Origin of the sequence: Vibrio kasasachensis (genome assembly GCF_050337565.1) — a bacterium.
Classification (GTDB): Bacteria; Pseudomonadota; Gammaproteobacteria; order Enterobacterales; family Vibrionaceae; genus Vibrio; species Vibrio kasasachensis.
Genome location: NZ_JAKJTB010000019.1, coordinates 1 through 57,671, shown reverse-complemented (window position 1 = coordinate 57,671; position 57,671 = coordinate 1). Strand labels below are relative to the sequence as shown.

52 protein-coding genes (1 of these 52 running past the window's edge) are annotated in these 57,671 nt (G+C 43.0%); 37 read left to right on the top strand and 15 right to left on the bottom strand.

Going from position 1 to position 57,671, the window contains the following annotated elements; translation table 11 throughout:
- The 9 genes from L4C38_RS15885 to L4C38_RS15845 form a co-directional block, all read left to right on the top strand.
- On the top strand, positions 1–1,998 hold the 3' portion of the coding sequence (locus L4C38_RS15885; RefSeq protein WP_428798536.1) for a type VI secretion system Vgr family protein. The gene continues 42 nt to the left of window position 1, outside the view; 1,998 of the gene's 2,040 nt are visible here — the last part of the coding sequence; its start codon lies off the left edge, out of view; it ends in the stop codon at positions 1,996–1,998.
- Between the two features lies 1 nt (position 1,999).
- The gene (locus L4C38_RS15880) at positions 2,000–2,839 is read left to right on the top strand and encodes a DUF4123 domain-containing protein (RefSeq protein WP_428798535.1); all 840 of its coding nucleotides are present in this window, start codon (positions 2,000–2,002) and stop codon (positions 2,837–2,839) included.
- The gene (locus tag L4C38_RS15875; protein WP_428798534.1) at positions 2,839–4,911 is read left to right on the top strand and encodes a lipase family protein; all 2,073 of its coding nucleotides are present in this window, start codon (positions 2,839–2,841) and stop codon (positions 4,909–4,911) included. Before L4C38_RS15880 ends, L4C38_RS15875 begins: the two co-directional genes overlap by 1 nt.
- Positions 4,908–5,630, top strand: a complete 723-nt coding sequence (locus L4C38_RS15870; protein ID WP_428798533.1) for a hypothetical protein — start codon at positions 4,908–4,910, stop codon at positions 5,628–5,630. The genes L4C38_RS15875 and L4C38_RS15870 overlap by 4 nt, the downstream gene beginning before the upstream one ends.
- A gap of 22 nt (positions 5,631–5,652) precedes the next feature.
- Positions 5,653–6,381, top strand: coding sequence for a hypothetical protein (locus L4C38_RS15865; protein ID WP_428798532.1), 729 nt, complete (start codon positions 5,653–5,655; stop codon positions 6,379–6,381).
- 207 nt (positions 6,382–6,588) lie between these two features.
- Positions 6,589–6,888 (top strand): type VI secretion system PAAR protein, encoded by a 300-nt coding sequence (locus L4C38_RS15860; protein WP_428798531.1) that lies wholly within the window; start codon positions 6,589–6,591, stop codon positions 6,886–6,888.
- A gap of 264 nt (positions 6,889–7,152) precedes the next feature.
- Positions 7,153–12,558: a response regulator gene (locus tag L4C38_RS15855; protein WP_428798530.1), complete on the top strand. Its 5,406-nt coding sequence runs from the start codon at positions 7,153–7,155 to the stop codon at positions 12,556–12,558.
- A gap of 15 nt (positions 12,559–12,573) precedes the next feature.
- Positions 12,574–13,677 carry a response regulator gene (locus tag L4C38_RS15850; RefSeq protein WP_428798529.1) on the top strand — a complete coding sequence of 368 codons (1,104 nt, stop codon included), beginning with the start codon at positions 12,574–12,576 and terminating at the stop codon, positions 13,675–13,677.
- Between the two features lie 26 nt (positions 13,678–13,703).
- Positions 13,704–15,227, top strand: coding sequence for a response regulator (locus L4C38_RS15845; protein WP_428798528.1), 1,524 nt, complete (start codon positions 13,704–13,706; stop codon positions 15,225–15,227).
- Between the two features lie 78 nt (positions 15,228–15,305).
- Here L4C38_RS15845 and L4C38_RS15840 read toward each other — a convergent pair whose 3' ends face one another.
- From L4C38_RS15840 to L4C38_RS15830, 3 genes are all read right to left on the bottom strand, one after another.
- Positions 15,306–16,631, bottom strand: a complete 1,326-nt coding sequence (locus tag L4C38_RS15840) for a GGDEF domain-containing protein (RefSeq protein WP_428798527.1) — start codon at positions 16,629–16,631, stop codon at positions 15,306–15,308.
- 184 nt (positions 16,632–16,815) lie between these two features.
- On the bottom strand, positions 16,816–17,355 hold the full coding sequence (locus L4C38_RS15835; protein ID WP_428798526.1) for an isochorismatase family protein: 540 nt from the start codon (positions 17,353–17,355) through the stop codon (positions 16,816–16,818).
- 233 nt (positions 17,356–17,588) lie between these two features.
- A complete protein-coding gene (locus tag L4C38_RS15830; RefSeq protein ID WP_428798525.1) occupies positions 17,589–19,208 on the bottom strand; it encodes an NAD(P)/FAD-dependent oxidoreductase in 1,620 nt (539 codons plus the stop codon).
- A 218-nt stretch (positions 19,209–19,426) separates the two neighbouring features.
- Between L4C38_RS15830 and fdxA the strand changes: the two genes are divergently transcribed.
- Positions 19,427–19,750, top strand: a complete 324-nt coding sequence (fdxA, locus tag L4C38_RS15825; RefSeq protein ID WP_428798524.1) for a ferredoxin FdxA — start codon at positions 19,427–19,429, stop codon at positions 19,748–19,750.
- A gap of 98 nt (positions 19,751–19,848) precedes the next feature.
- Here fdxA and L4C38_RS15820 read toward each other — a convergent pair whose 3' ends face one another.
- On the bottom strand, positions 19,849–20,583 hold the full coding sequence (locus tag L4C38_RS15820; protein ID WP_428798523.1) for an RNA methyltransferase: 735 nt from the start codon (positions 20,581–20,583) through the stop codon (positions 19,849–19,851).
- 524 nt (positions 20,584–21,107) lie between these two features.
- Here L4C38_RS15820 and L4C38_RS15815 point away from each other — a divergent pair.
- Complete coding sequence (locus tag L4C38_RS15815) at positions 21,108–22,265, top strand: flavohemoglobin expression-modulating QEGLA motif protein (protein WP_428798522.1); 1,158 nt, start codon at positions 21,108–21,110, stop codon at positions 22,263–22,265.
- Positions 22,266–22,334: 69 nt separating this feature from the next.
- Here the strand turns inward: L4C38_RS15815 and L4C38_RS15810 are convergent, their stop codons facing one another.
- Entirely contained in the window at positions 22,335–22,703 is a 369-nt protein-coding gene (locus L4C38_RS15810) for a winged helix-turn-helix transcriptional regulator (protein WP_428798521.1), read from the bottom strand.
- 199 nt (positions 22,704–22,902) lie between these two features.
- Between L4C38_RS15810 and L4C38_RS15805 the strand changes: the two genes are divergently transcribed.
- From L4C38_RS15805 to L4C38_RS15790, 4 genes are all read left to right on the top strand, one after another.
- Positions 22,903–23,370 carry a hypothetical protein gene (locus L4C38_RS15805; RefSeq protein ID WP_428798520.1) on the top strand — a complete coding sequence of 156 codons (468 nt, stop codon included), beginning with the start codon at positions 22,903–22,905 and terminating at the stop codon, positions 23,368–23,370.
- A 154-nt stretch (positions 23,371–23,524) separates the two neighbouring features.
- On the top strand, positions 23,525–24,106 hold the full coding sequence (locus L4C38_RS15800) for an NAD(P)H-dependent oxidoreductase (RefSeq protein ID WP_428798519.1): 582 nt from the start codon (positions 23,525–23,527) through the stop codon (positions 24,104–24,106).
- Between the two features lie 333 nt (positions 24,107–24,439).
- A complete protein-coding gene (locus L4C38_RS15795; RefSeq protein ID WP_428798518.1) occupies positions 24,440–24,811 on the top strand; it encodes a PTS sugar transporter subunit IIB in 372 nt (123 codons plus the stop codon).
- Positions 24,812–24,866: 55 nt separating this feature from the next.
- Positions 24,867–25,256: a hypothetical protein gene (locus tag L4C38_RS15790; protein WP_428798517.1), complete on the top strand. Its 390-nt coding sequence runs from the start codon at positions 24,867–24,869 to the stop codon at positions 25,254–25,256.
- A gap of 107 nt (positions 25,257–25,363) precedes the next feature.
- On the opposite strand, the gene L4C38_RS15785 is transcribed toward L4C38_RS15790, so the two are convergent.
- The 3 genes from L4C38_RS15785 to L4C38_RS15775 form a co-directional block, all read right to left on the bottom strand.
- The gene (locus tag L4C38_RS15785; RefSeq protein ID WP_428798516.1) at positions 25,364–25,768 is read right to left on the bottom strand and encodes a hypothetical protein; all 405 of its coding nucleotides are present in this window, start codon (positions 25,766–25,768) and stop codon (positions 25,364–25,366) included.
- A gap of 229 nt (positions 25,769–25,997) precedes the next feature.
- Positions 25,998–27,308, bottom strand: coding sequence for a sensor histidine kinase (locus L4C38_RS15780; protein WP_428798515.1), 1,311 nt, complete (start codon positions 27,306–27,308; stop codon positions 25,998–26,000).
- A gap of 11 nt (positions 27,309–27,319) precedes the next feature.
- Positions 27,320–28,006 carry a response regulator transcription factor gene (locus L4C38_RS15775; protein ID WP_428798514.1) on the bottom strand — a complete coding sequence of 229 codons (687 nt, stop codon included), beginning with the start codon at positions 28,004–28,006 and terminating at the stop codon, positions 27,320–27,322.
- A gap of 162 nt (positions 28,007–28,168) precedes the next feature.
- On the opposite strand from L4C38_RS15775, the gene L4C38_RS15770 reads away from it, so the two are divergent.
- The 9 genes from L4C38_RS15770 to L4C38_RS15730 all read left to right on the top strand — a co-directional run bounded on the left by L4C38_RS15770 (position 28,169) and on the right by L4C38_RS15730 (position 35,540).
- The gene (locus L4C38_RS15770; protein WP_428798513.1) at positions 28,169–28,492 is read left to right on the top strand and encodes a hypothetical protein; all 324 of its coding nucleotides are present in this window, start codon (positions 28,169–28,171) and stop codon (positions 28,490–28,492) included.
- Positions 28,482–30,140, top strand: a complete 1,659-nt coding sequence (locus L4C38_RS15765) for a PepSY-associated TM helix domain-containing protein (RefSeq protein WP_428798512.1) — start codon at positions 28,482–28,484, stop codon at positions 30,138–30,140. The genes L4C38_RS15770 and L4C38_RS15765 overlap by 11 nt, the downstream gene beginning before the upstream one ends.
- Positions 30,133–30,468 (top strand): DUF3325 family protein, encoded by a 336-nt coding sequence (locus L4C38_RS15760; RefSeq protein ID WP_428798511.1) that lies wholly within the window; start codon positions 30,133–30,135, stop codon positions 30,466–30,468. The genes L4C38_RS15765 and L4C38_RS15760 overlap by 8 nt, the downstream gene beginning before the upstream one ends.
- 144 nt (positions 30,469–30,612) lie before the next feature.
- The gene (locus L4C38_RS15755; RefSeq protein WP_428798510.1) at positions 30,613–32,604 is read left to right on the top strand and encodes a TonB-dependent receptor domain-containing protein; all 1,992 of its coding nucleotides are present in this window, start codon (positions 30,613–30,615) and stop codon (positions 32,602–32,604) included.
- Positions 32,605–33,132: 528 nt separating this feature from the next.
- Complete coding sequence (locus tag L4C38_RS15750; RefSeq protein WP_428798509.1) at positions 33,133–33,645, top strand: RDD family protein; 513 nt, start codon at positions 33,133–33,135, stop codon at positions 33,643–33,645.
- Positions 33,646–33,773: 128 nt separating this feature from the next.
- Positions 33,774–34,070, top strand: coding sequence for a hypothetical protein (locus L4C38_RS15745; RefSeq protein ID WP_428798508.1), 297 nt, complete (start codon positions 33,774–33,776; stop codon positions 34,068–34,070).
- A gap of 34 nt (positions 34,071–34,104) precedes the next feature.
- On the top strand, positions 34,105–34,641 hold the full coding sequence (locus L4C38_RS15740; RefSeq protein WP_428798507.1) for a 2'-5' RNA ligase family protein: 537 nt from the start codon (positions 34,105–34,107) through the stop codon (positions 34,639–34,641).
- A gap of 103 nt (positions 34,642–34,744) precedes the next feature.
- Positions 34,745–35,101, top strand: coding sequence for a MerR family transcriptional regulator (locus tag L4C38_RS15735; protein WP_428798506.1), 357 nt, complete (start codon positions 34,745–34,747; stop codon positions 35,099–35,101).
- Positions 35,102–35,159: 58 nt separating this feature from the next.
- Positions 35,160–35,540: a carboxymuconolactone decarboxylase family protein gene (locus tag L4C38_RS15730; RefSeq protein WP_428798505.1), complete on the top strand. Its 381-nt coding sequence runs from the start codon at positions 35,160–35,162 to the stop codon at positions 35,538–35,540.
- A 47-nt stretch (positions 35,541–35,587) separates the two neighbouring features.
- Here L4C38_RS15730 and L4C38_RS15725 read toward each other — a convergent pair whose 3' ends face one another.
- The 4 genes from L4C38_RS15725 to L4C38_RS15710 form a co-directional block, all read right to left on the bottom strand.
- Positions 35,588–36,994, bottom strand: a complete 1,407-nt coding sequence (locus L4C38_RS15725) for an aspartate aminotransferase family protein (protein ID WP_428798504.1) — start codon at positions 36,992–36,994, stop codon at positions 35,588–35,590.
- A gap of 14 nt (positions 36,995–37,008) precedes the next feature.
- Positions 37,009–38,526 (bottom strand): NAD-dependent succinate-semialdehyde dehydrogenase, encoded by a 1,518-nt coding sequence (locus L4C38_RS15720; protein WP_428798503.1) that lies wholly within the window; start codon positions 38,524–38,526, stop codon positions 37,009–37,011.
- Positions 38,527–38,733: 207 nt separating this feature from the next.
- Entirely contained in the window at positions 38,734–39,216 is a 483-nt protein-coding gene (locus L4C38_RS15715) for an Lrp/AsnC family transcriptional regulator (protein ID WP_428798502.1), read from the bottom strand.
- Between the two features lie 53 nt (positions 39,217–39,269).
- Positions 39,270–40,457, bottom strand: a complete 1,188-nt coding sequence (locus L4C38_RS15710; protein ID WP_428798501.1) for a M24 family metallopeptidase — start codon at positions 40,455–40,457, stop codon at positions 39,270–39,272.
- An 814-nt stretch (positions 40,458–41,271) separates the two neighbouring features.
- Here L4C38_RS15710 and L4C38_RS15705 point away from each other — a divergent pair.
- Positions 41,272–43,785 (top strand): glycosyl hydrolase family 18 protein, encoded by a 2,514-nt coding sequence (locus L4C38_RS15705; protein ID WP_428798500.1) that lies wholly within the window; start codon positions 41,272–41,274, stop codon positions 43,783–43,785.
- A gap of 194 nt (positions 43,786–43,979) precedes the next feature.
- Here the strand turns inward: L4C38_RS15705 and cydC are convergent, their stop codons facing one another.
- The 3 genes from cydC to trxB all read right to left on the bottom strand — a co-directional run bounded on the left by cydC (position 43,980) and on the right by trxB (position 48,586).
- Positions 43,980–45,716, bottom strand: coding sequence for a heme ABC transporter ATP-binding protein/permease CydC (gene cydC / locus L4C38_RS15700; RefSeq protein ID WP_428798499.1), 1,737 nt, complete (start codon positions 45,714–45,716; stop codon positions 43,980–43,982).
- Complete coding sequence (cydD, locus tag L4C38_RS15695) at positions 45,709–47,496, bottom strand: heme ABC transporter permease/ATP-binding protein CydD (protein WP_428798498.1); 1,788 nt, start codon at positions 47,494–47,496, stop codon at positions 45,709–45,711. Before cydD ends, cydC begins: the two co-directional genes overlap by 8 nt.
- A gap of 127 nt (positions 47,497–47,623) precedes the next feature.
- Positions 47,624–48,586 carry a thioredoxin-disulfide reductase gene (trxB, locus tag L4C38_RS15690; protein WP_428798497.1) on the bottom strand — a complete coding sequence of 321 codons (963 nt, stop codon included), beginning with the start codon at positions 48,584–48,586 and terminating at the stop codon, positions 47,624–47,626.
- A gap of 711 nt (positions 48,587–49,297) precedes the next feature.
- On the opposite strand from trxB, the gene L4C38_RS15685 reads away from it, so the two are divergent.
- The 12 genes from L4C38_RS15685 to L4C38_RS15630 all read left to right on the top strand — a co-directional run bounded on the left by L4C38_RS15685 (position 49,298) and on the right by L4C38_RS15630 (position 57,279).
- On the top strand, positions 49,298–49,954 hold the full coding sequence (locus tag L4C38_RS15685) for a 2OG-Fe dioxygenase family protein (protein WP_428798609.1): 657 nt from the start codon (positions 49,298–49,300) through the stop codon (positions 49,952–49,954).
- Positions 49,938–51,173, top strand: coding sequence for a cysteine desulfurase-like protein (locus tag L4C38_RS15680; RefSeq protein WP_428798496.1), 1,236 nt, complete (start codon positions 49,938–49,940; stop codon positions 51,171–51,173). The genes L4C38_RS15685 and L4C38_RS15680 overlap by 17 nt, the downstream gene beginning before the upstream one ends.
- A 361-nt stretch (positions 51,174–51,534) precedes the next feature.
- Positions 51,535–51,846 carry a hypothetical protein gene (locus tag L4C38_RS15675; RefSeq protein ID WP_276423016.1) on the top strand — a complete coding sequence of 104 codons (312 nt, stop codon included), beginning with the start codon at positions 51,535–51,537 and terminating at the stop codon, positions 51,844–51,846.
- A gap of 194 nt (positions 51,847–52,040) precedes the next feature.
- Entirely contained in the window at positions 52,041–52,886 is an 846-nt protein-coding gene (locus L4C38_RS15670; protein WP_428798495.1) for a TIR domain-containing protein, read from the top strand.
- A 113-nt stretch (positions 52,887–52,999) separates the two neighbouring features.
- The gene (locus L4C38_RS15665; RefSeq protein WP_428798494.1) at positions 53,000–53,635 is read left to right on the top strand and encodes a hypothetical protein; all 636 of its coding nucleotides are present in this window, start codon (positions 53,000–53,002) and stop codon (positions 53,633–53,635) included.
- Between the two features lie 135 nt (positions 53,636–53,770).
- Positions 53,771–54,178, top strand: coding sequence for a DUF1330 domain-containing protein (locus L4C38_RS15660; RefSeq protein WP_428798493.1), 408 nt, complete (start codon positions 53,771–53,773; stop codon positions 54,176–54,178).
- 155 nt (positions 54,179–54,333) lie between these two features.
- Positions 54,334–54,672 carry an Imm45 family immunity protein gene (gene imm45, locus L4C38_RS15655; RefSeq protein WP_069447731.1) on the top strand — a complete coding sequence of 113 codons (339 nt, stop codon included), beginning with the start codon at positions 54,334–54,336 and terminating at the stop codon, positions 54,670–54,672.
- Between the two features lie 161 nt (positions 54,673–54,833).
- Positions 54,834–55,268: a nuclear transport factor 2 family protein gene (locus tag L4C38_RS15650; protein ID WP_428798492.1), complete on the top strand. Its 435-nt coding sequence runs from the start codon at positions 54,834–54,836 to the stop codon at positions 55,266–55,268.
- Between the two features lie 145 nt (positions 55,269–55,413).
- Positions 55,414–55,725, top strand: coding sequence for an antibiotic biosynthesis monooxygenase family protein (locus tag L4C38_RS15645; RefSeq protein ID WP_428798491.1), 312 nt, complete (start codon positions 55,414–55,416; stop codon positions 55,723–55,725).
- 148 nt (positions 55,726–55,873) lie between these two features.
- Positions 55,874–56,314, top strand: a complete 441-nt coding sequence (locus L4C38_RS15640; protein ID WP_428798490.1) for a hypothetical protein — start codon at positions 55,874–55,876, stop codon at positions 56,312–56,314.
- 140 nt (positions 56,315–56,454) lie between these two features.
- Positions 56,455–56,727, top strand: a complete 273-nt coding sequence (locus L4C38_RS15635; RefSeq protein WP_428798489.1) for a hypothetical protein — start codon at positions 56,455–56,457, stop codon at positions 56,725–56,727.
- A gap of 135 nt (positions 56,728–56,862) precedes the next feature.
- Positions 56,863–57,279: a hypothetical protein gene (locus tag L4C38_RS15630; RefSeq protein ID WP_428798488.1), complete on the top strand. Its 417-nt coding sequence runs from the start codon at positions 56,863–56,865 to the stop codon at positions 57,277–57,279.
- Positions 57,280–57,671: the final 392 nt, after the last annotated feature.

The window sequence follows — 57,671 nt, the reverse complement described above, 5'->3', positions numbered from 1 at the left end:
CAAGAGACTTTCGTTGTTACCGGTTATCAAGGTAAAGAGTCGTTATCGGAATCGATGTTTGATGCAACCCAAGCGTGTTATGGCTTTCGCTATAATATTGAGTTAGCGAGCCGACAGCCGGGCATTGCAGCGCCGCAAGTGGTGGATCAACCCGCGACCTTGACCATGAGCATAGACGGTGTTCCGGTGCAGTTTGTGCACGGTATCGTTCGCCAGTTCGAACAAGGGGGCATCGGTCACCACCACACTACATACTCACTGGTGTTAGTACCCGCCTTAGAGCGTTTATCACTGCGCCAAAATAGCCGCATATTCCAGCACAAAACCGCGCAAGAGATCATCAGCCTACTGCTGCAGGAGATGGGCATTATCGACCACAGCTTTGCGCTAAAAGCGACGCTGCCTCAGCGCGAATTCTGCGTTCAATACCGAGAAACAGACTTAGCGTTTATTCAACGTCTTGCGGCCGAAGAAGGGATGATCTATTACATCGAACAGACGGACGTGAAACACACGGTGGTTTTTGTTGATGACAGCACATTAATTGCTAAACACGCGATGCCAATAGTGCATAACGGTATGGCAGGGGGTGTGGCAGAGCAGGCTTTCGTTTCCCAGTTTTCTATTCTCCACCAAGCTCAGCCCAGCCACCTCGAATTAAAAGATTACAGCTTTAAAAAGCCCAGCTACGGCTTTTTGCAACAACAAACCGGCAGCGACCTCAGCTTTCAACACAGCCAATACGAGCATTATGATTTCCCCGGTCGTTACAAAGAAGACGGCGTCGGGCAAGCACTGAGCCAATACCGATTAGAATATCTCAGGCGAGATGCACACATAGCCCGAGGCAAGAGTAACCACCCAGCACTGCAAGCGGGCATCAAATTCGATTTAACCGACAACCTCGAAGAAAACGCCAACCGAGATTGGATAGTGGTGGAAGTGAGCCACCAAGGCACGCAACCGCAAGCGCTAGAAGAAGACGGTGGGCACGGCGCTACTACCTACAGCAACCAGTTTAAAGTTATTCCCGCGCACAAAACATGGCGAGCCACGCCACAACCGAAGCCGCAAGTGGATGGCCCTATGATAGCCATTGTAGTAGGGCCGGAAGGCGAAGAAATTTACTGTGATGAACATGGGCGGGTAAAGCTTCACTTCCCGTGGGATAGGTACTCCAACGGTAATGAGCAAAGCTCCTGTTGGGTACGAGTTTCACAAGGTTGGGCAGGCTCACAATATGGCGCGATAGCCATCCCGCGTATTGGTCATGAAGTGATTGTTTCGTTTTTACACGGTGACCCAGACCAACCGATTATTACGGGCAGAACCTACCACGCCACCAACACACCACCTTACGACTTACCCGATCACAAAACCAAAACCGTACTGCGCAGTGAAACTCACCAAGGCGAAGGGTTTAATGAACTGAGTTTTGAAGATCAAGCCAACACTGAAAAAGTGTACCTACACGCACAAAAGGATTTTGAGGCAGATGTCCTCAATGACCACAGCACCCACATCAAACACGACAAACACCTGATTGTTGAAAATGACCGATTCTCTCAAGTGGATAACAACCAACACCTCGTCGTGAGTGGCGAAAGCCGCAGCCAAATCAAGAAAGACCAAACCCAAGTAGTGGATGGCAGCGCACACCAAAAAGTCGGCAGCTTGTATGCGCTGCAATCGGGTAACGAAGTGCATATCAAAAGTGGTGCAAAAGTAGTGATAGAAGCGGGCAGTGAATTGACGTGCAAAGTGGGCGGAAGTTTTATTCGAGTCGATGCTGCTGGCATTCACGTCGTCGGCTCTGTGATTAATCTTAACTCAGGCGGCAGCGCTGGCAGTGGTAGTGGTTATGGCGGAAATCGTCCCGATTTACCGCATGGTGTTGAGGCGGTTGCCGAGCCGGAGCCTGTTACACTTCCCGTTTACACCGCTACGCAAAGTACCAAGGTTAATGCTCTAGTGAAACCGTGTGAGAGAGATAAATAAGATGCAAGGCAACCATTATTTTTATGATTGGGTTGAACAACAAGCTCAACAGAACAAAATGTTGTTCGCCATTGTTGACCCCCACTCGGAATGGGTTCCTCATCAAGTGTTTTCCCAGTGTGCTGGGGAAAATGGCGGACCGCTATTATCCCTTGGGCAGTTAAGCAACGCTGAAGATGGTCCTTGGTTGTTACCAGTAAATAATGAATTTTTACAATGGTGGTCAGAAGGCAACCATGCTCAGAGTGGTATTTTGATTTCTACACAAATCCCAGATGAAGTTAGGGCGCATTTTGCCAGCGTTTTTCAGGCGGTATTACTTGGAGAACGCGTGTTTTTTCCTTTTTATCGTCCCGACTATTTAGGCGAGACATTATCAAGACTTGATTCGGAAGAGATGAATCTTTTATTGGCAGGGCATTCAATACTATTAAAAAATGAAAATGGCTGGAAAAGCTATCATTCTGATGTTTATAAAACTCAGCCAGTGCAGGACGCCCCATGGTGGGTAATCAAAGAACATCATGTCGATAACGCTCCAAACCTGCCGTTACTGGCGGGCAATGTAGAGAGTTGGTTATGGCAACATCAGTCGGCGTTGATGCTCGCACATATTGAGAGCAACCATGTTGGTTTCCAGACCCAATTTCAACAAAAATTTTTAGTGCTTGATGACTCACAACCTTTGATGACGCGAGCCGTCATTGCTGCAATCACCTCCGTTTCTGGGGAAGCGGCACTTAGCCAGCCTGATATCAAAGACGCCATTGATAAAACCCAAGATGATGAACTGCTTTTTGCCCTTCAGTACACCTTCACACAATTACAAGGAAACGCATAATGACGACAGAGATGTATAACCATTGCATATTGTGTAATGCCGAGGTGAACTGGTTAGAGGTAGAATTTCGCAGTGAACAGAATGAGCCAATTAAAGGGCTCAAAGTTACTATTACCAACCCATCGACGATGCAGACGCATCAAAAGAGCGCCTCACAAGGTCACGTGGTGTTTGATAACATTGCTGCAGGTGAATGGGTAGTGAGCGTACAAACCGATAATCTACTATCCACCGTGGAGCAATACGAGAGCCGTAAAGAAGGGGAAGAGTCACCGGTTAAGGGATGGAGCGATGAACAACTGGACCGAGACCAAAGCCCCAAAGCCTATTATGAAATCACAGCGGGGGATTTATGGGATACGCTACCAGAAGATGATTTTTTAAAGGAGAATCATGGGCCATTAAGAACGAACTATCGTGAGGATGCCCGAGGTTTCCGCACTTGCCATAATCGCGCTTGTGTGTTGGAAATTAAAGCGCTACGCAGCTATATACCCATGATAGTCGATACAGATGAGTTCAGTTTGGTGAACAGTTATACGTTTGCATTGTTGTCTCAGCTTGCTTATGCCAGTGATAAATTTGGTATTCCTGATGATAAGAATCCTTCCTTACCCGAGGGTGGTATTAAAGCCCTAGTTGAGCAGTTAAAACTCAAAGTGGTACCTTTGTATTGCGCCTCAACAAAAGAAGACTGGTTACTATCAGAAGTCCCTTACAGTCAACACTTGAAAGCTCAATATTACCACGATAGTAACATCGGTGCGGAGGGGTATTTGTTGAGTAACGACGATGTGGCGATTATTGGAGTTCGAGGCACGCAAACCTATTTCGGTAATCAGGAAATAGGTAAATTAAGTAAAAAAAGCTCACTTAAAATTGTCGACCGCTTGTCGGCAGCCCCAGTGCTCAAAATAACCGAAGGGGTGGATGGTATAGTTGCGGCTTTGAACTCACCCGGTTATCAAGATATCGCGACCGATATAAACGCCTCTCAAATTGCGCCGGAGGAATTTGGTGGTACGTATGTTCACCAAGGTTTTTATCAATATGTCACAGCCCTGTTGAAATTAATGGATAAAGATTTAGAGTTACATAAAAATAGAAAATTCTATGTTTGTGGGCACAGTCTAGGGGGAGCAGGCGCGTTATTGCTTAGTGCACGTATTCAAGATGTCTATTCGCCTTCTACTTTGCGTTTATACACCTATGGGATGCCGCGCACAGGCACACACAGTTTTGTGAGTCGCTATAGTGATATTCAGCACTATCGACATGCGAATAATCATGATTTAGTACCACAAATCCCGATGCGTTGGATGAACACTAACCCAAATGAAAGAAGTGATTCGTCGTCGTTGTGGAAGTATTTTTTTCCGGTTTTCGCTCTATGGGACTCTTTAAAAGAAAGAACGATGGACAGCGATGATGATAATTATCAGCATCATGGCAATCTTATTCAATTACTGACTTATAGTCAGGTTAAACATCAACCCGACGATGTTAAACAAGTATTGCTAACAGAAAAGCAGACGCATATTTCGAGTTTAACCTTGGCTTCAAACAAAGCAGAAGATTCTTACCGCTTAGCGAACACCTTGAGTAAGGATTATATTGATATTAATGGCTATATTGACTCCATTACCCACTCGGGAATGGACCATTTTCTTAGTGAATATATTCCGAATATCAAACAACAAGTTCTGCTGTTGTTAAATGAGGGTTCTGTGGGTAATTACCAATCTTCTCTACAAGCCATTAATAATACTGAACGATTGTTACTTGATGCGTATCATGAGTTAAAAATGGATGAGGTGAATACCTTAGCACAGCAACATTTCTCAAGAAAAGATCCAGCAGGAGGACAAGCTCAGCGACAGTATGAGCGCTCACAGGCTTTATTTAAAATACGACAAGAGATAAAACTGACAGAAAAAATCACCTTGAATGTACAGCGCGTGAGGAAAGAGCTTGAAGCCTTGGTTAAAACACCTACGCTGCTTCCTGCTGATAACTTACTCTTTGGTGATCAAGCTTCTGATAAGCAAAAAGTGAAGGCACAATTACTATGAAGACATTATTTAAACTTGCTCTTGCGTTAGTTGGCTGTGTGATTGTTTTTTTTCTGGTGGTCATTTTTATATTGAACCCACTTATGCAATGGGAGAGTGCAAATAGACCGCCTGTTGGTATTTCAGAGGACGATCACTTTATCCGTATTCAAGGTGTAAAACCTGTGGATGCGAAGGTAACGGCTACGGCTGTTTTCTATGGTGGCGGGGATGAATGCCAATCATTCTTTTGGAGCGCTTCTGACGGTAAAAAAAGGCAAGGGGGCAAAGGCGTTTTTAATATAGAACACGATTTCTCGACCGTGCCTGAGCGTTATGAGCTAAGAATACCGTATCAAAACTACCAGTCTTCGGGTTGTGATATGAAACTATGGCAAATTGATGTCGGAGCCAAAAATGCATTTGATGAAGTCGGGTTTGCAGATTTGCGGATTTATCCACCGACAACGGAGTCGGATAAGGCAATTGGTTTTAATTCAAAAGTTGCAGCAAAAAAATGTGAGGGAGACGCATATAGAAGCATAATGGGAGGTTGGGCCGGTGCTCTTGGCTGTTATTTTTATATAAATGATAAAAGAATATCTAAAGAGTCAGAATTTAATGCAGAAAGTGTCTATTTCGATTTCTCTCAGTTCAATGATGAGACCATCATTCACTACGATATTTTAGCGGGAGAGAACTACCGCAGTGCCCCGTTAGATCCGCAAACAGGAAAGTAATCATGGTGACGGCACAATTACTATGAAGACATTATTTAAACTTGCTCTTGCCTTAGTTGGCTGTGTGATTGTTTTTTTTCTTGTGGTCATTTTTATTTTGAAGCCATTAATGCAATGGGAAAGTGCAAATAGGCCGCCTGTTGGGACTTCAGAGGATGATCACTTTATCCGTATTCAAGGCGTAAAACCTGTGGATGCGAGGGTAGCAGCGAGGGCTGTTTTCTATGGTGGTGGCGATGAATGCCAGTCATTCTTTTGGAGCGCTTCTGATGGTAAAAAAAGACAAGGGGGCAAAGGCGTTTTTAATATAGAACACGATTTCTCGACCGTGCCTGAACGTTATGAGCTAAGAATACCGTATCAAAACTACAAGTCTTCGGGGTGTGATATGAAATTATGGCAAATATATATCGGAGCCAACAATGCGTTTGATGAAGTTGGTTTTGCGAATTTGCGTATTTATCCGCCAACATCGGTATCACGTAAAGCAATCAGCTTAAATTCAAAAATTAAAGCAGAGGATTGTAGAGCGAGGTATTACGATGATTTAAAGGAATGGTCATCTGGTTTAGCTTGTAGTTTTTATGTTGATGAAAAAATGAGGGACAAAAAGTCGGATCTTGTCGAATTTAATGCTTATAAAGTGTATCTCGATTTCTCTCAGTTTAGCGATGAGACCATCATTCATTACGATATTTTAGCGGGAGAGAATTATCGCAGTGCCCCGTTAGACCCGCAAACCGGAAAGTAATCATGGTGAAGGCACAATTATGAAAACATTATTATAAATTCGATTGAATACACCATTATTCGGATGAGAATCTTTCGGCAGGAATTATTAACGCGAACAAATTAAATGAGTCTAAGGAATGATTCTGACCACATATCGTATTAGTGCCGTATATGGTTTGTACACTTATGATATTAGATTGAATCCCACGAATTTTAAGGACAATAAATGCCAATAGCAGCACGTTTAGGTGATATAGCCTCACCACATGGATGTTTTCCACCAACGCCGATCATAGCGGGGAGTGGTGACGTATTTATCAACGGTATTCCCGCCGCTCGTTTGGGTGATGCCGCCGCCCCGCATGGTTGCCCATGCCCAAAAACACCGCATGGTTTCCATGGTCGCGCCATTGCTGCGGGTTCGGGCAGCGTCTTTATTAACGGTATGCCTGCCGCCAGAGTAGGTGATGCTATCGGATGCGGCGGGGTAGTTGCTACAGGCTCACCCAACGTAATTATTGGGTAAGTTAAAGAGTCAGAGAGGCTTAATACAGTAGTGGCACACGGCTTGGTTATTGGGCGAATAGCTGATTTTTTACGGGTTTCGAGTTGGTCTGTCATTAGTACAAAACACAAAGATTGACTATTTTAATATGTAGACGGGTTCTCGTAATCAAAGTAAAGATACGAACCAAGTCCCCATAGTGTGAACTAACACTATGAATGAACTTGCTGAAATTATATGCATAACCTACTTTTTCATGAAAGCGGTGATTTACAGGTGCGTATAATGATGTGGTTTGTGCGAGGTGCTGGAAAGAAGTCGCCGTTAGGATCGTCAACAAAACTTCTGACAGCTCTACTATCTTGGTTTCTAACGTTTTCTCCCTTTTGTGCTGCTTCTGAATTTGATGGTATTCCTGCTTCCTTAGGGGGAGATTTAACTCAAGGTCAAGTACAAAACATAGTGGTTGAGCTGAAATACTTAGATGAAGTATTAACCTCTTCCATGTTGAGCTACGTATTTTCAGGTGATGATAAGTGGCTTGATCGATACTTAGATTACGAACCAAGGCTAACCGAATTAATCAATGCACTGCTTGCTAGCCAGATAGAAAACGATCTTCAGATAGTTGGTGAATTAGAGGCAGCACGCTTCGAATTAGTTGCGCTCGAAATGCAAGCTATAGACTTGGTGAAAGCCGAGCAGCGCAACCAAGCAATGACACTGATTAATCACTATGAATACCACTCGTATAAAGATCTATATATGCGAGCATTGCTTACGCTTGCACAGCGAATTGAGCAGCGAATTAAAAACAGCAGTCAACGAAGTTTGCTCAGTCTATCTGATAGTGAACATCAGTGGATTGAGAATAATGTCGTCAAGGTTGGTATCGAAAACTGGCCACCAATGCTATACACCGACAGTGACGGGAAACTGGCAGGGTTATCTGGCGATATTGTCAGCCAAATTGCCCAGCAATCGGGTTTGCAGTTTGAGTTTGTGCAAGGTGAGTGGAGCGAGTTGCTATCTGCTTTCAAAAAGGGGGAGATTGATTTATTACCCCACGCTTACAAAAGTGATGCACGGAAGCGCTACGGTCAATTCTCAACACCATATTTTTTAGTCCGAGAGATCTACTTTGTCCAAGAGCGCGATCAGCAGTTTAAGCGGGTTTCTGATCTTGCTAACGCCACCATCGCCATCTCATCAGGCTATGCCACGATTGATAAAGTCAAAGATCTCTATCCTAATGTCAAATTGCTTGAAACCTCGGGGATTGATGAGGCAATTAATGCCGTCTTAGATGGCCGGGCGGACGCAGTACTTGATGCAGAAACGGTGGTGTTAAATTGGCTTGATAAAAACAAAATCACTGGGCTTCGAGCGATTGATGAAGATGTCGTTTCACGATCTGCCTTGCATTTATGGTCACACAATCAGGTGCCAGTACTGCATTCTATTTTGCAAAAAGGGTTAGATTCACTTGATTTACGCGAAGTCATTTTGACCAAAAATGATTGGTATCAAACACAAAGTTCGATTGTGACTGAGACCCCTAGTGTTAATTTAGTCGATTCATTAAAGTTTGTCATTGCTGCTGCAGTCGTCCTCACGTTAATTCTAATGTATCTGATTTCCCGAGTGTTTAAGGTCAGTGACAAAGAATTAGCCAAGAAATTTAGCAATAAAAGCTTTAAGCGTTCAATGATGGTGGTGCAAATTGTGTTGTGCGCAACATTAGTGACGACGGTATTGATTGTGACTCGCTATGCTGAAAGACAAAGCGTAGAGTCAATAAATCATAGTCTATCAACCGTACTGGCATCGGCTCATAAGCGAATTGTGGGCTGGGTAGATATTGAGTTGGAAAACCTTGGGCAGCTAGGTCAAAACCCACAATTGGTCGATTTGGTTGAAAAGCTACTCGATGTAGAAAGAACACCTGATGCTTTAATTAATTCCCCTCTTCAGAGCCAACTACGGCAGCTTGTCCAAAGCCGGACCGGTATTTCGGGCTCATTTGGTTATTTCATTATTTCCTCTGACAACATTAGTTTGTCTTCTCGCCGCGATACCAATATCGGAACGGTAAATCTAATTGAATTACAGCGCCCTGATTTAATGAAGGCAGCATTCGATGGTCGAGGAGTATTTATTCCACCGATAAAATCGGATGTGAAACTAGAGCACATAGATGGTGAGCTTAATCCCCCCACAATGTTCTTCGCTGTCCCGGTCATTAACGCGAATGGTGAGACAATTGCTGTGCTAGCCAAGCGGGTCAATTTCCAAGGAGTTTTCTCTTCGATCTTATCTGCAGGGTTTATTGCTAAAAGTGGTGAGACTTACGCGCTAGATCGTTCCGGCTTGCTCCTATCAAATGTTCGGTTTGAAGAGCAGTTAAAGCAGGTAGGATTGCTTAATGAGCAGCAGCGCTCTTCACTTAATATTCGTGTTGCAAACCCCGGTGCTGATTTATCTTCTGAGTCGCAAAAGGCTGATGCTAGTTGGCCTTTGACTCGTATGGCACAAAGCATTAGCGAGCAAACATCGGGTAGGGATTTGATTGGCTACAACGACTATCGAGGTATACCCGTTGTCGGCAATTGGGTATGGGATGATAACCTCAATATCGGTATTGCGGCGGAAATGGATGTTGAAGAAGCATTCGCGCTGCTTAGTACATTTAAGTTAACTGTTTGGTCAATACTGGCAATAGCGCTAGTGCTGATGTTAGGAACCAGCATATTCACCATGCGCGTAGGTACACGTGCAACTAGTGGGCTAGCGCGGACTCAAGCGGAACTGGAACGACAAGTCAAACAGCGCACTGTCGAGTTGCAAATTAACGCCGAGCGAACGCGTACTATAATCGATAATGCTTCAGATGGAATCATAGTGGTGAATACCGCGGGTGTGATTGTTGAGTTTAGCCCTGCAGCGGAAGCAATATTTGAATACAGTGCTGATGAGATTCTCAGACAGCCAACGCAAATCGATAGCTTGATTGAGCGGGCATTTCATACGATTTATAACGAGATAATAGACAAAGAAGAGTCGAGTATTAACTTATTAATGGAGTTTACTGGGTACAAGAAAACGGGTGAGACAATTGATCTAGAAATAGCCATTAGCGAAGCGATACTTGACGGAGAGCAACTTTTCACAGGCATTGTCAGGGATACAACTGAGCGAAAAAATGCTGAGCGCGAGTTAATGATGGCGAAGCAAAAAGCTGAGGAGGCGACGCAAGCTAAAAGTGACTTTCTAGCCAATATGAGTCATGAGATACGCACGCCAATGAACGCAATCATTGGCATGAGCTACTTAGCTATGCAAACAGATCTTAATAGAAAACAAGCGGACTATATCAACAAGATTCAAACTTCAGCCGAATCATTGCTAGGCATTATTAATGACATTCTCGACTTTTCCAAAATCGAGGCGGGTAAGTTGGATTTAGAAGAGACAGAATTTAACTTACAAGGCTCGATAGATAACCTCGTGCAAGTGATATCGCAGCGGTGTCAGGAAAAAGGTTTAGAGTTGCTCGTTGATCTAGATCCTCAGTTATCAATCCATCTTATTGGTGATCCATTAAGGCTTGGGCAGGTTTTGCTAAACCTGAGCAATAATGCGATTAAGTTTACTGAGCAAGGCGAGATTGTGGTCAAAGCTGAATTGAAGCAGGTGTCTGGTGATGAAGTGTCAGTACAATTCTCAGTTACCGACACCGGGATTGGTATGACCCAAGAGCAAATCTCACGCTTATTTCAGTCGTTTAGCCAAGCCGATGCTTCGACCACACGTAAATACGGTGGTACTGGTTTGGGTTTAACCATTAGTAAGACTTTAGCCGATATGATGAAAGGATCTATCTGGGTAGAGAGTGAAAGTGGTCAAGGCAGCACATTTTTCTTTACCGCCAAATTTGGTCTTTCTAGCAATACTCAACAGCAAAGCTTAGATGCAGCGACACGTTTAGAGGATGTGTCAGTACTTATTGTTGATGATAGCGTTGCTGCAAGAGAGATCTTGTTTAGTTTATGTCAGAGCATGGATTTCAAAGCTGATCTTGCATCATCCGGAGCGGAAGCATTGGAAAAAATCACTGCAGCCCAGCAATACGGTCAACCGTTTGATGTCATTCTATCGGATTGGAAAATGCCGAATATGGATGGTTTGGAGCTCGGAAGACGGGTCAAGCAGCTGCCGGACATTGATAATCAACCATATTTTGTCATGGTGACCGCGTATGACAGAGATGAAATGCATGCACATTTGAAAGGTTTAAAATTAGATGCCTCACTGACTAAGCCTGTGAGCTCATCGACCTTACTCGATACCATGTTGAGTGTGATGACAAAAGAAGGAAATACTACTGACCAGCCAGTCTTTTCTAACAAGATTGATCTCTCGATAGCTCAGGGAATTGCAGGTGCAAGGGTGCTATTGGTAGAAGACAATGCTATTAACCAAGAAATTGCGATTGAGCTCCTTAAGCTGGCTGGTTTAGAAGTGGATACCGCGAACAATGGACAGGAAGCGGTAGACAAAGTTGAAGTAGATGAGTTCGATTTGGTATTGATGGATATCCAAATGCCAGTGATGGATGGTTATCAAGCCAGTAAGAAAATTCGTGAATCAGGTAAGGATCAACTACCTATTATTGCTATGACGGCGAATGCGATGTCAGGTGATAGAGAACGGTGTCTTAACGCGGGCATGAATGATCATCTACCCAAGCCGATTAACCCAAACCAAGTATTTCAAACTCTAGTCAATTGGATAGAGCCAACCGGTCACTCGTTGGAAGTGATTACCCGCAGTGAAGTGCAAGAATCATTTGAAATAGAAGATTTTGATACTACAAGTGCGCTAGCTCGAATGGCAGGGAGCGTGAAAGCTTACAAAAAGACCTTAGCCAATGTCATGCAAAGTGAGGCAGACGTAGTTGAGCGAGTGAGTGCCGCAATGGCATCCCAGAAAATTGAATCAGCGGTCATTGCTGTGCACTCCTTAAAAGGCATTGCAGGCAACATCGGCGCTAATTATCTCATCGCACCAGCGGAAAAACTTGAACATATGCTTGCAGAGCAACAATTGCATCAACGCTGTGATCTGGGCGAAGCCGAGCAACACATGCTGAATGAAGTGGGGCAGTTGGTGAACAAAATGATCATGGCAATTGGTATTGCGTTAGAGCGCAGCAGTGATATCCCCCAAGTTACGCAAGCATTTGATCGGAAAAAATGTCAGCAGCTAACTCGTCAGATCTATCAGCAGCTAGACGATTTTGATAGCGCCGCGGTGGATACCTTTGATGAGCTGCTAGCAAATGCAGGTTCTATATTAGATCAGTCATTGGTTAAGCAAGTTTCTAGCGCAATGGAAAACTATGATTTTGAAGCTGCCTTACCACTGATGGATAAAATAACGCTTAGTGTCGAACAGCAGAGTGCTACCGCAGAAAATACAAACACATACAGCGATTTATTGACCGACATCGAACGTAAGATTGAACGGTTTGATTCTACAGTCATTGATGTATTAGACGATGCACTCGAATCTGATTTTTCTGATGAGCTTAAGCAACAGCTCAACCGCCTCAGAGAGCCATTGAGTAGTTATGATTTTGAAACAGGGGCGCAACTTATTGAACAGTTAAAGCGAGAAACTAACGCCTAAGAGAGAATAACAAGTATGGATACTAGTAACAAAGCAACCATCTTGGCGGTGGATGATACGCCAACAAATATTGAAGTAGTAAAAGGTGTCTTGGCTGATGACTATTTGGTTCAAGCTGCTTTGAATGCTTCTATGGCTTTTAAAATCATTGAGAAACGAAAGCCTGATCTGATATTGCTCGACATAATGATGCCAGATGTTGATGGCTACCAAGTATGTGAGCAGTTAAAAGCTTCCGCGGATACTTGTGATATTCCGGTTATTTTCCTTACGGCTAAATCTCAAGAAGTGGATGAAACTAGAGGCCTTGCTTTGGGGGCTGTTGACTATATTACCAAGCCGATTAGCCCGGCAATTTTAAAAGAAAGAGTCAAAAATCACCTGCTATTTAAAGCATCAAAAGACCAGCTTGCGATGCAAAATGAGGTGCTAGAACAAAAAGTAACGGAACGAACGCAACAATTAAATGATCTACAGAATGTCGTGTTGGTTGCAATGGGGGCGTTGGCAGAGTCACGAGATCCAGAAACGGGTAATCATATAAGACGTACGCAAAAATACGTAGAGACATTAGCGAATGAATTAGCCCTGTTAGAACCTTACAAAGCATATCTAGAGCCAAGAGTTATTACAGCAATGGCGAAATCAGCACCGCTACATGATATTGGCAAGGTTGGTGTCGCAGATTGTATTTTACTCAAACCCGGCAGTTTGACCCACGATGAATTCGAAGAAATGAAGAATCATGCGGTTTATGGATATGACGCGATTTGTGCAGCAGAGGGATCACTGGGCTATGCTGATAATTTCCTAGTTTTTGCTAAAGAAATTTCATATTCACACCATGAAAAGTGGGATGGCTCAGGGTACCCGCAGGGGTTGAGTGGTGAGGCGATACCGCTATCGGCGCGTATTATGGCGATAGCTGATGTGTACGATGCATTGATATCTGCACGGGTCTATAAACCTGCCTTTAGCCATGAAAAATCGGTAGAAATGATTTCGCAAGGTAAGGGTAGTCATTTCGATCCCATGTTGGTAGATGTGTTTATCGCTAATGCTGAAAAATTTAGAGATATTGCAGAAACATATCGAGATGTTTTGAGCACATCAAATTAAGCGCATAAAGGGCAGTAGGTAGTAGCATGGAAAACTTTAAGCGAGTGAATTATGACTCTCCTTACAAAGGTATGTCAGTACTGATCGTCGATGACTTTGAAGCGATTACCCGAACGTTATGTAGTGCGTTTGAACAGCTGGGATTCAAAACCATCTATCAAGCCAAAGATGGTCGTGAAGCGCTGCAATGCCTAGGGCGTAATGCTGTTGATATTATTATTTCAGATTGGAAGATGCCAAAAATGGACGGTTTGGCATTATTAAAACAAGTGCGTGAATCTAAGCTGCATAGAAACGTGCCATTTATTATGTTAACTGGCAATCTTCACCAAAGTGATGTTGTCGAAGCAATAGAGGCTGGGGTTTCTGAATATCTGGTTAAGCCATTCTCTAAAGTGACACTCAGCGAAAGAGTGAATAAAGCGTTTGTCTCCCCAATTCGTGCCAATGCTATTCAGCGCAACCAAGACAAATCCGAGCAAGCGGCTAAAGAAAGCCCGCGAACGATTTTGGTGGTTGATGATGAGCCATCTAACCTCCAAGTTTTGGGTGAGTTACTTAAACCCCTGTATAAGATCCGAGTTTGTCGTAGCGGCCAGCAAGCCCTCGATATTTGCGCTAAAGCGGATAAGCCGGATTTAATTCTTTTGGATATCATGATGCCAGAGATGGACGGTTTAGATGTTTGTCGCTCATTGAAATCAGATCCCGAGACTGAATTTATACCGATCATTTTTGTTTCAGCATTGTCACAAACAGGAGATGTCGTCAAAGGGCTAAAGCTTGGTGCTGTCGACTATATTCAAAAGCCAGTGATTCCAGAAATAGTACTGGCTCGAGTGGAAACGCACATTAATTCGGTTATTCAAAGAGAAAAGCTCACCAAGCAAATTGAGCATCTCTTTCAATCATCTCGCCATAGAGATGAAGCTGAGCATACGTTTTTTCATGACTTCCGTAATCCACTTACGGCTCTGCACGCGACATTGGTAGATATGGTCAGTGATTCACCAGAGTTAAAAAATCTTAAAGATAGCTCTGCGATGCTGACCGAGATGATAGATAACTACAGTGTATTAATGGAGTTAGAGCAAGGTAATGATTCGCAAACACTAGGTCCCGTCATTTTAGAGAGTGCGTTAGCGCAGGTTCTAGTGAGTTTTCAAGCAAAGGCAAAGCAAAAGAATATTGAGTTTCAACAGGATGTTGACCCTGCACATATATTTTTAGGTGATGAGCTACTCAGCTACAGAATGTTCTGTAATTTGATTGCCAATGCTTTGGAGGCGGCGCCCGAACATTCTTGTGTCACGATGGCATCACACCGAGAAGAAGAGTGGTTGATAGTGACCTTGCACAACAAAGGCAAGGTACCCAGTGAGCTGCGCGAACACTTTTTCGATAAGTTTGTCAGCTCGACTAAAACCGACGGCAAAGGTATTGGAACCTATTCGGCGAGGTTGTGTGTCAAAGCTCAGCAAGGGGAGATCAAGCTAGATGTCGATGATGGTGGAACAACGCTGAGTTTGATGATGAAAGCCATCGATTAACAATGAAGTAGCAACCTTTAAGGATGCTACTTCATTGCTAGAATGTCAGACAATTAAGGCTGTCAGTTGCGTTCATAGTTAATACTTCTTCGCATCATCACCTAAAATTGTCACTTGGTTTCGCCCATTCTCTTTCGATTTGTATAGAGCCATATCAGCAATTTGGTACGCGTCAGAGAAACTACCTTGGCTCAGGTAAACTCCGCCAATCGAGATCGTTACTTGTAGTTCGGAGATTGTTTTCTCTGCAACATAAGTTCGAATTGCTTCAGCTTTTGCTTGAAGAGCTGATTCACTCATATTGTTAAATAACAATAGAAATTCTTCGCCACCCCAACGGATAGCAACATCGCTTGTTCTTATTTGGCTCGTAATACGACAGGTGACTTCGGTAATGACGTCATCACCTTTTTTGTGCCCATAGCTATCGTTTATTGTTTTAAAGAAATCGATATCTATGATGAGCATAGAAAAAGAATTGAGTTTGTTTAACCGCGGTTCGAAAAAGTCGCGGCGATAGAATCCCGTCATTTTGTCTTGGTTTAGGCGTCTTTGGTAAAGCTTAATAAGCACCATCAATAAGTGCGAAAACAAGGTCAAGAAAACAGAGGGAATAAATACACGTTGAATAATGTCCCATACCCCAAAACCGATATGGATCGGTTCTGCATCAGTACACGAAATGACAACCGGTTGTTGGTAAGACACCCAATGACTATTGGTATTTGCCGCAGTGAAATGCTCTTTATTGAAGGCTTTTATCGTAGAGTCAAAAAAGCTGTTTTTCAAATCGATGGCGAGCAGCGCATCTAGTGAACGGTCATTGTAGACAGGGTAGTAGACGGTGCGAATCACCTTGTTTGAACCCTGCTCGGTGTATGGCTCTGATAACTTAATATTGCAGCCATAGAACTGCTCAAATGTGTTTTCCAAGCCTTCGCGTTTGACGATGCGAGTCATCACATCATTGATTTCATATTCGCTATAACGGTCAGCATATTCTTTACGTAACGGATCAAAGTGTCCATACGTTGAAGGATGTTCGAAGATAGCAATTGTCCAGATATGTCCTTGAGTTACGGTCTCCAATTGAGAACGGATCTTATTGATACCGGTTGAAAGTATTTTAACATCGGTGTCTTGTGAGACCATGATGCTAACGCCATCGTTTTCGTAAGTCCCTTTGGCTAGGTGAGTGCTATTTGTATTGTTGTAATACTGCGAGAAACGACGGCTAATAGAGTAAATTTGATTAAAATCAGCGACGATGCTCATAGATAACCGCTCAAGTAGAACAGTATTATAAATAGCATACGATGAGCCGATGATCAGAATCGTTAAGGTGAATAGTTTGATTATCGGCAGTAAATGATGTTTGTAGGTTCGAGAAAGGCTTTTATTCATTAGTATTCATAGTTAAAGTTCAAGACAAAAGCATAGATTTGGGTATGGCATAACGCACGGTCGTCATTGTATGCAACCTGCCAAAAAAAACAACAGGTTGGGTCTATGTGCCAATCTTTCTTTCCTTAACTAAATAGCATTACCGAACCTGTCTGATGTGTATAACACTGTAACGCCAAATCACCTATTTAATTAGCTTCAAAATTTGTTTAAATTCAGGTGAGCGGCAATCTTTCACTAGTTCATACAAGCACATTTCCAATCCAGTAACTTTGACGCGCTCATTAAAGAACTTATTTAAGGCGAGTTGCTTGTTACTGATATCTCGAGATGATATGCAATCACTTACTACATGTACGTCAAAATTGAGATTTGCCAAATGTGTAGCGGTTTGATACACACAAATATGCGCTTCAATGCCACAAATCAGCCAAGAGTGTTTCTGGGCAGTATTGAGTGCATGCTTAAAGTCGGGTTCGTTGCAGCCATCAAAGGTGAATTTTGCAATGGGGTTTTGTTCTTTTAGTAACTCGCTAACGCTGTCGACCGTTTGCCCAAGTTTGCCAGGGTTTTGCTCAAGCCAAATAATCGGTAAGCCAAGAGCCTGTGTACCTTGAATTAATTTGGCGCAGTTTTCTATCAATGCTTCACTGTCGTGAACTAGGCTCGCGAGCTTTCCTTGAATATCGACGATAATTAAGCCAGTGTCTTCCTTATTGAGCATTTATATCTTTCTCCTAGTCCTTGGTTATCTTGGCGAACAACAAGTGTCTAAGATCTCCACCTACGCCAACTACTTGTCCTTGTTCATTTTATGCTACGAGATAATCATAGTTGCTGTCTAAAAATCTGGCGAATTTTCCTTCTAATATTGAGGGGAATTCAGCATTGAGTAGCGAAATTTTGACAAAAAAAGCCAGTCCTGAAGACTGGCTTAGTGAAAAAATCAGTTTTTGCTTACGCGTTTTCTAACTGAGCAATGATGTCGCGCGCCACGGCTTCAGCTGCCTTAATTCCATCAATACCGGCAGATAGGATACCGCCAGCGTAACCAGCACCTTCACCCGCAGGGAAGAAGCCTTTCAGGTTAACGCTTTGGAACTCTTTATCGCGTTTAATACAAACCGGTGATGAGGTACGAGTTTCTACACCAGTAAGCAATCCATCTTCTGAGGCGAAACCTTTGATTTTGCGGTCAAACGCAGGAATGGCTTCACGAATAGCGTCAATAGCAAACGGTGGTAGTGCTTTTGACAGGTCGGTTAGCTTGATGCCCGGAGTGAATGAAGGCTCAACATCGCCCAATGCACTAGGATCGCGACCTTTTAGGAAGTCTCCGATTTTCTGAGCTGGTGCATCGTAGTTTTCGCCGCCGAGAACGTACGCGTTTGATTCAAGTTCACGCTGTAGACGAATGCCTGCTAGTGGATCACCAGGGTAATCAACTTCAGGGGCAATGCCGACCACGATAGCACTATTTGCGTTACGCTCAGAACGAGAGTATTGGCTCATACCGTTGGTGACAACGCGACCTTCTTCAGACGTTGCGGCTACAACAGTACCGCCTGGGCACATACAGAAGCTGTAAACAGTACGCCCATTCTTACAGTGATGCACAAGTTTATAGTCTGCTGAACCAAGTAGTGGGTGACCAGCGTTTGAGCCAAAGCGCGCTTCATCGATCATCGCTTGCTTGTGTTCAATACGGAAACCCACAGAGAAAGGTTTAGCTTCCATGTATACGCCGCGCTCGTAGAGCATCTCGAACGTATCACGAGCACTGTGACCAACGGCAAGTACAACATGGCGAGATTTGATCTCTTCGCCGTTAGAAAGCGTAACACCTGTGATTTGACCATCTTCCATATGAATATCGTCTACACGAGTGCTAAAACGGATTTCACCACCGAGTTCTAGGATGCGTCCGCGCATCTTTTCAATCATAGTAACCAGTTTGAAGGTACCGATGTGTGGCTTGCTTACGTATAAAATTTCTTCAGGTGCACCAGCTGCTACAAATTCATTTATAACTTTACGGCCGTAGAAATTTGGATCTTTTACTTGGCTGTATAGTTTGCCATCAGAGAAGGTACCCGCGCCACCTTCACCAAACTGAACGTTTGATTCTGGGTTTAAAGTTCGCTTACGCCAGAAACCAAAGGTGTCTTTAGTGCGTTCACGAACTTCTTTGCCGCGCTCAACGATGATAGGGTTGAAACCCATTTGCGCTAAAACTAGACCGGCAAAAAGACCACAAGGGCCAAAACCAATAACCACAGGGCGCTCTGACAGGTTTGCTGGAGCTTTAGCAACAAATTTGTATTCCATATCTGGCGTTTGGCGTACATGCGGGTCTTTGTTGAATTGCTCAAGTATCGTCGTTTCGTCGCCTTCAATGATCACATCTAAAGTGTAGATTAGGTGAATATTGCTTTTCTTACGAGCATCGTAGCCACGTTTAAATACATTGAAAGAGATGACTTGCTCAGCTGGGATGCCAAGCTTTTTAGAAATAGCGCTGAGTAACGCATCTTCCTCATGGTCTAGAGGAAGCTTGATTTCATTTAAACGTATCATGTTGATGTCTCGTTACAGTAGGTGTCTTAGCAAAGCCATCACAACCCGTTGCAATTGCTTTGGGTAGGGTAGCTCGCTCACAATGGCGCACATTTTACGAGAAATTGATTTGTCTGTCATACTAAATAAGGTTCAACAGTGGGTATATTGTTGAATTTTGTCTTGGGATGAGTATTATCCCCTTCTTCATTTTGTGACTAATCTAAGAGTTGATTATCATGGCGTTTGTCGTAACGGATAACTGTATCCAATGTAAATATACTGACTGTGTCGCGGTATGCCCTGCTGATGCCTTCCACGAAGGTCCAAATTTTATGGTGATCAACCCGATTGAATGCATCGATTGTGGCTTATGTATTGATGAGTGTGATGCGCATGCCATCTACCAAGAAGATGAGCTTGCCGACGATCAGAAAGCCTTTATTGAGCTAAATGCAGAGCTAGCAGAAATTTGGCCAGTGCAAACAGAAGTGAAACCCGCGATGGATGAAGCGGAGAAGTGGAACGGTGTGCCAAACAAGATCGACATGCTCAAACGATAATATAAGCGTTTGAACAAAAAATAAAAAAAGCGTAACGATTTAATGACCGTTACGCTTTTTTATTTTGTATTTTTTGTTATTTGAATTATCAATGCCAATTAGCTGTGATGACGGCGAATATTGTCGAGGATGATGCCTGTCGCCATTGCCACATTCAGTGACTCAGCGCCACCAAAAGCAGGGATCGTGATTTTATCTGTCACGAATTTAGCCGCCTCAGCACGAACACCGTGAGATTCACTGCCCATCAACAAGATACCTTCGGCGGCAAATTCTGTTTTGTGTACGCTTACGCCTTCGAGAAACGCGCCATACACGGGCAAGTTTGAACCGGCTAGGTAGTTTGGTAAATCTAGTTGGTGCACTTGTACACGCCCAAAACTACCCATTGTGGCGCTAATGGTCTTAGGGTTGTACGGGTCAGCACAATCGGTGCTTGCAACGATATGCTTGATGCCATACCAATCGGCAACGCGAATAATTGTACCAAGGTTACCTGGGTCTTGAACGCCATCAAGAGCGATCAACAGACCTTGCGCTTCAGGCGGCGCAAAGGTTGGAATCTCAACCACAGCGATAGCTGCATTGTTACTGACTAACGTGCTCGCTTTGGTTAAATCATCTAATGATGCTTCAACGCACTCAAACTGGCCTAAAGTTTGGCTATTTTGTTCGAGAAACTCGGCCGTGGCGAAGACATGCTTAACAGCAAGCTCACTGCTGGCTAATTCAAGTACGTTTTTTTCACCTTGAACGAGGAATAAGCCATGCGCCTTGCGTTGTTTCTTTTGACCCAAAGCTCGGAGCAGTTTTAGTTGGTTTTTTGAAATCATTATGTTGTCCCAGATGAAAACGCAGGGATTATATACCCAAGTGACTTCAAGATACAGGATTCAGAGCCTTGTCACTGGTTCCAGTTCAAGGAAAACAACGACGTGGAATAGCCATCTATTTCCTAGTTTTTTGACGAAAAAATGGTTCCAGTGACAGGCTCCCGAAGGGCGAGTTTGTTAGGTTCGCAGACTGCGTTATCGATTCTTAATTTAGAACGACTAGATTTTCAAATCGACGCCTTGCCTGCAAATCTAACAACTCTCGCTGAACTAAGCTTCTTGAGGTAACTTGGGTATATACCTAACTCATGGTTAGATTCTATGTTCGGTAACGTCTGTACTTAAGTTTATCAAACCATTCAACATAGCAGTACAAAGCGCGCTACTTCTCACTGAGTGAGAAAAAGGCATTCTTAGCTAATTGTTGTGCAAAATAAACAAGCGCATATTGTCAATAGGGAGTATGCCCTAAACGTGATGGATTCACGATTTTTTCTTATATGGAAAGTTTTTAGGGGTAGTATATGAACAGAGAAAACATAATCCCATTGGCGCATGCAGGGCTAAAGCATGCCAAAGCGTTAGACAATAAACTCTATTCGTTGGTGAATGGTATTGAGGTACTCAGTGCGGTTAGCCCGACGAATTATAATGAGCAAAAAAACGAATTTTTTAAGCGTCATTTTTCAGTTGAACCCCAATTTACCTACAAAGCAAACAACTGCAATGCATTTCATTTAAAGCGCCAGTTGTTTAACTTAGCGATTGAGAAGGTAGAAGATGCCGACCTGCAGCGTATCTATGAAGATGTGATCATTTCATACACCGATAAAATTGACCAAATTCAAACGCTAGGGACTCAAGATTTTCTCTACAACTCACTGCGTTATTTTGGTGAGCCGACAGAAAAAGACATTCGCAACGCAAATTTTATTCTGCACCTCCCAGATTCTGATGACGATGACAAGAAGCTAGTTGACGCAAAAGGCATTCAAACCATCATGGAGCAGTTTGCGCAGCAGCATGGTTATCAATACGATTTAGTGGTTGATGACAACATGATCGCCAACGCTCTGGTGAGCAAAACGACAGTGAAAATTAATAGTGCGGCGAAAGTGCCGAATATCGAAGCGCACGCGTTGGCACATCATGAAATTGGGGTCCACCTCGTCACTACTTTGAATGCACTCAACCAGCCGTTAAAGATACTTTCATTAGGTTGCCCTGTTCATACCATGACACAAGAAGGCATGGCGATACTAAGTGAGTATCTGGCAGGGCACTTAACCATCAAGCGTTTAAAGATCCTCGCGCTACGAGTATTAGCCGTTGACTCTATGATAAAAGAGAAATCATTTCGTACGACGTTTATGATGCTGAAAGATCTTTTGGGTGTGGAAAAGAACCTCGCATTTACCATTACAGCGCGTGTTTATCGAGGTGGGGGCTTTACTAAAGATTATCTTTATCTGCGCGGTTTCCATGAAGTGTTGCATGCCTATGAAAAACAAGACGGATTCCTAAACCTATTGTGTGGTAAAACTGCGCTAATGCATTTGCCGCAAATTAATCGTTTGGTTGAAAAAGGTATTTTTAATCCGCCTTTAAATATTACGCCATCATTTATTAACCCAAGTGATAACGATGAAGTTCGACGTTTTATTACCCATGCAATAAAGTAAATGATGTATAGCTCTAATCTAAGGGAAATAAAAAAGCAGCCTAGTCTGCTTTTTTATTGGTTTTTAATGCTACGACTCACTTAATTTTTTGTCATATTCTCTTCTTGAAAGAAAAATACTTTCAGCATTAATTTGTGACCAATCTCGAATATCTAATAATATGGGTATTAATGATTTACCCGATTCAGTTAGTGAGTATTCTACTTTTGGCGGAATAACCGGGTATATTTTCCGGTTGACTAAGCCATCTCGTTCCATACCGCGTAATGTCTGAGTTAACATTTTTTGAGAGATACCTTCAATGTCTTTACGCAACTCTCCAAATCTTTTGGTTTCTTGCATCAGTGATACGACAATCAATACAGTCCATTTATCTGCGATGCGATCAAGCGCTAATCTTATCGGGCATTCAATATTGCGAGATCTGTAATCATCCATAAATAAAAGCTCTCTATAGTTACTAATAGGTACCTATAGTACGTTTTGGTACCTTCTTTCATAATGATACCGGAATGTATATGATATTTCATCAGTATTTAATAGTAATAGAAATGCTGAATACCGAATGACTAAAATACCTTGAGAGTTCGATGCTGGTCATTCATTTTTAATTAGTAATAAATTATAGGTGATTACTATGAGTGATCTAATAACGGCAAAACGTTGGATTATGGGTGGGGGAGTATTTAATTGCATTGTGGCATTTCCATTTTCAATGCCATTTCTATCTGAACATTACATCAAATTATTTAATTGGATAAATAAAACTATCGGATTTGGTGGTAACCCTTGGGTTCCACCAAGTGACGGTGGAAATATGTTATTCCTCAATACAGCTGGATTAGCGTTGTTTCTTGTTGGTATGATCCTTATTTATGCTTCAAAGGATGTATCATCTAGGATCGAAATTGCGCTGCTTAATGGTCTCGTTCGTTTTGTATGGGCAATAGTGGCGCTTCATTACTTGGTTAATTATAAAATAATAAACGTTTTGTATTTAATTGTAATCATCGATTTAATTCTTGCATCTGCTTATATATATTATTATTGGAGTATTAAAAACAAAACACGCCAAGAATACAATGCACTCCATGCTGAAATTTAGCTAGGTAACGGTGAATAGCCGTTCTGATGTACATTTATCTGTGTACTAAGAGTCGTGATAGATAGAATTCAAACTAATTTACAGTGTGTTGGTAGTACAAATTTTGCGCGGTAAGATGAGCACTGTATGAAGGTTAAAATACAAGGAGGTTTATGTGAAATGTTTGGTGGTGATCGCTCACCCTTTAAAAGACAGTTTGTGTCATTATCTAGCAACAGAGACAATTAATCATTTAGAGTCTGAGGGTTATCAAGTAACTTTGCTCGACTTATATGACAATGACTTCTCCGCCACGTTAACGAAAGAAGAGCGACAAAGCTACTACATCAACCCCTTTGATAAGGACTTGATTGGAGCTGAAATTGAACAGTTGAAACAAGCAGAAGCCTTGGTGTTGGTATTCCCAACATGGTGGTTTGGTTTCCCGGCAATTTTAAAGGGGTGGTTTGATCGTGTATGGGCGCCAGGGCATGCATATAATCATGCATCGGACTTAGGTGCGATCACGCCATGTTTGGATAAGCTCCAAGAAGTAAAAGTAATCACGACTCTTGGATCGCCTTGGTGGGTTGATAAGCTCGTACTTTGGCAGCCAGTAAAGCGAGTGTTGAAAATTGCATTGCTAGGTGCGTGTACTAAGGGGTGTCAGTTCAAGATGCTTTCGTTTTATAAAAGTGAGAGCGCGTCAACGTTGAGGGTTGAGGCTTTTGTACAAAAGATAAAAGCTAAGTTTTAGTGGTGATATTGAATTCCGAGTGTTGAACAAGCCCGAGCCCTCATTGTAGAGTGAATTGTACGATCGTGTTCAGTGGGTGCTACGCCTTGAGCTTTTTTTCAAGGCGAAATGAACCGTATATTTACCATTATTAATGGGTTATCTCATCTGTTCTTCTCAGGTATTGTCATTTTCCTCAGTGTATTGCCGCTATTGTCCATAATAATATCGTTTTTCGGTTAGATCGGGCACGAGATCAACACCAATCGTTCAAATAGTGTTCATAATAGCCTTTATTTGTGCCACGTGTAATTGGTCTCAATTGCGTGTGGCAGTTTCGGTAGAGGGAGTTATATGAGTAGTTTATTTAGTTATGATCTTAATAACGTAATTGCTGATAGGAAAATTATTGTTGTAGTGTGTTCTGGTGGGTTTACGTCAAGTATGATGGCTCAACGCATGCAAAAATATATGGATGAACTTGGTAAGCCATATTACGTAATGTATGCTTCAATCCAAGCGTTGATAGAGCCAGATTTTCTCGAATTGTATGCTAAGAACATTTCTCTCGTATTTATATCTCCTCAAGTTAATCATTACTATGAAGAAGCTCGAGAGCAGATGACAGGGTACGAAGTTCCAGTGTTAAAAATTGAGAGTCGGGTTTTTGGAACCATGGACTATGAGAATCTCGTCAATACAGCTCTACAGACATTGTCCTCATAGCCGTTATTTATGCTCCATAAATTGGGGCGACTGTTTATTTATGTCAGGAAGGGTTGTGGATATTACGGAAGAACTTCAGATTAGTGGAACAACGCTCCGATTTAAGAGAGATGAGTACCCCTTGTCTAAGATTAAGCGGGCTCGAATTAAAACTAATTCGATAAAAGATCATGCATTAAGAGTTATATTTATTGGCTTGGTCGTATCTAGCGTGGTTTGGATGATTTGCCCAGAATCTCTAGGTCTTTTTACTGTGCCTATAGCGCTAACTTTGGGTATGTTATCGGCTTTATTCTCTGTCAGAAAATATGAATTCCAAATTGAATTTCAACATATTGATGAGACGGGATTACAGTGGATATCTATAGCTAAAACGAACAAGTTGAGTGCAAAGCAACGATTTGAAAAACAAGTAGCACTCATCCTCGAAAAAATTACACAATAGTGTTTAAAAGGGGCTCTCTCTGCAGTTGCTCCGATCTAGCGGGCACCTCAATGACAATTGGAGGTGCTTCTTTCCATGTCGTATAAATCGACGCCTTGACTGCAAACCTAACAACTCTCGCGTATATAGTCTTCAGGTAATAGGGAATGACCGTGCTTGTCTGACAGATAATGCAATGCGTCTATTACTCGCATTGGTGTTAACAGGTTTTCTTCAGTGCAGCTTTCAAGTTCAAATGAAACGTGAATATTGTTTGAATCTATTTTTAGAAATAGGTTCCCTTGAGGCGCTCTGTACTGCTCTAGAGCATAAACGCCTACGCCAAGAAAGAGTGGGCTATTAGGGCCGCCAGTGGCGTAAATATCGCATTTCAATTTATGAGCTAGCGTTAGGAAATCAAGAAGCAAGTTAACTTGATCGTCTGAAATGTTATCCAGTTCATTCATGCGCTCTTCGGTGCAGAAACGCTCTAAATAGGTGATCATAAGGTTAAGATCGTTGTTAAATGGCATCTTTGGGGCTCTCGCTCTGTAAACTTTGCGATTGTATATCAGAGATTACAACATGACAAAGTGTTTAAGCAGAGTCAAAAAGGCGTGGTGTTCTAGTACGTGCACAGAAGATTTTTAAAGGTCATTTTCAACGGAATATATAGCTGCTTAAATCCAACAAAATGGCGATTTAGCACTCGGAGTTTCTGCTGGTTTATCTCGTTTTTAATTGTTTTAAGCTAGTCTGCTATCAATTGAATGCGGCAGGTATACGAACTCTAATTCGTGTATGTTTAGAATGACGGAACGACACAGAACCCCGATGATGTCGCATCACTTGAGCAACAATTGATAATCCCAAACCAGAACCACGGCTAATGTTATCTGCTTTCTTGAAACGCTTAAACAGTGTGTTCTGTATTTCTACTGGCGGAGTTAAACCTTCATCTGAAAAATAGATATCAATGTTACCTTCGACGTTGCTCTGTGCATTAATTTTTAGGTCGCCTTTTCCATGATGAAAAGCATTGTCTATTAGGTTTTTGAAACTCAAACTCAGTAAATGAGGATACCCCGTTACGGTAACAGGTTGGGTATAGTGTTCTAAGATTATGTTTCTATTGCTTTGTTCAAAAAGAGGATAGTTTTCCGCAATGCTTTCTCTCAATAATCGAACGATGTTTACACTATCTGGCTGTGAGTCTGGTGCGAGCATCACGCTCTCTAGCCTGGCGAGTTCCAACAGTTTATCTGTGAGGTTTTGAATTTGTTCGACGTCAACTTGTGCTTGCTTTAAGTCTTTTAAGTTTGAGTCTTGAATACGGTTTAAACGTAGTTTAAGAACTGTCAGTGGTGTGCGCAACTCATGGGCGGCATCGGCTATAAAACGTTGCTGAGCGTGATAGGATTTGGTTAACCGATCAACAGCACTGTTGACTGATTGTATGAGGGGGAGTATCTCCTTAGGTTGTTGTTCAGTTGGAATGGGTAACGGATTACTTACTGAGATCTTATCAGTTGCCAAGGCTGCTTTTCTAACGGGGGACAATGTCCACTTTACCGTCCAGTAAACAATAAACGAAAACAAGACAGTAAGATGCAACAGTGCAACTAACATTACTTTGATTGATTCAAACACCACTTGTTCTATTAAAACTCGGTTTGTATTGTCAATCTGAGACACCATTAAAATATCACCATTGAGTAATGTTACCGGCACGCCAATTCGATCTCCGTGTGTTTCTAGATCAGGTAACCAGCTGTTGTTGTAGACTACCTTGGGTTTTAGTTTAAGTGGTTTCGTTCTGTTGTCAGAGAAACTGAGCACTTCCCCTTTGTGGCTATACAAAGTGTAAGAGATAAGATCGTTGTTGAAAGAACTGGGCAGTTGATTGATGTCTTGTGTACGGTCATATCCGGCGACAAGCGCACTTGCTTGTGCATAGGCTGCAACTCGTCTTACTTGCTTGATGCTGTGTAGTGTATATAGCGAAACCACCAGCACGCCAATAACGAAGCCAACTAACATACTTACCAGCACACGCTTGCTCAAACTTAACATCAATTCAAACCTTATTTGGCTAAGTCTTGGTAAGAAAGGTTATAGCCAATCCCACGCTTTGTTTCGATCTTACTATTTGATTTTAAGATCTTTAGTTTGCGACGCATACGAGAAACCAACGCTTCAACTGCGTTCGCTGACGTCGTTTCATCAAGCCCGTAAAGATTTTCTTCAAGGTTGTCTTTGATCACAATTCGTGGTGCTGATTGAAGAAGGGCTTCAATTAGCATAGCTTCGCGTTTTGCGAGAGCGATTGAGCCATTATCTGAATACAACATCCTTTGGCGGCGTTCAAACCGTAAATCTCCGAAACTGAGTTCATCATCAGTCCTATCTTGAGTACGACGCAAAATAGTGCGTAGACGAGCTTCAAGTTCGGGGATATCAAACGGTTTCGTCACATAGTCGTCAGCACCACAATCGAGAGCGTTGACTCGACTCTCTAAGCTATCTCGAGCGGAGACGATGATCACAGGAATATTAATCACTTTTGCAGAGCGAATCTGCTTTAGGAGTTGCATCCCATCTATATCGGGAAGCCCCAAATCAAGAAGAATTGCATCATAGTGGCTAACGGACAAGAAATGTAATGCCTCTGCGCCTGTCATTACATTATCTGATACATGTCCTAACTCGCTAAGTTCCGATTTTAACAACTCATTCAAGGTCGGATGATCTTCAACAATCAGTAATTTCATTTCTCTTCCTAACTAAAAATCGCACCACAAAAGCCGTTCACTCATATTCAAATAGATGTAAAAGCCATCAGTTTTGATAGTTTTTTTTACATGTCAGGTTTAGGTCAGCTTACCAATCTAAAATGCGAATGGTTTTCAATATTATTATCAGCCGTGAAGTGTATGGATTCTAACACGTTAACTAGAAAGAGAAATAGGAAGGGCATTGGTAGTCATTATCATTCGCGTGTGGATGTACTGTTGCGCTCTGTGTTAGCTGGGGTTGGCGGATATGTTCTGGCGTCACTATTTACTATCAGCTTTAGTTATTGGTGGAGTGGTTCAACCGCTGCCAATGTGATGGCAGCAACACAGTATTCATTTCTAGTTATGGTTGCCGTCGTAATTTGGGCTTTCTGTGCTCCCCAGTTTAGTAAGGCATGGATACTAACAGTGCAAGTTGCGTTAGTTCTAATGGCAATTGGTGGGGCTGGATATGTCATCTAGTGTGGTATTAGAACCGAACCTAAAGCGTGGAAATCTTTGGTTGCATAGTTGGCTTGGACTATTGCTCGGTTGGCTATGTTATCTGATTTTCTTTACTGGAACGCTCAGTTTCTATCGCGATGAATTAGTGCTTTGGCAAGCGCCAGAGCTGCATGTCTCAGGCAATAGACAGCAGTTAGATACCGTATTCAATTATCTCGAAATATATGCAAGCAATGCAAAAACTTGGACAGTCAACCTTCCTGATGGGCGCAACAGCAGTGTGGTCGCGTTTTGGAATACACCCGGTGTAAAAAGAGGTGACACCAATTATCGGAATAGAGTTCATTTTAATCCAACGACAGGTGCAGTGCTTGAACCTCGAGAGAGTCGGTTGTTTGACTTTATTTATCGTCTCCATTTCGAATTATATGGTGTTCCCCGAGAATTTGGTCGATGGGTTGTTGGTATTGCAGCACTCGGTATGCTGGTCGCGATCATTAGTGGTGTGATAATTCATAAACGAATCTTCAAAGATTTGTTTAAATTTCAACCACAGAAAAAAATTCGCTCATGGTTAGATTTTCATAACATTTCCGCAGTCTTAGCTCTGCCGTTTCATATCGCAATTACCTACAGCGGTTTAATGCTATTGATGTTTATGCTGATGCCTTGGGGCGTCGAAACTGCACTGGATGGAGATGAACAAGCATTACGTGATTTTCGTGGAGGAAAGCTTGGTTTCTCCGAGTATTCCCAACCGCAAGAGAACCATATTCGCCTCAACTTGGAAAGATCACTTGGTGACGCTTTATATAGTTTACTTAATGACGAGCGAAGCAGAGAGATCTGGCGGGCTGGAATTGACCGTGTGCAAGTCATTAACCCCTCCTCAAATGATCCGAAGGTTGTTCTATGGGGGCAAGGTGCGCAAACATTGTTAAATCGCGCCCGCCCTACTCGTTGGTATTTTGATCTTAAAAGTGGTGTTTTGACCAAGGTTGAAACAACTAAAGTGGATGACAATATCAACGTTCAAATCTACAACGTGATGACTGCTGTTCACTTACAACGTTACGCTCAACCATTTCAACGTGGGCTGTTTTTCTTTTCTGGCTTGCTGGGAACATTGATGGTAGGCACAGGCTTGCACATCTGGTTAAAGAAACGCCCTATTAAAAACAGTACAACTAAAGCAATCCGTTTTGGCTTATTAATAGCTAAGGGGCTAAATATCGCATTTTTAGTCGGTTTGCCAGGCGCGACGGCTATGGCTATGTGGTTGAATCGTTTGGTTCCAGCCGACGTAGAAGCGCGTGCACTAATTGAGATTCAAGGTTTTTTCATCTTTTGGCTGATGACTTTTCTCTACGGATTATTCCGAGAGTACGGTAAAGCATTAGCAGAGTCGTTGTTGCTAATCGGCGTGATGTTATTAAGCCTTATTATTTATAACCTAAATTTTGTCTATAGCGATATTGCAGCGGTAGGCACTTGGCTTAACGCCCCGACTATTGTGCAGATGATCGACCTTAGCATTCTATTGATAGCGATTAGTTTACTGTTTTTTGGCTACCGTGCATTTAACTGTATCTACCCAAATGCTGAACGTCGACGCGAAAATCAACATGGGAATACAGGTGGGGTGAAAAGTGATGCAAATGGTTAGTTCAATCCTGTTTGGCTATTTGTCACTGTTGATTTTTGCTAGTGCAACCAAGCATCACAGAGATGAATTTTGGGGGAATTACTCAAAAGCCAAACCGTTAAAGTCAGTACATATTTACAGCATTAGGGGAATCGCTCTAATCGCAAGTGCTATTAGTATTGACCAAATATCTCTGGTGTATGGCGTAACGGTAGGTATTGCCAACTGGATATGTTTGGTCACGTTACTGGCATGTTTAGTGGTGGTAACTCTGAGTTATGCACTACGCAGTTTATTCACCCAGATTTGCTTATCTGGGATGCTCGCTGGATTCAGTCTCGCTCTGTAATAACGTTAATAAGCTTTATTTCAATTCACTGAGTTGCGAAATAAGCAAAAGAGTTGAGCAATAACCTGCCGAAAGTTCGGTAAATTATTTGCCCTATTTAAATGGGGAGCGTTCAAAAAAGAAGTATTTACAGGAGTATATTTTATGTACGGGATTTCTAACCGCACATTAGTTAGTTTGGCGGTCGCAGCCTCATTTGTACCGCTATCAGCCCTAGCTGAAGCTGAGAACTCATCGACCGAAACAGAAGTTATAACCGTTTCGGGATATAAACAAGATATGAGCCAGGCTCCGGCATCAATTACGGTGATTGACTCAACTCAACTAGAAAACAAAGCTTATCGTGACATTACCGAAGCGCTGCAAGATGTACCGGGTGTCTTTGCAGAAGATGGTACGGGTAGAAAGGGCGGCAGCTCTGAAGTGTCATTTCGCGGCTTAAGCTCCGATTATACGCTTATTCTGGTCAACGGTAAGCCACAAGGTTCTGGTCAAGCTTATTACAACGGTTATGGTGATGGTGCGGAATTTGGATGGTTACCCCCAATTTCAGCCATTGAACGTATTGAAGTTGTTCGAGGACCGATGTCATCGTTATATGGTTCCGATGCGCTTGGTGGTGTGATTAACGTAATTACAAAGCGTTCACTAGATAAGTGGATCGGTGAGGTGAGCGTAGAAACTGTTCTACATGAGAACTCAACATTTGGTAGCAGTGAGCAAATTCGATATTTTGCAAGTGGTCCAATCGTCGGTGATAACGTTATTTTAACGGTGACCGGTCTTGGTTATCAGCGGGATGAAGATGAATTCCGCTATGGTTTTAGAGATTCTGAAGACATCAATAACTCGGCAAAAGTAGATTGGTATTTGGGTGAGATGCAGTCATTGTCGTTTGAGGCTGCTTATGCAACTCAAGGTGAACAGTCTTCTAAAGACAAAACGCTACAAGGGGAAGATGGAACACCAGCAAGTGACGATTTTGAACTAAAAACTCAGCGTCAATTTTATAGTATTGGTCATAATATCTCTTGGGGTGAATTGGATACTGCATCTTACTGGCAAGCGGAAATCATGGATATGGATGATGGAAACTATACCTCCCAGTACACTCGGCATACGCTGAATACTCAAACTACGATGCCATTGAATTTTGGTAACTTAGTGGTTGGTGGGCAGTATAAATACCAAGAAACTCAACATGACAAAGATCGTGCTTACAACAAATCAAAGCTTGATCGTTCTGAATATGCGTTTTTTGGTGAGTTGCATTGGGAGATCACCCAAAGTTTAGGGCTAACGACCGGTGCCCGTTTTGTTGATGATGAAAATTACGGCAGTGAAATCGTGCCTCGTGCGTATGCCGTCTATCAACTTTCTCCTCAATTTTCATTAAAAGGGGGGGTTAGTCAAGGCTACCGTACGCCTGATTTAAAAGAAGGGGATTCGGATTGGGTTGAAGGTGGCGGCGGTGGCGGTACCGACGGTGCTGATATTGGTAATTCTGATCTTCAAGCAGAATCGAGTACAAACTACGAGATCTCGCTTAATTGGCAAGACCATAAAAACTGGTCTGCAGGTATCACGGCTTACCAAACCGATTTTAAAGATGCGATAACTAAGAATAACATCTGTTATACAAAACCTGCATATGGCTGTAGCTATCAAGGTACTGCTTATCAAGCAACTTACCAATATCAGAATGTTGATGAGGCAGAGCTAAAAGGGCTAGAGAGCTTTGTGAGTTTCTTCACTGACTCATTCGATACAACTGTGGGTTATACCCATACAAATAGTGAGCAGCTAACGGGTGATAACAAAGGTTATGCGTTGAACAATGTTCCGGAAACCATGTTGAATCTTAGTCTTGGTTGGAAGCCAACGGAAGCGTTTAGCTTATGGGGTAAGGTCAAATACCGCAGTGAATCCTTGATTACGTATTCTTCGCGCTCAGACGAAGAAACAGAACTTCCGTCATACTCGATTACTGACATTGGTGTGAACTACGCGTTCAATCAAACCATCAATGCTTACGGAGGTATCTACAACCTGTTTGATGAAGAAATTGATTATGACAAATATGACAAAGTACTAGAAGGTCGTCGCTATACGATTGGTTTGCGCGCGAAATTTTAATTAAGCACTTGAGTAAGGCGGAGGGCATTCCGCTTTACTCATTCTAATAGAAAAGTATTTATAGAAATCAGTGGGTGCTCCGGTCCAACGATTTGAATTGGGTCAGTCGTTCTATTTTCATTTCGCCACAATACAGCAGAGAGTAAACTGGTGCTGAGCAAAGGTTGTTTTTAGTATGAGCAATTGTTTTTATAATGGCGCTAGATTTAACCTTACTGCACATGACTAACCGTTACTCTGCTGCGTAGATAGAGCATGAAAATGTAACGGTGAATCGTCAGAACGGGGCATATATACGACGAACCACACGAGAATAGATACCAGTGGTGGCAGAGCGTTCTCCTTTCCCGACTCAGTTGATAAGGTGCATGACGTTAGCAAGATTAGTGGCAGTAAATTGCCTTTAAGGACGTGAAACACATGGCTTTGCTTGGTGTGAGTTATTCCAGTTTAGGCTAATTCTGCTGATATTGATTTTACGTTATATGCATCAGTGCAAGTCGGGGAAAAAATGTAGGGAGGTTATTCATGGACGAAGTAATGGGACAAGAAATAAACAGAGCTGAAATAGTATTAGCTTCGAGGTGGGCTCGTTTTTGGGCGGCGACTCTTGATGGTATACTTCTGATTGCGTTCATGGTGCCTGTGATATTTTACACTGAATTTGGTGGAAGAGTTTTGTCATCAGGTGACATTTACTTCAAGGAGACTGTGCTTGTCACGATTTACGTATGGCTTTCATATCTCCTTTGCCATGGGTATCTATTGCATAAAAAAGGTCAAACAATTGGCAAAAATGTCTTTGAGATTGCAATTGTTGATTTGGATGGCAAGCCGATAGGGTTACCGATGCTACTTTTAAAACGAACACTCCCAATGACAGTTTTGGGCTATATACCGATCGTTGGCAGCGGCATACAAACAGTGAATATCCTTTTTATTTTCCGCAAAGACAGACGCTGCATACATGACCTCATCGCAGGCACCCAAGTTGTGAGTGTTGAAGAAACTAGAGAGGTCGACTTCAGTACTTTTGACTAAACTTTGTGCTTTGTGATTTTATCATCGCATATGTTACACGCCGTTCTCTCATATGATTAAGTGACGATGGTCGAGGCTGAGAGACTCAATATGATTCAGCTATGAGTTTTTAGGAGAAAGAAACCGAAATGGATGCGCAATCCGCAGTAATTTATGCTTATTTGGCAGTCGGTCAAATAACTGCAATCTACGCTTATCTAGCAGTTGGTCAAATAGCCACACTTTACGTACTCATTATGTTCTTTATTACAGGTTACAACGTTTTCGATGCGCCTAAAAAACCTGTGATGCCGATGAGATATAAAGTGAGCTATGTACTCGTGATGGCAGTTATGTTCCCTTTTTTCTATTGTATCTTTTATAAAGAAATTTTAGCGTTAAGGAAGAATGCCAGAGTTGGTGAGCAAGATTTATCACTTGGCTAAATTAAATATTATGGGTTATGTGTAAGGAGTGAGTATGGCACTTTTGGTTATCGCTGTTCCTGAATTATCAGTTCTCGATTATGACAAAATTCAATCTTTCAGGGCTAAGAATGATGGTTTGTTTTATGGAGTTGTAGAACCACACTTTACTTTAGTGTTCCCTGTTTTTGATATTCCTATCGATAGATTCAAACAAGAAATAGCGTTGAAAGCCCGCGAGTTTATGCCATTTGTATTCAATATACGGTGCTCGACGATCAATAAGGATGCATTCAATGATTACTATCACACGTTTTTTGTTCCCGATGAGGGTTTCAGCGATTTAATTAAATTACATGACAAGCTTTACAGTGATATTTTGGAAGACAACCTACGCTTAGATATAGATTTTATTCCCCACATAGGGATAGGCAATAGCCTGAATGCTAAGCAATGTCAGGAAATGGCAAGGGAGTGGAATAGTAAAGAATTCTGTATTACAGGCAAAATTTCAAGTTTGCAGGTTGTTGATTATGACTTTGAATCTAATGTGGTCAGCAATATAGAAACGATCGCATTGGGTAATAAATAACAAACAATGATTGAGAGCTGTACCGTTTACGTGGCACATTGGAATATTGGTTAACGGCGCCGGCTTTTGAAAGAGCGGCTGGTTATACCTAGGAGGCGAAACTATGAACATGAAAGAATTTTCCAATTTGGTCGGGTTGTCGTCTCATACTCTTCGCTATTATGAAAAAGTCGGTTTACTTAAAAATGTGCAGCGTAATACGAGTGGTCACCGAGCTTATACAAGCAAAGATTTGGATTGGATTTGTTTTGTTAAGCGTTTAAAAGAAACGGGTATGCCGTTATCTGAAATTCTAGAATACGCAACATTGCGTGAGCTAGGGTCGAGCACGCTTTTGAAGCGAGAAAAGTTACTAGAAAAGCACAAAGATAATTTGAAAAATCATATTGAATTGCAGCAATCCCATTTGGACGCTCTTGAAGAGAAAATTGGCTTGTACAAAGCCAACAAAGTGGGTTGACTTAGAGTTAACTCTAACTTGTAAAGTGGTACTTCTACTTACTTATAGGAGTGCATCAATGGAAAGTTCAAGATTTGCCGCAGGTATGGAGCAGTTATCTAAGATTGATGGTGAGGCAGGGCATCAAGTAATTGAAAGCTTGCAAGATATCTGTCCTGATTTAGCCCGTTTTATTATTGAATATCCATTTGGGGATATCTATACACGCTCAGCTTTAGATTTAAAGTCGCGGGAAATTGCAACGGTAGCGGCGTTAGCAGCCTTAGGTAACTGTCAACCGCAGTTAAAGGTGCATCTGAACGCTGCGTTAAACGTTGGCTGCAGCGAGGAAGAGCTCAAGGAAGTGCTACTGCAAATGTCGGTTTATGCAGGTTTCCCAGCTGCGTTGAACGGTATGTTTGCGTTGAAAGACGTGCTCTTCGAACGTGAAACCAAGTAACAGACTGGAGAAAATCGTCTCAGTCTGTTACTTGATAAGGCGCTATCTTATCGTGCTTGCCATTGCTTACTCGTGACAAGTGCATCCATCACTTTATTAATCGATTGGTGAGCTTTATCAACCATGATATCGATCTCGTCTTTGGTCGTCACCAAAGGCGGTGCAAACCCAAGGATATCACCATGAGGCATGGCACGAGCGATAAGCCCCGCGTCCATGCAAGCTGCCGCGATTTGAGGACCAACTTTTAAGTTAGGATCAAAAGCTGTGCGATGTTGTTTGTCTGCTGAGAATTCAAGAGCATGTAACATGCCAACACCTCGTGAATCTCCCACAATGGGGTGTTCAGCAAACACTTGCTGCATCTTTTGTTGTAAATATTGCCCGGTGTCAGCGGCGTATTGAATTAAGTTTTCACGTTCGATGATGTCTAGATTACAGTTGGCAGCGGCTGCGCCCAAAGGGTGACCTGAATAGGTGTAGCCATGACCAAAAGCGCCCCATTCCTCGGTCCCTTGTTCTAGTGCTTGCCAAACTTTGTACCCAACAATGACGCCAGATAATGGCTGATAAGCAGAAGTTAGCCCTTTGGCGACGGTAATTAAGTCAGGTCGCATATCGTAATATATTGAGCCAAATGGGGAGCCAATCCGACCAAAACCACACACCACTTCATCAGCAATAAGCAGAACATCGTATTTGTCTAACACGCGGCGAATTGCCGCCCAGTAACCTTGTGGTGGTGGGACTATGCCACCGGTCCCTAATACCGGCTCGGCGATCATAGCGGCGACGGTATCAGGACCTTCTTGTAGAATCATGGCTTCCAATTGCTCGGCGCAGTAATCACTAAATTGTTGCTCACTCATATCACTATCTTGGCGATGATAATAATAAGGCGCGATGGTATGTTTTATGCGGTCAAGAGGCAGATCAAAGTGAGCGTGGAATAGAGGTAAGCCCGTCATTGATCCTGAAGCGATACTCGAACCATGGTAGCCACGATCACGAGATATGATTTTTTTCTTATCTGGTCGACCTAATAGATTATTGTAATACCAAACTAATTTGAGTTGCGTTTCATTGGCATCACTACCTGACATGCCATAGTAAACTTTGCTCATCCCTTCGGGAGCCATTGCAATAATACGGTCTGAAAGCTGTATTAGTGCTTCGTTGGTATGTCCTACATAGGTGTGATAATAGGCAAGTTTCTTTGCTTGCTCGTAGATCGCTTCGGCCATTTCTTCGCGACCATAGCCAATGTTTACGCAGTAGAGCCCGGCAAAGGCGTCGATCCACTCATTGCCAACGGAGTCTTGTATGCGAATACCTTTGGCGTGAGTGATGATACGTCCGGCTAATTCACCATGTGCATATTGCTTGAGGTGCGTTGAAGCGTGAAAGACACGTTGGCGATCAATTTCAAGTAAGTGTTGAGTGTGTTTATCCATAAATCCTCCAATATCTAGCTACCACTCACAGTAGGCAAAGCGCCTAGGCAGCAATATTTTATTTCACTAAATTCATCAAAGCCGTGTTTACTCCCTTCACGACCGAGCCCAGATTGTTTCATGCCGCCAAAAGGGATGGGATGACCAGTCATCTTGACGGAATTGACGCTTACCATGCCAAATTCAAGCCCTCTTAAGCATTGCCAAATGTTGTGTATATCGTGCCCGTAAACATAGGCTGCAAGCCCGTATTCAGTATCATTGCTCATCTCAATGACTTGATCTAAATCCTCGTAGGTTAGAACTGCGGCAATTGGGCAGAAATTCTCTTCTCGATAGACTGCCATGTCGGTGGTAACACCGGTTAATAAGGTCGGGGGAAAAAAACTGCCTTCGCTGGGGGTACTAGATTGTGCTGCGATGGTGGCCCCTTTTATCAGTGCATCATTGAGTAACTGTTGAGCTTTTTCGACCGCTTTATGATTGATAAGTGGTCCAACCGTTGTTTCAGGATCTGCACCATTGCCAACCACTTGCTTTTCAACTAGATCACTAAAGTGATGGATAAACTCATCGTAGTGTTCTTTAGGCACAAAAATACGGTTGGCGGCGAGGCAATCTTGCCCTGACGTTTGAAACTTGGCATCAGCGGCGGCGATGGCGGCTTGTTTGATATCCATATCACGCAATACGATAAACGGCGCGTTGCCTCCCAGCTCCATGCTGCATTTCTTTACTGTGTTAGCGGCATCACTAAGCAGTAACTTACCGACAGGTGTCGAGCCCGTGAATGAGAGAGCTTTGACCTTATCTGACTGGCAAAATACATGAGAAACGGTACTGGCTTTGCCTGTTACAACATTGAATACCCCTGCCGGAATACCGGCTCGATCGGCTAATTCAGCGAGGGCAAGGGCCGAAAAAGGGGTTTCACTGGCTGGTTTTATGACGACTGTGCATCCGGCTGCCATTGCTGCTGCGGCTTTGCGGGTGATCATGGCACTGGGGAAGTTCCAAGGCGTGATCAAACCTGCAACCCCAATAGGTTCACGAATCGTCGAAAGCTGAGCATTAGGAATGTGGCTCGGAATGGTTTCACCATAGTTGCGCCTCGCTTCTTCAGCAAACCAGCGAATGAAGGATGCTCCGTATTCCACTTCCCCGAGCGCCTCAGCGAAAGTTTTACCCTGTTCAATAACCATCAAATGAGCCAGATCTTGTTTGGCATTGAGGATCAGTTGATACCAATTAAATAAGTACTCTGAACGTTGGTCAGCTTGCAGCTTCCGCCATGAGTTAAACGCGTGATCGGCTGCATCTACGGCGTCGACAATTTGGCTGGTGGACAACTGGGTAAAATACCCCACTATTTCATCATTGTTGGGGTTAGATACGGGGCTAAATTGACTTCCGCTGACCCATTTTCCATTGATATAGGCTAGGTTTCTTAGCAGCTTTACATCATTAAGCGCTGTCATAATTTCGTGATTTGCTTTTGAATCGTCAATATCAAAGTGTCGGGCTGTATTCATCGATAATCCTCCCATTTAACTCTGAAGAACACTTTGTGAGTTAGGTGTCAGTGTTAACGTTTAGACAGAGTTTTGCGTGGTTTTAGATTGGGTTAACTAAACTTTAGCCGAGCAGGAGGTGGTTTATTTTCTGTAAAGGTTACAAAGAGCAGAAGTTTTTCTGTATTGAAGGATGTTATGTGGCAAATTTTCTGTGTGCTGTGACAGTCAATGCTGGTTCGCTTCAATGTCTTCCATAGCGATAGAGCAGGGTTGTTTGACGGTTTTGGTGACAATGTAAGTGTAATAACGCTCAATACCTACGTCAGAATCAAGCCATTTGTCGATACAGCGTTGATATTGGTCTATGTCTTTACATTGAAATTTAATAATGTAATCGACACCACCACCCGTAGCATAGCATTCGCTTACCTGAGGTGTGCTCTCAATCAGTTGTTCGAAGTGACGAAACGCATGTGCGTTGTGTTGTTTAAGCGATACTTCAACCAGCACTAATGTCTGCTTGTTAAATGCTGCAACGTTTAGTTTTGCGCCGTAACCTTCGATGATACCAGCTTGTTCGAGTTTTTTTACTCTTTCCCAACAAGGGCTGATAGAGAGGTTTATTTTTTCAGCTAATTGAGACTTAGTGATACGACCGTTGTTTTGAAGTATCTGAAGTATTTTGATGTCGTACCGATCTAATTTCATCTAAGACTCCAGTTCTGGTCGAGGTTGTATGAATAAATCTCGGTGAAGATAGCTCAATGCTTGATGAATAAGTGACGAGGAAAATCACACAGTGTTTTTGCTCCGTGGCGTGTGATCACGACGCTTTCTGTTGTTTCCAATCCCCAATCTTCAAACCATAGTCCCGGCATTAAATGAAAAGTCATGCCTTCTTGTAAAATGGTCTGGTCACTGTCACGTAAACTCATGGTTCGCTCTCCCCAATCGGGTGGATAACTTAACCCAATCGGGTAGCCACAACGCGCCCCTTGGCGTGAGAAGCCCGCTTTATCGAGTATGCCATTCATCGTATTGGCTAACTCGGCACAGGTTGTGCCCGGCTGTGCTGTTATAAGTCCAGCTTCCAATGCTTCTGTCAGTGCTTGATCGGCGCGTTTAAATTTATCACTCGGCTCGCCCAAAAAAATGGTACGGGATAGTGGGCAATGGTAGCGTCGATGTGCACCCGCTATTTCAAAAAATGTGCCTTCTCCTTTTCGAAAAGGTCTGTCATCCCATGTTAAATGCGGGGCGGCGGCATCAGAACCGGAAGGCAGAAGAGGTACGATTGCCGAGTAATCGCCGAAGTGATCTTTGTGACCAAGTATTGCTTGCCGATTTAGCTCCGCTACCAAGTAATGCTTGGGGAGCCCCGGTTCAATCATATCGTACGCGACTCTATGCATGTTTTCGACAATGCGCGCTGCGCGATACATGTAGCTCAATTCACGTTCTGATTTTACCGCTCGGCACCAGTTAACAAGACCTGTGGCATCGACCAATGATGCATTCGGTAGACGCTGGGTTAATGATTCGAAGGCGGTGGCACTAAAATAGTAATTGTCTTTTTCAACGCCAATTCGACCTCGATCCCAAAGCTTTGGCTCAAGCACTGTTTCGACTAAATATTCCATAGGGTGTAATGGCGGGTTCATCACGTAGTGGTCAGGGTAGTAAGCAATACTCTCTGCCGACATGTAAACCGTACGATAAGCTCCATTAGCATCTTGGCTACGACCAAACCAGATGGGTTCATCTGTTGTGCCAATCACCACGCATTGAGGTACATAGAAAGACCAGCCATCGTAGCCTGTTAACCATGACATATTCGAAGGGTCATGAATGATTAGCAGGTCAATTTCGTTCTCTTCCATAGACTGACGAACTTTGATCAACCGTTGTTGATATTCGTCTAGATCAAAATGCAAAGCTAAGCTTGTCATTTCCAATCTCCTCTAGAATGCTTTGATGGTACTGGCTGGCACAAGAGAGTGACCATACTCAGCGCATCCGCTATATAAGAAATCAGTCGCTGCTTGGTAGCTTAGCTATGTGGGCTGTGCGAAATGATGCTCGTTGTTTTAGCCTCTAATTTGGTTTTCCTCTTCGATCTTTGAAAAATTGATAGTTGTATGATTTATCAATTCAGCTTGTGCTATAAATTTAAATTTCACAAGTAATTAACAAATATTGATGGGGCAACTTTAGGAGTAAAGATTTAGAAAGGTGGTAAAGAATGAGTCCGTGGAGTGGCGAGCGATATAAAACAAGGCAAAGCGTGGAAGGTTGACCTTGTTCTATTTATGACCATTTGAAAAGACTACAGCATCTGATCGCAAAATCAGCCTATCGCTCGATTTTGTTCACAACGCTGATCAGCCGCTGGCATCCTCAATATACCCAAGAAACTTGAAGATGCAGGTAGGCGGCAAGTAAGAAAGTCCCCTGAGCATAGGTGAACTATGTGATTGGGGCGCACGAACACAGCCAACACCGCTGCAACTTCAAGTATGACGGGTATACATCTGGATTTTTGATTAGCTTAACTATAAATAACAGGCTTAATATCTCGTTGCATATGTAACATACCATCATCCAATTGATTACTTTTTAGGCGACCTGTCGAAGGCTGACACAAATTCACATCGCACTTTTCACAATTAATAAATACTAACGGAGATGTTCTGATTTATCAGAGCAGTCATACACCTGCTGTTGTTGTTTTGGTGGTTAATATTCAAGGAATGAGATAAGACTATGATTCGTTTAAACATGTGTGTGGCTAGTGTCGCACTCGCTCTATCTGGAGCGGCGCTAGCTGTGCCAAGTGCTCCTAGCATTGATATGTATGGCTCCAATAATCTTCAATTTTCAAAAGTAGAGTTAGCTATGGAAACCACTTCTGGGTATGACCAGATGGTGACCTATCATGATTTAGCACCGATTGCTGTGACGTTTAATCAGTGGAGTGGGGCTACAGGAGACACCTACAATATCTATTTTGATGGTGTGCAAGTTGCCACGGGACCGATTTCTGGCAATCAGACAACGGCTAATTTTGGCTACGCTCAGGGCGGTGTGTATCAGATGGTGATTGAGGCCTGTGATGCCACCGGTTGTACTCAAAGTACCGCCGCTGAAATTACGGTTGCAGATACCGATGGTTCACACCTTGCGCCATTGACCATGAATGTTGCTCCCAATAACAACAGTTACACTATGCCCGCCAACACAGTGGTCGGCACTTATTTTGTTGAATGGGGTATTTATGATCGCGCCTTTACTGTAGACAATATCCCTGTCGATAATTTAACCCATATTCTTTATGGTTTTATTCCTATGTGTGGTCTTAATGAAGGCTTAAAGTCAGCAGGAGGAACCGGATACTCTGCACTGCAAAAAGCGTGTCAGGGTATGCAAGACTATGAAGTGGTCGTTCATGATCCGTGGGCGGCATATCAAAAAAGTTTCGCTCAGGCGGGGCATAATGCCAGCACGCCAATTAGAGGTAACTTCGCGATGCTGATGGCGCTTAAGCAGCGCAATCCTGACCTGAAAATTTTGCCATCAGTTGGTGGCTGGACACTGTCTGACCCATTTTATGATTTTACGACCAAAGCCAACCGTGATGTGTTTGTTGCGTCAATGAAACGATTCCTTACTACATGGAAGTTCTTTGATGGCGTGGATATTGACTGGGAATTTCCTGGCGGCGGCGGCACTACAGCCAGCCTTGGTGATCCTGTCAATGATGGACCAGCTTATGTGGCTCTAATGCAAGAACTGCGCGCCATGCTTGATGAACTTGAGCTTCAAACTGGTCGCGTTTATGAGCTGACTTCGGCCATTGGTGTTGGTTACGACAAGTTGGAAGATGTCAACTATGCGCAAGCGGCTCAGCATATGGATTACATATTTGCGATGAGTTACGATTTCTATGGCGGTTGGAGCAATACGCCTGGTCACCATACCGCACTTAACTGTGGTACTTTCATGAGTGCCGGCCAATGTGATGGCACTGGTGTTGATGCGGGTGGCGTACCTTATCAAGGCCCTGCTTATACGGGAGCCAATGCAATTAATCTATTGTTGGCGCAAGGTGTTCCTGCGAACAAATTGGTGCTTGGTGCAGCTATGTATGGTCGTGGATGGGATGGAGTTATGCCTTCATCGCTGAGTGACCCAACCGATCCGATGACAGGTGTCGGAACTGGTATGTTGACCGGTACGACGGCAATCGGTATGTGGGAACCAGGCATCATTGATTATAAAGGCTTGCAAGCCAATATGTTGGGAGACAATAAACAAGGCTTGAACGGCTTTGAATATGGTTACGATGCGCAAGCTGAAGCCGCATATGTGTGGAATCGAGCTACCGGCCAGCTTGTTTCTTTTGATGATGATCGCTCGGTAAAAGCGAAAGGTGCTTACGTTCGCGGCTTAGGTTTAGCAGGATTGTTCTCGTGGGAAATTGACGCCGATAATGGTGATATCTTAAACGCGATGCATGATGGTTTAGCTGGTGGAGCAGGTGGGCCATTCAGCCCAGTAGCGGTTGCCGGTGCAGACCAATCTGTAGTAGGTCCAGTATCTGTGTCTTTAGATGGTAGCGCTTCTTCGGATTCAGATGGCACGATTGTCAGTTATGCATGGTTACAAACGGGTGGTACGGCAGTTACATTAACCAACCCGAATGCAGCTGTTGCCAGCTTTACGGCAGAGCAAGTGGTCCAAACGGAAACCTTAACTTTTCAGCTTACGGTTACCGACAGTGACAACCTAGCGGCAACGGATAGCGTTGTTGTGACGGTTAACGCAGCCTCGGTTGGTCAACCTCCGGTCGCGGTGATTAGCGCACCAACGCAAGTTGCAGCAGGTGATACGGTAGTGATTGACGCTTCGGCATCATCGGATCCGGATCTAGACCCATTGACGTTTGTTTGGGATGTTCCAGCGGGGATTAATGCTACCGTGCAAGGGGCATCTGTGAGTTTTGTCGCCGCTTCTTACTCGGTTGATACGCCATTGAGCTTTAGCGTCACAGTCAGTGATGGCAGCAATACGGCAAGCGCATCAGCGGTGGTGACGGTTTTAGCAGCCAGCAATTCTTGCAGCGATAATTGGGACGCCGGCGCGGTGTATAACACTGGTGATCAAGTTATTTGGGCTGGGGTGACTTGGGAGGCGCAATGGTGGACGACAGGAAACGATCCGACTACAAGTGGAGAGTGGGGAGTATGGCGTGAAGTTCCCTCATCTTGTGCTATCTAAGCCAGAAAGATTGAAAGCTAAGTGGTACACAAATGATAAATTTAGCCTATTGCTTTGTTCTCAAATCAGGAGTTGAGTAAAGAACTACGCGTGATTTTGAGCGAGCAGGGCGAAGATTTCTAACTAAAGAGCTAAGAAAAAACCGAGCGGCAATGCTCGGTTTTTATTCGGTGTTTGTTACTATTTACAATGGGTTATAGCGTTTGATTTAGTTGGTAGTAGCGCCCTTGTTGTGCGACAAGATCATGGTGATTGCCATGCTCAACGATCTTTCCGTTTTCGATCAAACAAACTGCATCCATTTTATTCAGGTTAACGAGTCGGTGTGTAATGAATAGCACCGTTTTGCCTTCGAAATGTTTCTCGAACAACGCCATTATTTGTTGTTCCGTTCGTTTATCTAAGCCTTCAGTTGGTTCGTCTAGCAATAAAATAGGCGCGTTATGTAAAAGCGCGCGAGCGATACCAATTCGGCGCTTTTCACCACCAGAAAGCTGGCGTCCGCCATCACCTAGCCATGCATCCAACCCACTTTTGCTTGAGGTTTCGCCTTCTAGCAGTTTGCTCAAGCCCACTTTGTGCAATGCCAAGCTAATCTCATCATCGTCCGCTTCAGGTTTCGCGAGAATTAAGTTGTCGCGTAGTGTGCCATTTAGTACATCAACTCGCTGGCTTACGACAGTGATGGCTTTACGTAACTGTGATTCGCTCCAGTATTGAATTGGCTTTCCTGCGATTAGAAGCTCACCTTGGTTTACATCCCAGTAGCGAGTCAGTAATTGCAATAAGGTCGATTTACCCGAGCCGGTTTGCCCGACAACTGCGACTCGATTTTTCGCTGGGATAGTCAGGTTAATCGCTTCTACCGCAGGGTTTCTTCCATCAAGGTAAGTAAAGGTGACATTGCGGTATTCAATGCTGTATTGATTGTCGTGTTCGACATTCTGCTCAGGAAAGACCACATCAGGCTCAGCTAAAATTACATCATTCAAACGACGCGCTGAAGTCAGCGTTTTTCCTAAGTGCTGGAACGCGCCGGCGATCGGCATTAGCAGTTCAACACTGGCTAATGTTGCAAAAGCGAATAGGGCAATCATAGGATCAGGCTGCGCTCCGGCTACACCATCTGCCGCAAGCCAAAGCATTAACACTAATGTCCAGCCATTTGTCAGCATTAGCAGCGCTTGAGCTAATCCGGAAAAATGTGCATCGAAGTGTTGGTTTTTTAGCAGTTTTTCTTGTGCGGAATAAATTGCATTACGGTAGCGTTCTTCCGCTCCAAATAAGGTTAGTTCACTATAGCCTTGCAACCAATCAAGAGTGGTAATGCGTAACTCAGCTTTGTTCTGTGTTAATTCACCACCGTTGCGTTTGCCCAATTTGTAAAACAAGATCGGCCAGCATATTAATAGCGTGAGTAAAATTGCACCAAGGGTTAAACCTAAGGTTAGGTCAAACCAACAAAGCAGCGCAGTTAGTGCCGTGATACCTAATATTCCAACCACCATCGGGCTGATAAGACGTAGATAGACATGATCCATTGCGTCGATGTCAGCAATTAAGCGGTTGAGTAGATCAGCATCGCGGAGATTGGAAACTTTGCCCGGCACTAACGGTGCTAATTTCTTGAAAAAGAAAATACGCAGGTCAGTTAATAGTTTGAAAGTGGCGTTGTGACTGACCACACGCTCACCCCAACGCCCGGCAGTTCGACCCATGGCACAACCACGCACGAATGCCCCAGGCAACATGTAGTTGAAGGTTTGGCGTGCAATGGTTAAGCCTGCAACGGCAGCAGCAGATAAGAACCACCCAGATAGTGTCAATAGACCAATGGAGGCGCATAGAGTTAAAAATGCGAGTAGCATGCCCAGTGAAAGACCGAACCAATGTTTCTTATACAGTTTGAGATAAGGGATTAAATCACGCATCTAAACTTCCCTCATTGTGTTGCTGTAGGGCTTGGTTGGCACTAAGCATTTCTTGGAATAAACCCTGCTGATTAGCAAGAGCGGCAAATTCGCCTGTTTGGACGATTCGCCCTTCGTGCATTACGAGTATTTGGTCAACGTTTTGCAAAGGAGCGAGTTGGTGGGTCACAATCAACGCACTCTTCCCATCAATTTGCTTGTTTAAACCTTCAGTGACTAAACGTTCACTGTGAGCATCTAAGCTTGCCGTGGGTTCGTCTAATAACCAGAATTGACCATCTTGCAGCATAGCTCGCGCCAATGCCAAGCGTTGAGCTTGCCCGACAGAAAGCCCGCCAGAGCGATCGGAGATTGGATAATCTAAACCGTGTTGATGAACAAATTCAGCAGCGAATGAACTTTCAAGGACATTGTTGATAGCTTCGTCGCTCACATCTTGCTTACCTAACGTGATGTTCTCTCTAATGGTGCCATGAAGAAGCAGGGGGTTTTGTCCTACCCAACTGATGTTTTTGCGCCAATTAGTGAGATCCAATTCAGCACGTTCAATCCCGTTAATCGTCAATGAACCTTGGTAGGGTAAAAAGCCCAAAATAGCATTCACTAAACTGGTTTTTCCTGCGCCGCTCGGACCAACAAGGGCGGTGGTTTGTTGTGCGGTGATTTCAAACGAAACCGGACCCAACAACTTTTTACCTTCCAAGCTAAACACTTCCAAATTATGAGCACTTACTGTGATCTTGCTGGCATCGGCAATAGGTGTTTTACCGGATTTAACCGCAGTCACATCCGTTTCAAGAAATTCCACAATGCTTTCAGCTGCGCCAACCGCTTGTTGTTTTGCATGGTAGAAAGTGCCTAAATCTCGTAGAGGTTGATAAAACTCAGGGGCAAGGACCAAGACGAACATCCCTGCAAATAGAGTGACGCCAAGCCCGTAATCACCAAAGTTAAGCTCACCAATAAAGGCAAAACCAAAATAAACTGCGGTTAGCGCGATGGAGATCGAGGTGAAAAATTCCAGTACTGCGGAAGAAAGGAAAGCAATACGTAACACATCCATTGTACGAGAGCGAAATACTTCAGATGCTCCTTGCATGAGATCTGTTTCGGCTTTGGTGCGGTCGAACAAGCGGATCGTCGTCATTGACTGCAAGCGGTCATAGAAGTGACCAGAAAGACGCTGCAAAGCTTTAAAGTTCTTTTGCCCTGCATCGGCAGCTTTGATACCGACTAATGCCATGAACAAGGGAACCAGTGGAGCGGTAAGCAGGAAAATTAAGCCTGCCGCCCAGTTTACTGGGAACACAACAACAAGAATGATAAATGGCACGAGCACTGCCAACGACATTTGCGGTAAATATCGGGCAAAGAAATCGTGCATTTCTTCTACTTGTTCAAGTAGTAATGCTGCCCATGTACCTGCGGGCTTACCTTTAATATAAGCAGGACCGAGCTCTCGCAGCTTATCAAAGATGAGCTGACGAATATAAAGACGGATCTGCTCTCCGCAGCGATAGCCAGCAATTTCACGTCCCCATGAGCAGAGTGCGCGGATTGCGACGATGACGGCTAAGCCGGCAAAATGCCCAATCAGCGTGGACTTGTCGACTTGTTCAATGATGAGTTGATGAAGAATTGAAGCGAGCAAAGCTGCTTGCCCCAACAGGAAAATACTTGAAAGGACACCGAGACCAACCGCAACAAGTAACCAGCGCTTCGCCAGTTTACTTTGTTCACGTAGCCACTTATTCAAGCTGCGTTGTTTCTTTTTATCCATTATGAAGGCTTACTGCTGTTATTTTAGTTTTTGAACTGGAGAGTATACAAAAGAAAGCCCCGCGGTAATACCGCAGGGCTTTAGGGATTTAGTGAAAAAATGTGAGTAGACTCAACAGAGCTTTAGATTATGCCTTGTCGCTTAGGCTGTCTAGGTAGCGTTCAGCGTCGAGTGCTGCCATACATCCTGTACCCGCAGAGGTAATAGCTTGACGATAATTGTGGTCCATAACGTCACCTGCTGCAAAAACACCTTCAACACTGGTTTGAGTAGCATTGCCGTCTAAGCCTGACTTCACCACAATGTAGCCATCTTTCATCTCAAGTTGACCTTCAAACATCGCGGTGTTTGGTTGGTGACCAATCGCGATAAATGCGCCCATCACTTCTAGCTCTTCAATTGCATCCGATTTGGTATCTTTCAAGCGCACACCAGTCACACCCATATCGTCGCCGACGACTTCTTCAAGCGTACGGTCGGTATGCAAAGTAATATTACCGTTTTCAACTTTATCCATCAGGCGCTTAATCAGGATTTTTTCCGCACGGAAACCTTCCCGACGGTGGATCAGATGTACTTCTGATGCAATGTTGGATAGGTAAAGCGCTTCCTCAACCGCAGTGTTACCGCCACCAACCACAGCAACTTTCTGGTTACGGTAGAAGAAACCGTCGCAGGTTGCACAGGCTGAAACGCCACGGCCTTTAAATGCTTCTTCCGATTCTAGACCAAGGTACTTAGCTGATGCGCCGGTTGAAATGATTAAGGCGTCGCAGGTGTATTCAGCACTGTCACCCTTGAGTCGGAATGGACGCTGACTAAAATCAACTTGGTTTATATGGTCAAACAACATTTCCGTTTCAAAACGTTCAGCATGTTCTTTCATGCGTTCCATTAGGTTTGGACCAGTAAGACCTTCAGGATCTCCTGGCCAGTTTTCAACTTCTGTTGTTGTGGTTAATTGACCACCTTGCTGCATGCCAGTTACCAGTACAGGCTTCAAGTTAGCACGTGCAGCATAGACCGCGGCTGTATAGCCAGCAGGACCAGAACCAAGAATTAGTAGGTTGCAGTGTTTTACGTTGCTCATTAGCGCTCCATTAGCATTTACCCGAGCGGCGCTTTATGCGCGGTGGGAATCACTGTTTGTTATACCCAAGTAACCTCCAAATTAAGGGTGCTTGGGTATATGAATATGTTCGATTGTAATAGAAATGATGGGGACAGGAAAAGGACATTCAAGCCAGAGTAATTAAATAAATCGCAATAACTTATACCCAAGAAACTTGAAGATTCAGCTATGCGGTAAATAAGAAAGTCTCCTGAGCATAGATGAACTATATGATTGGGGCGCACGAACACAGCCAACACTGATGCAACTTCAAGTGTGACGGGTATAGAACCAGAACTAAGCCCGGTAAAAACATCGCCTATGTGGGGAAGAGTTTTTGTGCGTTAACGTCTGTTATGCGAGTAATCGAGTTTTACTTTTTCAGATATGATCTGAAATCGATTAAAGGTAAGTGCTTAAAAACAGCCTTCATTATTTTACGGTTTAATTTGTTGAATTTAGTGACATTAATCTAACGTGCTAGTGAACTATTCTAGTTTTGTTTAAGCTGAATTGGCTAAATTGAAATCATTCACTACTGATCTTTGTTGTGATGGTTTTATGTTTTAAATTATGATTTTTGATAGATACATGCACTGCTAAGTGTTGATCTAGCCGAATTAATGCGCAAAGGTGTATGTGAATAAAATGTTAACACCAACGGTTGTGCAATTCATTAAGGAGCAGATGATGTTACGTAACCACGACAGCACATTGCAGATCACTCGTCTAAGTGGTGAGGCAATAAGCCAACTATCGCCATCGTTTCAATTGTTACCTCATACCAGCCATGCTGATGGTGAGTATCGTCTTCGACGCTATTCTGTGGTTCGTTATATCAATGATAAGGTTGTTGCGACAGATAAGAATGAGTTTGTTCAATCTGAAGAGATTAACCACTTTCAAGGTGACATCATCCGCCAATTTGAATCGTTACTTGATGCAACGCTAACAAGTGACGGAATGCGTGAAATGTGCCGACTGTTTGTTGAAAGTAACGATTTGCCGAATGGTCAGGAAATTGAAATTCATCAGATTCGCATCTCAGCGATATTTGATGAGACACAAGTTGCTCCAGAAGGTGTGCACCAAGATGGTTTTGATCATATTGCGTTGATTGGCATTGGTCGTCATAACATCGTTGGTGGTGAGATCATGCTGTACAGCGATAGTCATGAGGCCCCATTCTTCTGTAAAGTGTTGGAAAATGGCGAGGTGGCGTTGTTAGCTGACAAACATCTGTGGCATAACGCCTGCCCAATTCGTACAGTTGACAATGCGCAAGGCGGGCACATGGATCTATTTGTACTCACTGCAAAGGAGGGGATTGATGAACTTCACTCCTGATAAAGTACGGGCGCAGTTTGGTGCACTACACCAATGCCACAACGATCTACCGGTTACCTTTTTTGATGGCCCGGGAGGCTCGCAAGTTCCATCATCAGTGCTAGAAGAAATGACAAGCTACCTTGGGCATTTCAATGCGAACTTAGGTGGTGCTTATTTTTCTAGCCAAATCACCATGAAATTGATGTCTGATGCACGCATGACTTCTCAAGCTCTGCTGAATTCGCCGAGTGCCGATTCAATCGTATTTGGCGCGAACATGACGACATTAACATTTTCCCTAAGTCGTGCTATTAGCCGCTCTTGGCAGGAAGGGGACGAAGTTATAGTCACGGCGTTAGATCATTACGCCAACGTGAGCAGTTGGCAGCAAGCCGCTGCAGATAAATCAGTTTTGGTGAGAGAAGCGCGGGTTAAACCGGAAGATTGCAGCCTTGATATTGAGCACCTTTTGTCGCTTATTAACCCGAAAACTCGCTTAGTTGCACTGACATTAGCCTCGAATACTTCGGGTTCAATTGTGGATATTTCCCCTGTGGTCAAAGCCGCAAAGCAGGTAGGTGCTCAGGTTTATGTCGATGCAGTACATTATGCTCCTCATCATTTGATCGACGTGCAGCAATTAGAGTGTGATTTTTTAGTCTGTTCCGCCTATAAGTTCTTTGGTCCTCATATTGGTATTGCTTACATCGCGCCCAAATGGTTGCACGCCGTTCAGCCCTATAAAGTGGAGCCCGCCCCCGATCTCGGCCCAGGACGATTTGAAACAGGTACGCAAAGCTTTGAAGCAATAGCTGGGCTTATTGCTGCGATTGATTACTTGGCGCAATGGGGGGATTCAAACAAAAGCTTGCGTCAAAGATTGCAACAAAGCTTTGCGATTTATAATCAATATGAGACCGAATTGAGCAAGTACTTTTTACAGCGACTATGGGCACTGAAAGGCGTGACGTTGATCGGAAGAAATGTCGCAAGTAGTGAACAAAGAACACCGACCTTTGCGTTGACGTTTGATAAGCATTCACCCCAAGATGTTGCGATAGCACTGAGCGAGCAAAACCTTTGTTTGTGGAGTGGTCATTTTTACGCACTGGGAATTATGCGGCAACTTGGTTTAGAGCAAAGCGGTGGTGTGCTGCGCATTGGTATGATGCATTACAACACGGTTGAAGAAATTGACCGACTATTCGATGCGTTGACCATGCTGCTAGAGAGTTAATGTAGTAAGTGATGAAGATAAACCGAAGCCACCGGAAGGTGGTTTTTGTTTATCTGATGACTCAGTTTCCCCCCCAAAACGTGATAGTTGGTATTACATAACTAAGATAAAAACGGTGAATTTTTCATTTCATTTTTAACTGGTTATACACACATGCTTTGCGGTTTGGCACATTGATTCATGCTATACAGAAAAAGTCTGCATTTTGGGATGCATACTGAAAGTGGCAGCCCGTAACTCACTGTTAATTTTAATTAAAACGAGGTAGGGTTAACGCCATTAAGATATTAGATAGAATAATATTAAATTTAAATACAGAATTTTTCTGTCTAATAAGCTGTTATGTTCTATTGGAGTTTTTATGCTGAGAGTCAAACTAACAAGAGATAGTGTATGTATGGGAGATGACTGCGATGCTCCTCACTTCTTAAAATTAGAATTGCCAGAGACCTCAACTATTCAAACTTTAGTTGATGCTATTGATGCTCGCTCTTACCTGGCGAAAGTGGCTGGTTTCGATCATCAATGGATACTCTTAGCTAACAATGAAGAAGCCGCTCGTTTGAAAGGCAATGACCTTGAAGTCCCAGAAAAAGGAGCAGTAAGTCTATCTTCTCTTGCTTTAAACGGGGTGCTCAAGGTTCATTTCAAATATTCAAGCTCACGAACATAACAAAGCGTTCAAGACGGATTCGCAACGCGTGGCATTTTCGGTTTGATTCAGCTTAAGTGTTTACGGCACAATGGTTTAAGTAAGGTGGTATGCGTTGCTCACCACTTAACGCGGCGTTATACAAATTCGCTCAGTTTCATACCCTGACGTTCAATATGGTATACTGGCGGCATTAACTCTACTGGTTGCATTATATGAAAAAGCCTCGTTTGTTTATTGGTTCATCTTCAGAAAGCTATGATATTGCAAGCGCATGCAATGCCTGCCTTGATAGAAAGGTTGAAGTGACAATTTGGGACAAAATATTTAATTCGGGTGGCGATACACTTACTTCCCTAACTAAAAAATCAAAAAATGTCGACTTTGCTCTTTTTATATTTCGTCCTGAAGACTTAACAGTAATGAGAGACAATCCTAAGCCAACTGTCCGAGATAATGTGATATTTGAATTAGGTCTTTTCATTGGAGCGCTAGGGAAAGATCGTTGCTTTATTTTGAAACCGCGTGATGAAAAGCTACATATGCCTACCGATTTATTGGGCGTCAACGTCAATGACTATGACCCAAACCGCAGTGATGGCGACCTCGAATCTGCGGTAAATGCAGCTTGTACTAGGTTTTTGAAGCAAATAAATGAATTGGGTAGTTTTCACAGTAAATCAAAAGACGACTTGCATCAGCCTGTGGGTTCTAAACATTCACCAAAACATGTTGTTTCAGAATCAATGTTAGTGATACTCGGTAACTTGCTTTCGACAGCTACTGATAATGATCTTATAACTTCATTTAATTTATCTAATGGTTTACAACCATACAAACTAAATCTTGCGCTAATTAAACTTGAGCGAATGCGTTTGATTGAAAGAGCCCTTGATTCAGATTTCAATGGTAATGAGTGGTATGGGTATAAATTAACTCAAGATGGCATTGACTATGTATTAGACAATGAAGAACAAGTTGATGTAGCGATGCACCCTAAGCCTCCTCAGCAATTTATATCTGTACCAGGCCTTGAATTAGAAGATGATATCCCGTTCTAAATTCGTATAACAAAGCATTTAAGAGTGATTCCTTACGCTTGCCGGTTCGCTTCGCTCACAGTATGGCAAGCGTGCGTCACACCTTAATGCGGCGTTAGGCTTTAGGAGAAAATGTGAAATTTTATCTGTGGTTAATTGTTTTAGGCATTTTAGGTTTATTGGTCTTGTCTATACTACCGTTTCTAAGTATACCTGTTTTAGAGACTAACACTTCTTTTATTGGTGCTTATGGTTCATACCTTTCTGGTACCGCTGGTCCTTTGATATCTGCATTGGCTTTTGTAGCACTATTGAAAACACTGCACCTACAGCAGAAGCAGTTGCAACAACAGTCAATTGATTCAGAGCAAAGGTCATTACTAATCATCCTAGAAAAAACTGAAGCAGATCTGGATAAGTGCCTTAATCGTCACAACATCACTTTTGAGTTCGAAGGGAATAATTACGGATACAGTGAAATATTACGTTTAGAGTTCTTCGGTGCGTTTTACGAAAATCATGTCCCTAAAAAAGACGAGAAAGCAAAAGGTGAAAAGCAATGGCAAACATTGATGGGGCAGGAGTTAATGCAGTCGGCTGATCTGCATTTACTACGCTTAGCCGCAGTTGTAAGGCGTTATGATATTTTGAGCGGCGATAACATTATGTTTCTATATTATCGAGGTAAGTATGCGACGTTATTAGACAGGCTAAATCAGTTAGGTTATCTGTATGATAAGAATCAAAGGTATTGGTTAGAACAAGCCTAACAAAGCATTTAAGACGGATTCCCAACGCATGGCGTTTTCGGCTTACTTCAGTTTAAGTGTTTATGTCACAATGGGTTAGGCTTGGTGGTAGGCGTTGCTCACCACTTAATGCGGCGTTATGTTGAAGGAGGAAAAATGGAAGTTCTTAATCAACTTTACCCATCAGATAGTCAGATGGATAGACTGAAATCTTCACCTGATTCTGGTGAAATTCATTTGCTGAACCTGTTCAAATTTCGAGAAAAAGCGGAATATGCAGATGGTCGGGAATCAACTTTAACGGGTAGGGAAGCATACGATTTGTATGGTCACCCGATGGCAAAGATTCTTGAGAAATACGGTGCAAAAGTGGTTTTCTATTCGGAAATTACGGGGCTAATTCTAGGTCAGGTTGAAGACATCTGGGATTCATTTGTAATCGTTAGGTATCCATCACGACAAGCTCTCCTTGAAATGACGTCATCGGAAGAATTCAAGGCTCTAGGCGTTCATCGAGAGGCAGGTTTGGCAGGACAGTTAAACATAGAAACGAAGGCGCCTTAAGTTACAACATAACAAAGCGTTTAAGACGGACTCCCAACGCATGGCGTTTTCGGGTCAGTTTAGTTTAAGTGTCTATGTCACAAAGGGTTAAGTATGGTGGTTAGCGTTGCTCGCCACTTAACGCGGCGTTAGGCAATATCAGGAATTATGCAGTTATGGAATGGAAAAAATTAGTGGAATTGGAAGATGAGAATTTGTGGCGGGGAACTGTATTTAGATTTCCTGCTACTTATCCATTCGAACCTGTTGTCGATTTTATGCTGTTTTTAGACTCAGCTTCCGAAAGTGGTTTTTCTCTTGTTTGCACCACCGGTTATAAAAGTGGTCACCATGAAGGCGGGCTGCCATTAGAGGCACGAGCGAAAGGAAAAGTTCAAGCCATTAGCAAGACCTGGCTTATTGAAAATTGGACTAATTGGGTTTATCCCGAGACATCAGTGACTGAAGTGCAAGTATCAGAAGGCTATACGCAGGAAATTGGAACTATTGCCTAACAAAGCATTTAAGACGGATTCTCAACGCTTGGCAATTTCAGTTTAGGTCTGCTTTAGTGCTGAATGTGGCAAGGTTTAAGGTTGGGTGGTCGCGTTGCTCACCACTTAATGCGGCGTTATGCCGCGTTGGTCTACACTTCACTTTAACAGAGGAGTGTACCATGCAAGAGCTAGACGAGATCGTTTCTACATTGGGAGATTATGCGAAAGCGTACTGTGCCAAAGATATAGATGCATTGATGTTAGTATTTGATTCTAGTGATGATATTTCTGTTATTGGCACTGGTGAAGATGAATTGTGTTCCGGTACTAAGTCAGTAAAGGCGCTATTTCTTAGAAATTTCGCAGAAGCAACCGCAACTAAGTTTGTGTGGGGCTGGTCGGATATTGTAATTTCCGACGGTTATGCAGTTGTTTCACAGTGCTTAACCATTCATTTAAATACTGGAAGTGGCGCAATTAGCGTACCTATTCGTTGGAGTGTGGTTTTAAAGAAAATAGAACGTTGGGTTTGGGTTCATAGACATGCGTCTATAGCGTCAGACTCACAGGCGAAAGGACGGGCTTACCCAAGTCCCTCAGAAAAACGCGCATAACAAAGCGTTTAAGACGGATTCCCAACGCATGGCGTTTTCGGCTTACTTTGGTTTAAGTGTTTATGTCACAATGGGTTAGGTAGGGTGGTTGGCGTTGCTCACCACTTAACGCGGCGTTATAACCACGGGATAAAATGGAGTATTTATGATAGCAAGGGAATGGAAGGCTACATGCCCAAAAGAATATGAAAAGGGCTTTATTGCTTACCTGTATGAAACAGGTATTAAAGATACGTCGGGAACAGCTGGCTTTCTTGGAGCACAAATTTTTAATCGAGATTTAGGTGATAATGCTGAAATTACGCTACTGACGTATTGGAAAGATCTTGAGTGTATCAAGGCATTTTCGGGTGAGGATATAGGTATTGCCAAGTTGTATCCAGAAGATGAGAAATATAAATTAAATCCAGACCATCATGTTAATCACTATGAAGTCCACGAAAATATGTGGTTATAACAAAGCGTTTAAGACGGACTCCCAACGCATGGTGTTTTCGGGGCACTTTATTTTAAGTGTTTATGTCACAATGGTTTAGGCTGGGTGGTAGCGTTGCTCGCCACTTAACGCGGCGTTATACGAATCTAGTAAATTTGGTGAAAAAGTTATGTATCAATGGACTCAATTTAAAGAAGAGTTTGAAGTTGATGGTAGCTTAAGGGATGTTTACATTGAGGACATCAACTTAGCTAAATGGGATCAGTTTCTTGATTTCATCAAACTATCAAAGTATGAAATTGCGTTTAGGCATGGTGGAAATTTGCAGAGTCTTCCCGACACTTTTTCCTCAATCAAAAACTTACAAGATGCCGAGCCGACGATTTTGTCGATTAAGCTAAATGCTAATTTTTGTCTCAATTGCCACTTCTTTATAGAAACCGAAATTGAATTAGATTTATCGCCTCGTGATGTAAGTAGTGAGGCGGACTTTGAGGTTTTACTAGAGTTTTTAGAAAAATTGTCTTCGTCTTTGGCTTGTAGAGTTGCTCTCACACCAGAAGATACACCAGAACAAGCGATACTGAGCTATGGGGATCAATTCGTATAACAAAGCGTTTAAGACGGATTCCCAACGCTCGGCATTTTCAGTTTGGTTCAGCTTTAGTGTTTACGGCACAATAGTTTTAGGTAGGGTGGTAGCGTTGCTCACCACTTAACGCGGCGTTATGTGTAAAAGGATTTCGAGGTATGAATCAAGAAAAATTAGTGGATGTTTATATTCCAGCTCTAGTTGCCTTGTTAACCAGAGCAGAGGAAATTGCAAAGCGGCCTCTTTCAGAAACTGAAGTTTTGAGAATAAGAGATAAAGCAACAAAAGTAAGCCAGCCTCTATCTGGCATGCCTGCATTTCTAAAGCAGCGTGGCTATCATGACATCTATGCCCCAGAAGCCTGGGAAGAATGGAAGCTCTACAGAGATGGTAAATTAGATTTATCCATTGGTGACGACGAAAACACATAACAAAGCGTTTAAGACAGATTCGCAACGCTCGGCGATTTTGGTTTCAGCTAAGTGTTGTGTTTACGGTGCAATGGTTTAGGTAAAGTGGCTAGCGTTGCTCACTACTTAACGCGGCGTTAGGCTAAAAGGAGTTATATGAAAATTTTGATTTTGTTGAGTCTATCGATAATTGCTGTGCCAGCGATTGCCGATCAAAGTGTTAACCTGAAAAGTCGATACATCGAAAACTACGCTAAGGAAGTTATGCCAACAATGCGCATTCGCATGAAAGAGCGCATGCCTGATTTAGAGCCTGATCTTCTCAACTTTATTTTGGAGACAACTACGAAAAAAATGGCAAACTGTGCGTATGATTCATTGGAACATTATCCAGATACATATCGGAAATTGTCAATTTCTTCAATAGCTAGCGGTGTAACCCTTCAAGATAGTACCTCTAAGGTTGAAGCATTGATGTTGGAAGATATTGGCTCAGGAGTAATAACTCAGCAGAAAGTTAACTCGATAGTTGAGCTCGCACATGCAAAAATTAAAAGCTGCATGAAAGCCTAACAATAAATTTAAGAGTGATTCACAACGCTTGGCGCCGTTACTTCAAGTAAGTTTAGTGTTTATGGCACAATGCTTTAGGCAAGGTGTCAGCGTTGTTCACATATATGGTCTCCCCCAGTTTTGCAAGTCAGCAGTATGATTAAAAGCGCAGGTTAACTACCATATATACGGCCTGTTTTAGCGGCTTTTGCCTTGGCCAAGATGAGGCAGTCGAACACGAAGTCCTAATCACCTTATCGACTTTAAAAGCCAGTGTGAGCAGAAGGTTTTCAACGTGTAGGATTTATCCTGTTATTCATCTCACTACGTACTTTGCAAAGGGTTGGTGATGTATGTTGTTTTATGTTGGTTGATACTCTTCGTTTTTGGTTATGACAGCCCAAGCGATCCGC

What these genes read in the sequence shown, in the direction of transcription:
- L4C38_RS15880 (WP_428798535.1), top strand. Translation starts at nt 2,000, where the DNA reads ATGCAAGGCAACCATTATTTTTATGATTGGGTTGAACAACAAGCTCAA.
- L4C38_RS15875 (WP_428798534.1), top strand. Translation starts at nt 2,839, where the DNA reads ATGACGACAGAGATGTATAACCATTGCATATTGTGTAATGCCGAGGTG.
- L4C38_RS15870 (WP_428798533.1), top strand. Translation starts at nt 4,908, where the DNA reads ATGAAGACATTATTTAAACTTGCTCTTGCGTTAGTTGGCTGTGTGATT.
- L4C38_RS15865 (WP_428798532.1), top strand. Translation starts at nt 5,653, where the DNA reads ATGAAGACATTATTTAAACTTGCTCTTGCCTTAGTTGGCTGTGTGATT.
- L4C38_RS15860 (WP_428798531.1), top strand. Translation starts at nt 6,589, where the DNA reads ATGCCAATAGCAGCACGTTTAGGTGATATAGCCTCACCACATGGATGT.
- L4C38_RS15855 (WP_428798530.1), top strand. Translation starts at nt 7,153, where the DNA reads ATGATGTGGTTTGTGCGAGGTGCTGGAAAGAAGTCGCCGTTAGGATCG.
- L4C38_RS15850 (WP_428798529.1), top strand. Translation starts at nt 12,574, where the DNA reads ATGGATACTAGTAACAAAGCAACCATCTTGGCGGTGGATGATACGCCA.
- L4C38_RS15845 (WP_428798528.1), top strand. Translation starts at nt 13,704, where the DNA reads ATGGAAAACTTTAAGCGAGTGAATTATGACTCTCCTTACAAAGGTATG.
- L4C38_RS15840 (WP_428798527.1), bottom strand. Translation starts at nt 16,631, where the DNA reads ATGAATAAAAGCCTTTCTCGAACCTACAAACATCATTTACTGCCGATA.
- L4C38_RS15835 (WP_428798526.1), bottom strand. Translation starts at nt 17,355, where the DNA reads ATGCTCAATAAGGAAGACACTGGCTTAATTATCGTCGATATTCAAGGA.
- L4C38_RS15830 (WP_428798525.1), bottom strand. Translation starts at nt 19,208, where the DNA reads ATGATACGTTTAAATGAAATCAAGCTTCCTCTAGACCATGAGGAAGAT.
- fdxA (WP_428798524.1), top strand. Translation starts at nt 19,427, where the DNA reads ATGGCGTTTGTCGTAACGGATAACTGTATCCAATGTAAATATACTGAC.
- L4C38_RS15820 (WP_428798523.1), bottom strand. Translation starts at nt 20,583, where the DNA reads ATGATTTCAAAAAACCAACTAAAACTGCTCCGAGCTTTGGGTCAAAAG.
- L4C38_RS15815 (WP_428798522.1), top strand. Translation starts at nt 21,108, where the DNA reads ATGAACAGAGAAAACATAATCCCATTGGCGCATGCAGGGCTAAAGCAT.
- L4C38_RS15810 (WP_428798521.1), bottom strand. Translation starts at nt 22,703, where the DNA reads ATGGATGATTACAGATCTCGCAATATTGAATGCCCGATAAGATTAGCG.
- L4C38_RS15805 (WP_428798520.1), top strand. Translation starts at nt 22,903, where the DNA reads ATGAGTGATCTAATAACGGCAAAACGTTGGATTATGGGTGGGGGAGTA.
- L4C38_RS15795 (WP_428798518.1), top strand. Translation starts at nt 24,440, where the DNA reads ATGAGTAGTTTATTTAGTTATGATCTTAATAACGTAATTGCTGATAGG.
- L4C38_RS15785 (WP_428798516.1), bottom strand. Translation starts at nt 25,768, where the DNA reads ATGCCATTTAACAACGATCTTAACCTTATGATCACCTATTTAGAGCGT.
- L4C38_RS15780 (WP_428798515.1), bottom strand. Translation starts at nt 27,308, where the DNA reads ATGTTAAGTTTGAGCAAGCGTGTGCTGGTAAGTATGTTAGTTGGCTTC.
- L4C38_RS15775 (WP_428798514.1), bottom strand. Translation starts at nt 28,006, where the DNA reads ATGAAATTACTGATTGTTGAAGATCATCCGACCTTGAATGAGTTGTTA.
- L4C38_RS15770 (WP_428798513.1), top strand. Translation starts at nt 28,169, where the DNA reads ATGGATTCTAACACGTTAACTAGAAAGAGAAATAGGAAGGGCATTGGT.
- L4C38_RS15765 (WP_428798512.1), top strand. Translation starts at nt 28,482, where the DNA reads ATGTCATCTAGTGTGGTATTAGAACCGAACCTAAAGCGTGGAAATCTT.
- L4C38_RS15760 (WP_428798511.1), top strand. Translation starts at nt 30,133, where the DNA reads ATGGTTAGTTCAATCCTGTTTGGCTATTTGTCACTGTTGATTTTTGCT.
- L4C38_RS15755 (WP_428798510.1), top strand. Translation starts at nt 30,613, where the DNA reads ATGTACGGGATTTCTAACCGCACATTAGTTAGTTTGGCGGTCGCAGCC.
- L4C38_RS15750 (WP_428798509.1), top strand. Translation starts at nt 33,133, where the DNA reads ATGGACGAAGTAATGGGACAAGAAATAAACAGAGCTGAAATAGTATTA.
- L4C38_RS15745 (WP_428798508.1), top strand. Translation starts at nt 33,774, where the DNA reads ATGGATGCGCAATCCGCAGTAATTTATGCTTATTTGGCAGTCGGTCAA.
- L4C38_RS15740 (WP_428798507.1), top strand. Translation starts at nt 34,105, where the DNA reads ATGGCACTTTTGGTTATCGCTGTTCCTGAATTATCAGTTCTCGATTAT.
- L4C38_RS15735 (WP_428798506.1), top strand. Translation starts at nt 34,745, where the DNA reads ATGAACATGAAAGAATTTTCCAATTTGGTCGGGTTGTCGTCTCATACT.
- L4C38_RS15730 (WP_428798505.1), top strand. Translation starts at nt 35,160, where the DNA reads ATGGAAAGTTCAAGATTTGCCGCAGGTATGGAGCAGTTATCTAAGATT.
- L4C38_RS15725 (WP_428798504.1), bottom strand. Translation starts at nt 36,994, where the DNA reads ATGGATAAACACACTCAACACTTACTTGAAATTGATCGCCAACGTGTC.
- L4C38_RS15720 (WP_428798503.1), bottom strand. Translation starts at nt 38,526, where the DNA reads ATGAATACAGCCCGACACTTTGATATTGACGATTCAAAAGCAAATCAC.
- L4C38_RS15715 (WP_428798502.1), bottom strand. Translation starts at nt 39,216, where the DNA reads ATGAAATTAGATCGGTACGACATCAAAATACTTCAGATACTTCAAAAC.
- L4C38_RS15710 (WP_428798501.1), bottom strand. Translation starts at nt 40,457, where the DNA reads ATGACAAGCTTAGCTTTGCATTTTGATCTAGACGAATATCAACAACGG.
- L4C38_RS15705 (WP_428798500.1), top strand. Translation starts at nt 41,272, where the DNA reads ATGATTCGTTTAAACATGTGTGTGGCTAGTGTCGCACTCGCTCTATCT.
- cydC (WP_428798499.1), bottom strand. Translation starts at nt 45,716, where the DNA reads ATGCGTGATTTAATCCCTTATCTCAAACTGTATAAGAAACATTGGTTC.
- cydD (WP_428798498.1), bottom strand. Translation starts at nt 47,496, where the DNA reads ATGGATAAAAAGAAACAACGCAGCTTGAATAAGTGGCTACGTGAACAA.
- trxB (WP_428798497.1), bottom strand. Translation starts at nt 48,586, where the DNA reads ATGAGCAACGTAAAACACTGCAACCTACTAATTCTTGGTTCTGGTCCT.
- L4C38_RS15685 (WP_428798609.1), top strand. Translation starts at nt 49,298, where the DNA reads ATGTTACGTAACCACGACAGCACATTGCAGATCACTCGTCTAAGTGGT.
- L4C38_RS15680 (WP_428798496.1), top strand. Translation starts at nt 49,938, where the DNA reads ATGAACTTCACTCCTGATAAAGTACGGGCGCAGTTTGGTGCACTACAC.
- L4C38_RS15675 (WP_276423016.1), top strand. Translation starts at nt 51,535, where the DNA reads ATGCTGAGAGTCAAACTAACAAGAGATAGTGTATGTATGGGAGATGAC.
- L4C38_RS15670 (WP_428798495.1), top strand. Translation starts at nt 52,041, where the DNA reads ATGAAAAAGCCTCGTTTGTTTATTGGTTCATCTTCAGAAAGCTATGAT.
- L4C38_RS15660 (WP_428798493.1), top strand. Translation starts at nt 53,771, where the DNA reads ATGGAAGTTCTTAATCAACTTTACCCATCAGATAGTCAGATGGATAGA.
- imm45 (WP_069447731.1), top strand. Translation starts at nt 54,334, where the DNA reads ATGGAATGGAAAAAATTAGTGGAATTGGAAGATGAGAATTTGTGGCGG.
- L4C38_RS15650 (WP_428798492.1), top strand. Translation starts at nt 54,834, where the DNA reads ATGCAAGAGCTAGACGAGATCGTTTCTACATTGGGAGATTATGCGAAA.
- L4C38_RS15645 (WP_428798491.1), top strand. Translation starts at nt 55,414, where the DNA reads ATGATAGCAAGGGAATGGAAGGCTACATGCCCAAAAGAATATGAAAAG.
- L4C38_RS15640 (WP_428798490.1), top strand. Translation starts at nt 55,874, where the DNA reads ATGTATCAATGGACTCAATTTAAAGAAGAGTTTGAAGTTGATGGTAGC.
- L4C38_RS15635 (WP_428798489.1), top strand. Translation starts at nt 56,455, where the DNA reads ATGAATCAAGAAAAATTAGTGGATGTTTATATTCCAGCTCTAGTTGCC.
- L4C38_RS15630 (WP_428798488.1), top strand. Translation starts at nt 56,863, where the DNA reads ATGAAAATTTTGATTTTGTTGAGTCTATCGATAATTGCTGTGCCAGCG.